General features: G+C 68.4%; 39 protein-coding genes. 6 read left to right on the forward strand and 33 right to left on the reverse strand.

Features of this window, described 5'->3' with window-relative positions; translation table 11 throughout:
- Positions 1-39 precede the first annotated feature (39 nt).
- The 8 genes from ACFQO7_RS33975 to ACFQO7_RS34010 form a co-directional block, all read right to left on the reverse strand.
- A complete protein-coding gene (locus tag ACFQO7_RS33975) occupies positions 40-975 on the reverse strand; it encodes a PA domain-containing protein (protein ID WP_376810221.1) in 936 nt (311 codons plus the stop codon).
- Between the two features lie 463 nt (positions 976-1,438).
- The gene (locus ACFQO7_RS33980; RefSeq protein ID WP_376810222.1) at positions 1,439-2,155 is read right to left on the reverse strand and encodes a hypothetical protein; all 717 of its coding nucleotides are present in this window, start codon (positions 2,153-2,155) and stop codon (positions 1,439-1,441) included.
- A 129-nt stretch (positions 2,156-2,284) separates the two neighbouring features.
- Positions 2,285-2,734: a cytochrome P450 gene (locus ACFQO7_RS33985; RefSeq protein ID WP_376810223.1), complete on the reverse strand. Its 450-nt coding sequence runs from the start codon at positions 2,732-2,734 to the stop codon at positions 2,285-2,287.
- On the reverse strand, positions 2,662-3,315 hold the full coding sequence (locus ACFQO7_RS33990; RefSeq protein WP_376810224.1) for a cytochrome P450 family protein: 654 nt from the start codon (positions 3,313-3,315) through the stop codon (positions 2,662-2,664). Before ACFQO7_RS33990 ends, ACFQO7_RS33985 begins: the two co-directional genes overlap by 73 nt.
- Positions 3,316-3,607: 292 nt before the next feature.
- Positions 3,608-4,126 (reverse strand): hypothetical protein, encoded by a 519-nt coding sequence (locus tag ACFQO7_RS33995; protein ID WP_376810225.1) that lies wholly within the window; start codon positions 4,124-4,126, stop codon positions 3,608-3,610.
- Positions 4,127-5,208: 1,082 nt separating this feature from the next.
- Positions 5,209-6,057, reverse strand: a complete 849-nt coding sequence (locus tag ACFQO7_RS34000; protein WP_376810226.1) for a tetratricopeptide repeat protein — start codon at positions 6,055-6,057, stop codon at positions 5,209-5,211.
- Positions 6,058-6,339: 282 nt separating this feature from the next.
- Positions 6,340-7,275 carry a hypothetical protein gene (locus tag ACFQO7_RS34005; protein WP_376810227.1) on the reverse strand — a complete coding sequence of 312 codons (936 nt, stop codon included), beginning with the start codon at positions 7,273-7,275 and terminating at the stop codon, positions 6,340-6,342.
- A 79-nt stretch (positions 7,276-7,354) separates the two neighbouring features.
- Entirely contained in the window at positions 7,355-8,053 is a 699-nt protein-coding gene (locus ACFQO7_RS34010; protein WP_376810228.1) for a FadR/GntR family transcriptional regulator, read from the reverse strand.
- Positions 8,054-8,318: 265 nt separating this feature from the next.
- Between ACFQO7_RS34010 and ACFQO7_RS34015 the strand changes: the two genes are divergently transcribed.
- From ACFQO7_RS34015 to ACFQO7_RS34025, 3 genes are read left to right on the forward strand one after another with little or no spacing between them, the layout of a single operon-like run.
- Positions 8,319-8,900, forward strand: a complete 582-nt coding sequence (locus tag ACFQO7_RS34015) for a hypothetical protein (RefSeq protein ID WP_376810229.1) — start codon at positions 8,319-8,321, stop codon at positions 8,898-8,900.
- A 17-nt stretch (positions 8,901-8,917) separates the two neighbouring features.
- Positions 8,918-9,529, forward strand: a complete 612-nt coding sequence (locus ACFQO7_RS34020) for a DUF5987 family protein (protein ID WP_376810230.1) — start codon at positions 8,918-8,920, stop codon at positions 9,527-9,529.
- Entirely contained in the window at positions 9,526-11,109 is a 1,584-nt protein-coding gene (locus ACFQO7_RS34025) for a GMC family oxidoreductase N-terminal domain-containing protein (protein ID WP_376810259.1), read from the forward strand. Before ACFQO7_RS34020 ends, ACFQO7_RS34025 begins: the two co-directional genes overlap by 4 nt.
- Positions 11,110-11,291: 182 nt before the next feature.
- Here the strand turns inward: ACFQO7_RS34025 and ACFQO7_RS34030 are convergent, their stop codons facing one another.
- The 9 genes from ACFQO7_RS34030 to ACFQO7_RS34070 all read right to left on the reverse strand — a co-directional run bounded on the left by ACFQO7_RS34030 (position 11,292) and on the right by ACFQO7_RS34070 (position 23,152).
- Positions 11,292-11,876, reverse strand: coding sequence for a DUF6892 domain-containing protein (locus ACFQO7_RS34030; protein ID WP_376810231.1), 585 nt, complete (start codon positions 11,874-11,876; stop codon positions 11,292-11,294).
- Positions 11,877-12,170: 294 nt separating this feature from the next.
- Entirely contained in the window at positions 12,171-12,812 is a 642-nt protein-coding gene (locus ACFQO7_RS34035) for a DUF4241 domain-containing protein (protein ID WP_376810232.1), read from the reverse strand.
- 266 nt (positions 12,813-13,078) lie between these two features.
- On the reverse strand, positions 13,079-13,591 hold the full coding sequence (locus tag ACFQO7_RS34040; RefSeq protein WP_376810233.1) for a GNAT family N-acetyltransferase: 513 nt from the start codon (positions 13,589-13,591) through the stop codon (positions 13,079-13,081).
- Positions 13,592-13,859: 268 nt separating this feature from the next.
- A complete protein-coding gene (locus tag ACFQO7_RS34045; RefSeq protein ID WP_376810234.1) occupies positions 13,860-14,186 on the reverse strand; it encodes a PadR family transcriptional regulator in 327 nt (108 codons plus the stop codon).
- Between the two features lie 59 nt (positions 14,187-14,245).
- Positions 14,246-17,413 carry a S8 family peptidase gene (locus ACFQO7_RS34050; protein ID WP_376810235.1) on the reverse strand — a complete coding sequence of 1,056 codons (3,168 nt, stop codon included), beginning with the start codon at positions 17,411-17,413 and terminating at the stop codon, positions 14,246-14,248.
- A gap of 289 nt (positions 17,414-17,702) precedes the next feature.
- Positions 17,703-18,017, reverse strand: coding sequence for a PadR family transcriptional regulator (locus tag ACFQO7_RS34055; protein WP_376810236.1), 315 nt, complete (start codon positions 18,015-18,017; stop codon positions 17,703-17,705).
- 360 nt (positions 18,018-18,377) lie between these two features.
- Entirely contained in the window at positions 18,378-19,493 is a 1,116-nt protein-coding gene (locus ACFQO7_RS34060) for a trigger factor (protein WP_376810237.1), read from the reverse strand.
- A gap of 128 nt (positions 19,494-19,621) precedes the next feature.
- Entirely contained in the window at positions 19,622-20,746 is a 1,125-nt protein-coding gene (locus tag ACFQO7_RS34065) for a hypothetical protein (RefSeq protein WP_376810238.1), read from the reverse strand.
- Between the two features lie 354 nt (positions 20,747-21,100).
- Positions 21,101-23,152 (reverse strand): hypothetical protein, encoded by a 2,052-nt coding sequence (locus ACFQO7_RS34070; protein WP_376810239.1) that lies wholly within the window; start codon positions 23,150-23,152, stop codon positions 21,101-21,103.
- Between the two features lie 2,008 nt (positions 23,153-25,160).
- Here ACFQO7_RS34070 and ACFQO7_RS34075 point away from each other — a divergent pair.
- Complete coding sequence (locus tag ACFQO7_RS34075) at positions 25,161-26,423, forward strand: diguanylate cyclase domain-containing protein (RefSeq protein WP_376810240.1); 1,263 nt, start codon at positions 25,161-25,163, stop codon at positions 26,421-26,423.
- Positions 26,424-26,803: 380 nt separating this feature from the next.
- Here ACFQO7_RS34075 and ACFQO7_RS34080 read toward each other — a convergent pair whose 3' ends face one another.
- The 13 genes from ACFQO7_RS34080 to ACFQO7_RS34140 all read right to left on the reverse strand — a co-directional run bounded on the left by ACFQO7_RS34080 (position 26,804) and on the right by ACFQO7_RS34140 (position 39,398).
- Positions 26,804-27,514 carry a tetratricopeptide repeat protein gene (locus ACFQO7_RS34080; RefSeq protein ID WP_376810241.1) on the reverse strand — a complete coding sequence of 237 codons (711 nt, stop codon included), beginning with the start codon at positions 27,512-27,514 and terminating at the stop codon, positions 26,804-26,806.
- Between the two features lie 263 nt (positions 27,515-27,777).
- Entirely contained in the window at positions 27,778-28,830 is a 1,053-nt protein-coding gene (locus tag ACFQO7_RS34085) for an ABC transporter ATP-binding protein (protein ID WP_376810242.1), read from the reverse strand.
- Positions 28,831-28,839: 9 nt separating this feature from the next.
- Positions 28,840-29,907 carry an ABC transporter ATP-binding protein gene (locus tag ACFQO7_RS34090; protein ID WP_376810243.1) on the reverse strand — a complete coding sequence of 356 codons (1,068 nt, stop codon included), beginning with the start codon at positions 29,905-29,907 and terminating at the stop codon, positions 28,840-28,842.
- 5 nt (positions 29,908-29,912) lie between these two features.
- Entirely contained in the window at positions 29,913-30,896 is a 984-nt protein-coding gene (locus ACFQO7_RS34095; protein ID WP_376810244.1) for an ABC transporter permease, read from the reverse strand.
- 78 nt (positions 30,897-30,974) lie between these two features.
- Positions 30,975-32,702, reverse strand: coding sequence for an ABC transporter substrate-binding protein (locus ACFQO7_RS34100; protein ID WP_376810245.1), 1,728 nt, complete (start codon positions 32,700-32,702; stop codon positions 30,975-30,977).
- Between the two features lie 68 nt (positions 32,703-32,770).
- Complete coding sequence (locus ACFQO7_RS34105) at positions 32,771-33,733, reverse strand: ABC transporter permease (RefSeq protein WP_376810246.1); 963 nt, start codon at positions 33,731-33,733, stop codon at positions 32,771-32,773.
- A gap of 217 nt (positions 33,734-33,950) precedes the next feature.
- Positions 33,951-34,613, reverse strand: a complete 663-nt coding sequence (locus tag ACFQO7_RS34110; RefSeq protein WP_376810247.1) for a sigma-70 family RNA polymerase sigma factor — start codon at positions 34,611-34,613, stop codon at positions 33,951-33,953.
- Between the two features lie 57 nt (positions 34,614-34,670).
- On the reverse strand, positions 34,671-36,269 hold the full coding sequence (locus ACFQO7_RS34115) for a serine/threonine-protein kinase (protein WP_376810248.1): 1,599 nt from the start codon (positions 36,267-36,269) through the stop codon (positions 34,671-34,673).
- A 415-nt stretch (positions 36,270-36,684) separates the two neighbouring features.
- Entirely contained in the window at positions 36,685-37,185 is a 501-nt protein-coding gene (locus tag ACFQO7_RS34120) for a SigE family RNA polymerase sigma factor (protein WP_376810249.1), read from the reverse strand.
- Between the two features lie 107 nt (positions 37,186-37,292).
- Positions 37,293-38,003, reverse strand: coding sequence for a hypothetical protein (locus ACFQO7_RS34125; RefSeq protein ID WP_376810250.1), 711 nt, complete (start codon positions 38,001-38,003; stop codon positions 37,293-37,295).
- Between the two features lie 301 nt (positions 38,004-38,304).
- Positions 38,305-38,484 carry a hypothetical protein gene (locus tag ACFQO7_RS34130; protein WP_376810251.1) on the reverse strand — a complete coding sequence of 60 codons (180 nt, stop codon included), beginning with the start codon at positions 38,482-38,484 and terminating at the stop codon, positions 38,305-38,307.
- 54 nt (positions 38,485-38,538) lie between these two features.
- Positions 38,539-39,093 carry a leucine-rich repeat domain-containing protein gene (locus ACFQO7_RS34135; protein WP_376810252.1) on the reverse strand — a complete coding sequence of 185 codons (555 nt, stop codon included), beginning with the start codon at positions 39,091-39,093 and terminating at the stop codon, positions 38,539-38,541.
- A gap of 23 nt (positions 39,094-39,116) precedes the next feature.
- Positions 39,117-39,398: a hypothetical protein gene (locus tag ACFQO7_RS34140; protein ID WP_376810253.1), complete on the reverse strand. Its 282-nt coding sequence runs from the start codon at positions 39,396-39,398 to the stop codon at positions 39,117-39,119.
- A gap of 291 nt (positions 39,399-39,689) precedes the next feature.
- On the opposite strand from ACFQO7_RS34140, the gene ACFQO7_RS34145 reads away from it, so the two are divergent.
- Together ACFQO7_RS34145 and ACFQO7_RS34150 are read left to right on the forward strand one after the other, a co-directional pair.
- Positions 39,690-40,496, forward strand: coding sequence for a tetratricopeptide repeat protein (locus tag ACFQO7_RS34145; protein ID WP_376810254.1), 807 nt, complete (start codon positions 39,690-39,692; stop codon positions 40,494-40,496).
- A gap of 48 nt (positions 40,497-40,544) precedes the next feature.
- Positions 40,545-41,393 carry a WD40 repeat domain-containing protein gene (locus ACFQO7_RS34150; RefSeq protein ID WP_376810255.1) on the forward strand — a complete coding sequence of 283 codons (849 nt, stop codon included), beginning with the start codon at positions 40,545-40,547 and terminating at the stop codon, positions 41,391-41,393.
- A 103-nt stretch (positions 41,394-41,496) separates the two neighbouring features.
- Here the strand turns inward: ACFQO7_RS34150 and ACFQO7_RS34155 are convergent, their stop codons facing one another.
- From ACFQO7_RS34155 to ACFQO7_RS34165, 3 genes are all read right to left on the reverse strand, one after another.
- The gene (locus ACFQO7_RS34155; protein WP_376810256.1) at positions 41,497-42,936 is read right to left on the reverse strand and encodes a M1 family metallopeptidase; all 1,440 of its coding nucleotides are present in this window, start codon (positions 42,934-42,936) and stop codon (positions 41,497-41,499) included.
- Positions 42,937-43,152: 216 nt separating this feature from the next.
- A complete protein-coding gene (locus tag ACFQO7_RS34160) occupies positions 43,153-46,746 on the reverse strand; it encodes a BTAD domain-containing putative transcriptional regulator (RefSeq protein ID WP_376810257.1) in 3,594 nt (1,197 codons plus the stop codon).
- A 33-nt stretch (positions 46,747-46,779) separates the two neighbouring features.
- Positions 46,780-49,230, reverse strand: coding sequence for a LuxR C-terminal-related transcriptional regulator (locus ACFQO7_RS34165; RefSeq protein WP_376810258.1), 2,451 nt, complete (start codon positions 49,228-49,230; stop codon positions 46,780-46,782).
- Positions 49,231-49,307 lie beyond the last annotated feature (77 nt).

The raw sequence follows: 49,307 nt of genomic DNA on the forward strand, positions 1-49,307 counted from the left end.
CATCATCAAGCTAGTCGACCTCAATCCAAGATCTATTACTCATGAAAGACCGAGGTTAGTGGTGCGCTGGGAGGCAAGCTGCAGTGCCGCCTCCAAAACCGCCCCGACGCCGGAGCCGTTGTCCTGGATACCTGGACCAGCGATGTCGCTGTCGAGGTGCGCGCCGAGAGCGACGACCTTGTCGGGGTCACCGAAGGGGTGATCGGCGATGACGTTGTGGGTCACGCGCTGAGGGTCGCCCTCCGTCGCGGTCTGGACGCGGGCGACCGTTCCCGCCGCAGCAAGCTCCTGGCCTACGGCGAAGGCAGTTCCCACGACAGGAATGTCGGCAGGAACGCTGACCGAACCGAAAAGCACGCCGTCTCGGCCGGGCTGACCCTCATTAAAGATAATCACTGCCGAGGCTCCGGCTGCCTTGGCGTTGCTCACCTTGTCCCGATAGTCGCAGGTGCCGCGCTGGAGCAGGGCGACATTGCCCGAAATGAATCCGGCGAAGTCGCTCGATTCACATCCCGAGGTGGAACTGGGCACCGGGGTCGGCGGCAGAACAAGATCCACTCCCTGGATGGTCCCGGTGACATCACCCGAGCCCGAGAACTCCATGGTCAAGAAGTCTGCGTCTTCGACATAGGTCTTGGGATTGGGGTAGACCCGGCTGAGGCCCGGCCGCTCAAGCTCGCGGAAGAACGGGAACTCGAACTGCTGAAGCGTTACCTGATAACCCGCCCCGCGAAGCTTGTCAGCGACATAGTCCACGGATCGGTCATAGCCCGGGGTGCCCGACGAGCGGGTCCCGCCATTAGCATCGGCAATCTCCTGCAGCTTCTGCAGGTGCCGCTTCACCAGGGGAAGCGCAGCGCTGTTGGCGAACTTGCCGGGCTCAGGCCCCGCGCTCGCCGGCACCGCGGAGACAAGCGGAATGACAAGGGCAACGGCAACAGTCGCCGCAAGCCCCCGATACGTGCGATGGCGCATGAATCTCCTCACAGACTGGGTGTTCTTCGCCCCTCCACGGGGGCACCTACGATCCGCCGGTTCGGCGGCTATCAAGAGTTGTCGGCCCAGATCTCACCCAGCCACGCTGGAAGGTGGGCCGTGGAAACATGAGCCTCCAGTCCGCCAGTCGGCAAGGTCAGCGCGGTGTCTAATTTCGACGGTTCTGCCGAGGCGTTCCGCGATGTTCCACTTCCGTACCCCGACGCAGTCTGCGACGAGCGGGTTGCCCGCTGAGCACGAGAAGCTCGTGTCAGCCGAGCCGCTTCCGACGGGATACGACCTCCCCTGGACCGCACACCCGGCAGCACAGCGGCCGTGTGCACGGTCGCTTGACGCTGATCGGCGGTTTCCCTCCGGCATCTCCGGCCCGGCCACCGGCAACGCCGCCGAGCATCCTGGCGCAACGGGCACGCGGCCGAGTACACCGACCAGGCCCTGGACGTCAGCTGGTGATGCCCAGGGCCCCGGTGCGGAGGATGTCGACGGCCACCTTGAGCAGCCGGTGGCACAGGTCGGCCTCGTCCGCCCAGGCTTGTACCACGTCCGGGTCGTCCTCCACCCGCGCATCGAGTTGCGAGAACGGTCCGACGCTGAGGACGCTGCCACCGATCCAGTCGTAGTCCCGGACATCGACGTAACGCAACGCGTATGCCAGCGCAACACTCTCGATACGCAGCCTATGTGCGGAGACGAGGGGGCCGTGCCCGGAGGATTTCCGTACACCGGGAATGACCTCGTCGAAGGGCTGCGGCAACACGATGGTGCCTAACCCGCCCGTGACGGCGATGACATGGTCGAAAGCCAGCCGCCGGTCGGGCATCTCGTTGTAGCGCTGCTCGATGGCGGCGTCGGAGCCCTGACGGGCGGACGGCACGGTGCCGTGGACCGCGAGGTGCTGGGCGAACGCGGCGAGCCGCTGATATTTCTCCGACCCGTAGAAGCCAAGCCGGACGCCGAGCAGGCAGGGGTCTGCCTCCCGTTCCAGCGGCGGGTCGATTTCGGCGAGCACGCGAGGCTCGCAATGCTCCGGGAGGCCGAGACCGCGCAACGTCTCGCTGATCCCGGTGAGAAGCTGTTCCCGGGTGCCCGGTGCGAGCAGGTCCTCACCCTCGGCACAGAGGAACATCCCCACGTTCACATCAAAGGCCACATCGACCACCGGCCTTCACGAAGGCCGCCAGCAGCGCCGCCGCGATCGTGACAGCCACCAGGCGAGGCAACCTCCGCCGCCGACCAGGTCGGGCTTGCTCTGGCTGAGCGGACACCGTAGCAGCGCTACGAGGGAGTGTCATCGTTCCGCTCGCAGATCATGCCTGGGACCGTGCATGTACCGTTCATTACACCTGCTGGTCTCGGGGTGGGCGTCGTGCGCTGCGATGCAAGGCGTCCATGCCGCTGCCCGACGGTGCGACTTGTTCCAGACGACCGGCAGGCGTGCGACCGACCGAAAGGCGGTCTGCCTCTCGACGAGATCGACGATGTCTCCGGGCCAGTCGAGCCTGACGTCGGGCAGAGCACCATACAGTTGCTCGAGGATGGTCTCGAACAGCATCTCTGTACCTCGGCCGAGGCAGTGATGAATTCCGTGGCCGAATGCCAGGTGGCGCTTATCGGATCTTCTGGCGTCGAACTCATCGGGTCGATCGAATTCTCTTCGGTCACGGCTCACGGAGGCAATGCTGACATAAACATGATCGCCCTCATTGACCTGCACACCTCCCAGCAGACAACTACCCACAGCAATCCGCTGACTGCCGGCACCACGGCGAGCAGGCGAGTCATCTCTTGAACCAGAGCTTTGGCAGAGAACAACTCAACCGGCCGCCGATCGGCCAGCAGCGCGAGAAGACCGAGCCCGATCAGGCTGTTGGTCGAGTCGTATCCCGCGACGGCTAGGCTTGCCACCGTCGAAGCCAACTCATCCTCGGTGTGAACATCGCGTGACCGAAGGTTGTTGATCAACGTCCTGTGATCGCGCTCAAGATCGCGCTTGACGACAGTTCGGCATAGTTCGAGCATTTCAGCGCCGGCCCGGCGTTTGTCGTCGGCGCCGGCGATCCTGGACCGGAAAACGTCCGTCAGTCCATCGAATCTGGCTTGCGAGGAGGACGGCAATCCGGGCAGGAGACTCGTCAATCCGTACACGGCAGGTTTCACCAGGGATCCGATGATGTCGGCAGGTTGCTCCGCGTACGCGATGTCGCTGAGCAGGGATGCCACGAGCCGCCCGCACTCGGGCCGCAGCGCGGAGACACGATCGGCACGGAATTCCGGTGCCACGGCAGCTCGCATCCGGGTGTGCGAAGGCGGATCCGACATCGTGAAATTGTGGAGGCCGTCAGGAGCGCCGGGATTCGGAAGGTCTGAGCTGAATCGGTCAGGGCTGTTCAATACCTCTTTGCATTCTCGGTATCCCGTGACGACGCACATCTGCTCGTCGTGCCGGAAAACCGCGCCTTTTCGGGCGCGCCTGACCTCGGGCGAGGGGAGGTGCGTGATTTGCGAAGGAGACGTCATTATCGACTGACTCGCTAACTCTCGTAAATTCGGGCTTCGGCGCTCTATGCCCTCCGCGGAGCACGACCCCTAGTCGTGCCGCGGCGGCGCTGCGCTAGGGGCTGCGCATGACCAGCGGCGGCAGGCGGCAAAACGATTTGTCGAACAGGCAGAAGGGGCGCGCGGCGGCGACGAAGTCGCCGACGCCTGCGAACCCGCGTTCCAGCACAGCATCCTCCAGATCGCCTCGCCCCCATCGAATCGCGAACCAGTCGATGATGTTGCCTGCCCTTATGCGACCGAATTCGAGCGACGGGTCTCTGCGCCGGAGAGCTGCGTTGAAATCGAGGCACAGAAGCAATCGCTCGTACACGACGGCATGAACGCCGTGCGCCTGGATGGCTCTGAGAAAAGGGTCTTCGAAAGCTGGAAGATCGTCTGGGAACAGTGCGCGACAGGCCGCCCTCGCGGTGCGCTGCGCGTCCGGCAGGGACCGCTCGGAAGCGGTGCACCAGCGGTCCAAACCCACGTCGGTGTCGGAGCCGTTGCCGAGCAACCCCCTGTCTCGCAGCCGATGCACCAGCGCGACGTCGTCCGATGCGCCACCACCTGCAGTCAGGGCCTGTAGCCGCACTCGCTCTGCGCCAGCAGAGGGGTGACCCCCTTGCCCTGAGACACGGACAACGTCCGGGCGTTGGGCCGCACTGCCTGAAAGACCGGGATGCTGATCCTGTCCAGCCTGGTCAGATCGGCGATGCGAGCGACCCCTCAAAGCGGCAACACCGACCGTATGCGACCCCATGTCTGCTCCGCGACGGCCGCGCGGTGCGTTTCAGGAACCCGCTGCATCTCCGAACTCAGAACAAGGTCGGTCTCGGCGGACATGTAAGCCCTACCTCCCTTCGACAGGTAAGAGCGATCGATGCCGCGAACCTGCGGCGACTCACCGGTTACAGTGCGTCACAGGGCCGGAGTAGTGCCCCCAGTGCGGTGTGCGAGCCCGCTACGGCCGCGCACACCGCACGCGGTGATCAGCCGGTCTACTGGTCGGCCAGCAGGACTTCGTTGTGGTTCAGGACGATCGCCGAGTAGTGGATGGCCTCTGCGTCGGCATCCATCTCAACCTCGATGTCGATGTCGTCGATGGCGGATTCGTTCATGTCGTTACACCTCCTGGATTCGATCGGCGGACCAGGGCGGGCATTGCAGTGCGCTCCGGCGACGTATCCAAGCGCGAGCTATCCGGGCCGGTAGGTCAGCAGTCCCTGATCTCCTGCTTGGACCAGGCGGGTTGGTCGGCGCATCGCGTGGATGTCCACCAGGCGGGCGACGTTGTCAGAGAAGAACCTGGTTGTGGTTGTCTCCACAACCGAAGCCGCATATCAGCGAGAGGTTCGAGGCTTGGACTGGAGTGGTCGACACGTCGCTCCCGTTGACTGCGGCCACGACACCACCCACCACCAGCAGGCCGACTGCCACGGCGCGCTTAAGCGCGCTATTGACAGTCTCGGGATTGATTCGCCCGTTCTGCACGGATGACTCGCTTTCATGAGTTGGGTCAACGAGCTATGGCGTGAGGCACGGAACCTCGCAACCAAACCGTTCCACGGCGTTCCATATCAGGCCGTGCCGCGCGTCATGTACTGACGTCGGGCTCACCGCTCCATAATCGACGCGCTGCGCGCTCGGGCGAACCGTGCGGTGTGCGATGTGGGCTCAGCGGCTGAGCGCGTCTCGGCAGGCCGCCAGCGTCGGGTGATCGTCCGTCACCCGCGAGCCAAGGATGTCGACGGCTCGGCGGAAGCGTCGCTTGGCGGCACGGCTTCGGCCTAGGTTCTGCAGGCAACGGCCCAAGTTGTACAAGGTGATGGCCAGGTCCGGGTGCCTGCGTCCGAGTGACGCTCGTTTCAGGGCGTACGCTCGGCTCAAGGTGTCCACCGCCGTGGCGTGTTCTCCGGCACGGGCCTGCAGCGAGCCCAGGTTGTGCAGCGTGACGGCGATCTCGTACCGGTCCGGTGTGGGCACGTTCTCATAGGCTGCCAGCACTTCGCTCAGGATGGCTTGCGCCTCGGTGAGCCGATCCAGGTCGATGAGGATGGCGGCCCACGCCGCGCGGTCTCGCGCCAGAGCTTCCTGGTTCACCTCGGTCATGGCCGAGCGCACCGCGATGCCGCGCCGTGCCAGCGGCTCCGCCGACGACGCGTCGCCCCGGGCGTGGGCCAGGCCGGCGATGTTGTGCAGAAGCGAGGCGAGATCGGCAGTCGCGGCTGGACCTTGGGCTTCCTCGATGCTCAGCGCACGCCGATAGACCTGCTCGGCTTCGTCGAAGTACCCGCTGTACTTGCAGAGTATGCCCAACTCGTTAAGCGCCACGACAAGCTCGTGAGCGTCGGCACCGAGCCAGCTCTCACCCTCGGTGATGGCTTGACGAAGGCATTCCGCCGCGGCCGGGTAGTCACCGGCTTTCTGCAGCGCCCGTGCGCGGGCAACCCGGCTCGCCAACTCGCCGCGGTATGTCGGCACCAGCCGACGTTCCCTCGGGTCGACCTCCCACGACGGCTTCATGGCCGAGGCGCCTGGTCGTGCCCAGCGCTCCACTTGATAAGCCCATGGTCGTCGGAGGATGCCACCCGCCGCACCCGGGTCCGGGGTGATCGGTCCGGGCTGACGGCAGCAGTCCTCCCCGCCCTAGCTGTCACGGCGAAGGCTGCAGCCGAGGGTCCGGCGTGGCATGTGCGGCTGTGCCCGCTCATCTGAAAAGAGTCCTTCCCGCCCGGAAGCAGCGTCGGCCGACGCCCGGTCAGCCGATGTGAAGGCGTGACACCTCGTTCCGCGGGGACGGCGGCTTCAACGCATGCCAACCTCGGCGTGCGCAGTTCCCTGGAGGCGCCAGTGGCGCGCGGTGTGCCACGCGCCCTCACGCCGCTGCTCCAGTAGGATCTCCGCGTCGGCGACCTCGGAGTTGTGACATGTGCACACGCTGCCGTCCGGGTCGGTCAACGGCACGCTGATGGTGCGGTCGGCGGGCTGGTGCACGTTCACGGCGATGCGGTAGCGGTCGAGTCGGCCGGCGACACGCCAGCGAGGTAGTTCGATGGTGGATCTGAGCCGCAGCGCACCGATCAGCGGGTCCGCGGCGGACAGGTCCTGTCCGTCAAGCCGCAGCCGCAAAAGCGGCAGCGTGGGGAGGCTGCGCCAGCCACGGTGCTTCGCGACCGCGGCGACGATCTCCAACACGTCTCCGTTGCCGAGGTCGGCGTGCAGCCAAGCCCAGCGCTGGGCCATGCCACGTCCGTAGATGTGACCGGTGGCGCCGGGAGCGGCGTCGAACCGCCAAAGCCGGTCACCCACCCGCACCTCCCCGTCATGCCGGGCGGAGGGAGCGGGCACGATCTGGGTGGTCGGCAGCAGTCCGCGCTCCCACGCCCAGCGAGGAAAGGTGTACAGCGTGGAGGTCGGGTCCTGCCAGGTCATGTTCCAGGAAACATCGCCGGCGCTGCCCGCGAAGGAGCTGTCGGTCATGACGATGTCCGGTCGGTGGTACACCGCCGGCGGATGAGGCGTCTGCCAGCGGGTCGGGTCGAACCGGCGCAGCACGGGTGGTTCGCCGGGCGGGAAGACCCCCACCAGGCCGTGCGCGATCGGGGCAGCGCCGTCGGTCGGGGCGGTGAGCTCGTGATGCAGCCAGATGCCGGTGCCGGTGGCCGGATCGGTGATGGTCGTGTACCAGATCTCCGCTCGACCGGCCTGACCTCGCCAGCGGGTGGAGAGTGTTTCACGCATGTGGGAGCCTTTCGTGATTCGACGCGGCGATGCAGCCCACGTCGGCCGTGACCTGGCGTGACCGGGTGTTGCGAAGACCTCAGATCTCGCCGAGCATCAGTCGTCGGGTCTGCTCGAGGTATCGCGCGGCCGCGGCGCGCGCCGCCGTGGCGTCGCCCGCACTGACGGCGGCGAGCAGGGGGGTGAGCCTGTGGCCAGCGGCGACGGGATCGACGAACGGGGCCTGGAAGAGGTAGCGCACCTCCAGGTAGGTGTGCATCAGCGAGTTCACCATCAGCACGTATACGCGATTTCCGGACGCTTCGGCCAGCATGCGGTGCAGTTCGGACTCGGCGATCTGGGCGCTGTCGGCGTCGGGAGCCGCACCGACGGCCGCATGTTGGTCGTGAAGCTTCTGCAGATCTGCGGCAGTGCGGCGTTGGGCAGCCAGAGCAGTGATGCGCGTGCCGATGTCCGCACGAACCTCGAAGATCTCGTCGAGCCAGCCGACATCGGGTCCGGCTGGGTCGTTCAGGCTGTGCGAGAGCAGCAGTGGCAGCAGTTCAGGGCCGCCTCTGCGGCGGTAGTCCAGCACGGCCGTGCCGACACCGTGCCGGGTCTCGACCAGGCCGGCCTGTGCGAGCCGGACGAGGGCATGCTTGAGCGTGGTGCGGGTGACGCCGTAGCCGGCGGCCAGCTCCCGCTCCGCCGGCAGCATGCTGCCGGGTGGATACCGCAGCGTGAGGATGTCGTCGCGGATCCTGGTGACGAGGGCGTCGACGAGCGAGTCGCGAGCCACGGGAGTCACTGACACGGCTCACTCCATCTGCTTTCAGTGGCTCATCCACTGCACAGATCGGACTGTGCCATAGACCGGGTTCAGGTGCAAGGCCCCGGCTGCCCAGGGCACGATCAGGTCGTGCAGCTGGGCACTTCCTGCTTCAAAGATCGCACTCCGTCAACTCGTTGACAGTGGCGTACCGGCTCTGCTCTCCTAATGTGGCTGAGCCACTGATCCAAATTGGTGGCTCACGCATCCCCTCCGCTCGTCCGGAAGGCCACCCATGCGCCGTACGACAACCACCATCCTCATCGCGCTGATGCTGCTGTCAGCCGCTGCCCCGGCACAGGCGGACCCAGCGGCCCAGACCGTCACCGGCGGTTACACCCCGCCGCCCTTCGGCCCCACCTGCGAGATCCATCGCTTCGGCGAGGGTGAGCGCCCTCCACTGTCACTCTGGCTGCACGATCCGTTATGTGTCGAGTACTCCAAGCGCGACATCACCTTCGACAACGGCGACGCGTTGACGTTCCTGCTCGCCGAGCCGTCCCGGCTCGTTCTCGCGGGCCCGGCATGCCGCTACTGGCAGCAGGACCACTGGAGTGTCCAGGTCTCCGAGGGCGCCACCGCGCTGGTCGCGTGGGACGGCAACTACTGGTTCGACAAGAAACTGCGCACCGCCGCGGTACACCTGGCGAATTTCCGCGTCAACGGACACACCGCGGGCGTGGGCGATGTCGTCGTGGCTCTGGCACCGCAGTTCCCGCAGTTGGCACAGGCGCTGGCAGCGTACGGAACCGAACACGGCGAGAGCGGCGTGTCCGTCGCGCTGCCGTACAGCCTGTGGTGCGACCTGCGGCTATGATGGACCGCCGTAGCCTGTTGGCCGCGCTGCTCGCGGCCGTGGCCTCACCGGCCGGCATCCCTGCCAGCCCGGCCCACGCGACATGGTCGTCCACCATCGACACCCTGACGGCCTTCACCGACACGCTGATTCCGGGCGCGAAACGTTTCCCCGGCGACACGGCCGTCGCCGGGGAGGCGCCCGGCCCGGGCGGGGCTGACTCGGGCTTCATCGCACTGCTCACCGATCAGCGGACCGGCACCGGGCCGTTTCTCGACGCCATCGCCACGACCCTCAACACCCGAGCGCTCGGCTACGCGATCTCGCACGGGATCTGGATACCCCCTTTCGTGCCGCCGTTCGTCGCGCTCGCCTTTCGCCATCGCAGCGCTGTCGTCGCGGGCCTATTCGAGCCCGACCAGCCGGACCGGGACCTGTGGTCCGTGATGGTCCTGCTGTCCGGAATCGCCTTCGACGCCGCGGCCCACCTGCCCACCGCGGCTGCAGTCATCAGCGGTCACCCGGGCCTCACCTACCTGCGATTTCCGGAGCCCGATCCCGACGGGCTATGGCGCCACCCCACCTACTCATACCGGAGATCCCTGGCCACCGCACATCCCCAGACCACCGCGGAGGGCAATCCGTCATGACCGTCGAGACCAGCGACGTCGTCGTCATCGGCTCCGGATTCGGCGGAGCGATCCCCGCCTATTACGCTGCCGCAGCAGGCGCCCGCACCGTCATCCTCGAACGCGGCCCCCACCTGACGACCGCCGACTTCACCCACGACATGCAACTCGGCTCCCTGACCCGAATCGTCGACGCGATCAAGGGCGACGGCATGACCGTGATCGCCGGCAACTGCGTCGGAGGATCGAGCGTCGTGTACTTCGGGGCCTCGCTACGTGCTCCGTCTTTCGCCTTCGAACGCACGAACGGCAGCGGCCGTCGGCTGTGGCCGACCGTGATCACACGTCCGAGCCTCGACCCTTACTACCAGCGGATCGAGGACGCACTACCTGTCATGCAGCAATCCTGGGACGACGTGTCCTACTCCGGCGGGCTGTTCGCCGCGGCGTGTGCGCACACCGGCCACACCGCCAACCTGGTCCCTGTCGCCGTGGACCTGCCGCGCTGCACCAACTGCAACTGGATGCTCTCCGGTTGCCGGTTCGGCGCCAAGCGGTCGATGCTGCTCAACTACCTGCCCGCCGCAGTCACAGAAGGCGCACAGATCCGCCCCCTGCACGAGGTCCAGACCATCTCGCCCGCACTGACCCCGGGATACCGGTACCGCATCACGTACACGACAGTCGATGCCACTGACTATCGGATCGTGACCTCCACCGGGTGCATCGAGACCCGCCTGGTCGTCATGGGCGCGGGTGCGATCGGCACCCCCGTCATCCTGCGGCGATCAGCACTGCTACTGGGTGGAGTACCCGCCGCCGTCGGCAGGCATCTGTCCGGGAACGGCGACCGGGTGAGCGTCGCCATCGTCGACGAGGACACGGCGGGCAGTGTGCTCGGACTTCAGCGTGACTCCACCAGCACCTACGAAGCACATCACATCGGCAAGGCCATCAACACCATGACGTACGACTACCTCGATCCCGACCGGCCGGAACACCAACGGTTCAGCATCCAGCAGTTGTCCTTCCCCGCGATCACGAACGTGCTCGCGGCAGTGCCCGGCTGGTACGGCGTGGACAAGAAGCAGATCCGCGCCAGGTGGCGGTCCTGGCTGACCATCCTCGCCATGACCGAGGACGCCGGCGAGGGGCAATTCGGCACGCCGCCCCTGCTCGGCTCGTTCAGCCGTGTCGGGCACGGTTTGGGCCTCGGCAGCTTCAGCTACCACGCCGGGCCGGCCACACGGGCAGGTTGGGCCAGTTCCGACGCTGCCGTCAAGACCATCGCCGAGACCGGCGGCATCGCGAAGGTGCAGCCTTGGACGGCGGCCTTCGCCGGAGCCGTCAGCGCTCATCCCCTCGGCAGCTGCCGACTCGGTGACGATCCCGGAACGTCTGCGGTGACCGCGGACCATCTCCTGCGCGGGCATCCCGACCTGTACGTCACCGATGGATCTGCCGTTCCTGCCGCGCTCACGGTGAACCCGTCCTTGACGATCGCCGCGCTCGCGGAGCGAGCGAGCACCCGCATCGTGGAACGCCTGGCTGCTCTCGGCGTGGCAAGCCGCAGGGCCGTCCCCGTTCCTAGCGCCCGTTGAATGCCCTGGCCAGGGGCGACTCCTGACGGGTCGGAGCGGCCGATACGGTGGCAGCGCAATCATGACGATAACCACGGCTTCGACCGGACCAGCACCGCGTGGTGGCTCGTGATCACTCGTGGTGCGCCGATGCAACCGGCAGAGGTGCGTTCTGTGGGCAACGCACCTCTGCCGGGATGAGATCAGCTGTGCCTACGGTGGCGGACCGTCACACCGCGGGCCTCCAGGCGGGCCGGGACCACGGGATCGTCGAGGTGCGCCAGGGTGACGTCCAGGGCGCGTAACGCCGGCAGCGACTCCAGCGCCGCCGACCCGGTGCAAGCGCCGGTCAGCACCAGGTCCGACAACTGCGGGTGGCCGGCCAGCGGGGTCAGGTCCAGCGGCTCCGGGTGATAGCCGTGGCCGTCAAGATTCAGCGACCGCAGCCCTGACAGCGACTGGATCCCCTCCAGCGATATCACGTTGTAGTCGTCGGACTCACCGCCGGTGTCGATGTCCAGGGTCTGCTCGACAAGCATGTAGATGTCGTTGCCGCCGTCGAAGCCCAAGTGGGCGATCGCCGAAGCCTCGGCGGACGGCACTGCGACGGCGTGCAGCAGGTTCAGCGACGCCGCCAGGCGCGGGCCCGGGCCCGGGTAGCCGTCAGCCGGGCCGTCCGGGCCGGTCGACTCGATGAGCGCTCTGAGCTCGCCGACGACCTCCTCGCTGTCCAGTAAGGCGTTCAGGACGCCCAGGTGCAGGCCGCGGTCGGCGAAGATGATGGTCACGCGCTCGACCGTATCGTGTTTGCCGGGCTCACTCCCCCACGTCCGGGCAAATTTCCGTGACAACCTGCACCACTCATCGATCAAGACTTGACTGTTCTCCGAATAGGCCGGCAGATGTCGCTCTTCGTAGACCCGGATCAGCGCCCCCTTCGACTGGCAGGCGTCCGGAGCCGTCGATTCGTGGATGCCTCCAGCGGTGCCGGTTCGAGGTCAGACATCCCCATTTGTCACCGGCGCGATGCGATTCGAATGGGGAGGTGCGTCGGGCGCGCGATGATGACTCGCATACACCGTTCAGGTCGGGATTATCGCTGGCGGCTCGGCGATTCTCGTCCGTGGCAGCCCGAAATCCGTGAGCAGGCAGATGAGGCGATTGTCGGTGTCGAGCCCGACCCAGGTGGCGTAATGCCCGTCACCCGGTCCGGAAACGAACGTCACGAGGTTGTACCCCAATGGGTTATGTATCGTCACGGCGCCGTCGTCCGGCAGGAGAGAACCGATCAGGTGACCGTCAGAGGCATTCTCATCGAACAGCAGATCGTCCAGTGCGTCGAGGAACGCCGACTCGTCCAGCGCCTCGCACTCCTCAGCCCACAACAGCGCGCCCTCGGCATCGACGAACGAGCCGAACCCGGAATCCACCGGGTACCCGTACGTCTCGTCCGGTGCCAGGGCGGCGACGTCCTGGCCGGGCAGCACAGCCAGTTCCCACCGCGTTGGGTGCCCGGCAGCGACCATGAGAATGACGGCGGCCATTCCATCGACGCCTACCACGGGGTGATCCCCGTTCGGTATCTCAACGGTGAACGCGGGGCGCCGTGTATGAGTCGGGTCGGCCGCGACGACACCACCGGACCGCACCCGTAGGGTTGCGACCTGCTCTTGGCTGAAGCCGTCGCCGGCGAAGGCACGGTCCAACACGGTTGGGTCGATCATGCGTGGCAGGCTACCACCGGATCTGACCGACGTGGATGGGCTCGACGTGGCAAACCCAGTCGAGTAGCAGTAGCCGATTGCACTGCTGACGCCACCTGTGGACCTCTCGATCCCGCAGAGGCTTCGCAACCAGCCAGTCCCAGAGCCGGCCTGCATAGCGCGGACACCGCCCGACCGCCCACCAACCCCACCTACATGCGCAAGGGAACCAATGGCTGATCGTCTTCAATTTCGTACACATCATCTGAGCAGGGCTAAGAGATCTCTCAGTTGAAGTGCGCGACACCTGCGTCCATCTGTAGCCAGTGATGGCGAGCGTCGTACCGGTGATGCAGGACCTCACCGGTGAGCGCGAAACCGTTCCTGCTGTAGAAACTGAGCGCGCGGCTGTTGAGAGGGTGTACGTACAGCACGATCCTGCTGCCGGGCACGGTCCTGGCGATGTGTTGCCGCACGGCGTCCAACAGCAGCCTGCCGAGACCGAGTCGCTGTCCGCGCAGGCGCGGCGTGATGTACACGCCGACGACTTCCGCGGTCTGCGAGTGACGCCATCTCACACCCGCCATGCCGACCGCCGCCTCGTGTGCCAGGATGACGAACATCGCCTGGTCGGGCGCTCGGGAGAGAGCCTCCGTGCGATGCCACCAGTCGACGTCGGTGAGACGCTCGGCTTCGAGCAGCGTCTCGCCGAAGCCGAGCGGGGTGTCCGCAAGCGCTTCCAGGTGTAGGTTCCGAAACATCTGCCAGTCGGTGACCTGCAGGCGGCGAACTGCGTACACATGTCCCTCAGCTGGTTGTCGTGGACCACTCGCCTGCTCGGGCGTTCCGCCGCCGTTCCATCACCGGACCGTGGCGCGGTCGTGTCGGCGTAAACCGCCGGACATCGACCGCGCCACCTACGCCTGAGGCAACCTGGGGGGCGCTATTCCAATCGGGACGCGGCCCGCATGTCGGCCGGGCCTCCATCCGGTGACACCCGGCGTCACCGACGCCGCTCCGGCGTCACTCTCATCGCGGCGCGGGCGAACCGGCTGTCACCAGACTCGTTCATGCGGCGCCTTCCCATTTCGGTGACAGCGCCCGGCGGGCGGTGTGGTTCTGAGCGGGCTTCGCGGCAAGTCGTGCTGCCAACTCCTGGCCGGCATCGGTCAATCGGTAGAGCTGACGCGGTGGTTTTCCGGTGCGCGGACCGTCTTCCCAGCGCCGCTCCAGGTACCCGCGGTCGGCCAGGCGGGCGAGAATCGGGTACAGCGTTCCCGACATCAGCCCGATCTCCTGGGCGATGTCGTAGCCGTACCGGTAGCGGGTCGGGTCGGACCGGAATGCCCGAAGCACGGCGACCGTCTGCGGCGAGGAGTCGGGTTCACGTGGCACACCCATACTCTACATATGTCGAGTATGGGTGTGCCACCGGCCGCGACCGTCACTTCCGCCTACGCCACGTCATACGCTCGCAAGATCGTGACCCGGACGGTATTGCCCTGGTCGTCAGCCGCCGCGGCGCGCAGGGATATCTGGCCTGGTCCTGCCGGGTGCCGGTAGATCGCGATCCAGCTGCCGAACACCTTCGCAACCCGTGCCCGACGCCAGGTCAGGCCGCCGTCGTGCGACACCTCGACGGAATCGACCCGGACGCGGCCCGCCGCACCTGACCGACTGATCACGATGGGAACGACTGCCACACTCGCACGGCGTCCGACGTTTCGGTCATCCACAGGAGCGGCGAAACCCACCGCTGACGCAGGGACCGGCACCACTCCCTCGCCAGCAGACGACATGAAGGTCCATTCGGCCTCGACCCTCGGGGAGAGCCGGCTGCCGCGCTCAGCCACCACCACCAGCCGATACCGCCCCCGGCCCGGCGGAACCTCGAAGGCCGCCGCAACAGCGGGTTGATCGCCGATCAACACCCCGTCCCGGTACAGGGCCGCGCTGCCCGCCAGGAAGGCCGAGCCATGATGGCCATCCCCGTCGCCCGTCATCGACGGGCGCACCACCAGCAGGTCACCTACACGCTGGATGGGGGGTGTGCCGAGCTCGTCGGGCATCATGGTCGGGCCGGAAACGGCGCGGTTCCAATGTTCGCGCGTGACGCCTCCGGCCCGATGATCGGTGCGGGCGCCGATCAGCGACGTGTCGTTGCCCATCGTCGCGTCGACGAACACCGACTGCCAGGGTGCATCCCCGGAGAAGTGCTCCGTGCGTCGCAGGGGAAGCGGGAAGCCCTGCGACAGGGTGTCGTGCGGCACGTCGTCGGCAAAACGCAGGAAGTTCGACCGAAAGCCCACCGCGTCATCGGCCGCGGCGCCGCGCTTGGCATAGGTGCTGTGCACCGTCGCCACGTCGCCCGCGCCGATGCGCGCTGTCAGGCCCTCCATCGCAGTGCCGGTCGAATGCCGTCCGACATGGTAGTAGTACGGAGACGTTCCGAACTCGCCGTTCCGGTCGGGCTTGCCGAAGGTCAGCACAGCCGCCGAGTGGAGTCCGTCCACCTCGCGGGGACCGAGTTGTGCCGAGTAGAACCGGACGCGCCCGCCGACGACGGTGGCGGCCGCCGAGATCCGCCGCGGGCGGTCGATGACGGTGTAACTGCCGAAGGCGAGCCGTGCTGTCGTATCGGGAACCGTGACGTCGAAAAGCTTTCCCTGCGACGCCGCCCAGATGAGCTCGGTCGGGCCCGCGATCGTCAGCCGAGGGCGGGTCAGCATGGTCAGCGCATCGGGGTCATCACGGCGACCTTCCATGATGCGGCTCCAGGCGAAGTACTCCCCGGCGGGCACGCGCAGTTCACCGCCGTCGCCGAGCACGGAGAACTCCTCACCGGTGCCGGTGTTCGTCAGGACGCTCACCGCCTGGGAGTCGTCGGGCACAGGGGTGCCGTCGCGCTGCGTCATGGTCACCCGCACGGTGTGGGTCGGCTTCTCGCGTACCACGCCGACGGGGGTGTGGACCCGGACACCGCCCTCACCCTGGGCGATGATCCGGACTCCGAGTCCGCCGGAGGCGTCACCGCCGACGCGGGTGTCGGCGCTGACGACGACCGACGTGTCTGCGCCGGCCTGCACCGTGACGGCGGAAGTCGAAAGTGTGAACATCCCCGGCGGTGCGTCACCCGACATCGTGAGGTGGAGCTCGGCCGGGGCGGTGCCGCTGTTGTGGTAGACGATCGTCGCCGAGCGGATCTCGTCGTCCTCGTGCGGATAGGGCTGCATCCCGAAACTCACCACCGGCGGGCTGGCGATCAGCTGCTGGCCAATGGCGCGCCCCGCATCGACCCGGCCGGCGCCCTGGGCGAAGACGCCGACCTGGGGATGCGGCGCGGCCGAGGCCATCAGTGCCGCCTTCAGCTCAGCGGGGCTCCATGTCGGGTGCGCCTGGGCGACGATCGCCGCTGCCGCGGCGGCGTGCGGGGTCGCCATCGACGTGCCCGACAGCGCCGTGTACTGATCACCTTGTTTGCCGAACAGTCCGTCCTTGCTGCGGGCCGCCATGATGGCGACGCCCGGGCCGCTGAGGTCCGGTTTGACGGCGAAGCCGTCGGCGCTCGGACCCCGGCTGGAGAACTCCGCCAGGGTGTCGGTCTTGGTGGTCGCCCCGACTGCGAGCGCCGCGACGGCGCTGGCCGGCGAGTTGAGCGTCCCGTCGCCGCCGCTGTTGCCCGCCGCCGCGACGAACAGGACGCCGTACTGCTCGGTCAACTCGTCGACGGCCCGTTCCAGCGGATCTGTCTCCGGGCCGTTGAAGCCGCCGAGGCTGAGATTGACGACGTCGGCGCCCGATTCGGCTGCCCACTGCATGCCTGCCAGGATCATCGACTCGGCGCATCCCTGCACCACGCACACCTTGCCGTCCAGCAGTCGTGCGCCCGGTGCGACGCCCTTGAAGTCACCGTCCGAGGCCGCGCCGCTGCCGGCGATGATCGATGCCACGTGCGTGCCGTGACCGACCCGGTCGAGATCGTCCTCCATGCCGCCGGTGAAGTTGCGCTGCAGCACCACCCTGTCGGCCAGGTCGGGATGTGCCGTGTCGACGCCGGTGTCCAGCACCGCGACCTTCGTTCCGGTGCCGTCGTATCCGGCAGCCCACGCAGTCGGTGCTCCCACCAGCGGCACACTCACGTCCAGCGTGGGGGTCCGCCAGGCGTCGAGCCAGATCCTTCCCGCCGTGAGACTGTCACGCAGCTGCGGCCAGGTCGCGGCCAGCCGGCTGTCGTCGATCGTCGCGGCGAAACCGCCTACGGCCGGCAGCGTGCCGGTGGCCGCCAACCCGCGCATCGCCGTGTTGCCCTCGATGATCAGCGGGAGGGCACCGGGTCGTCCCGCTGCTGCGCCGAGCAGTTCTGTCACGTCGAACAGGCGCGGGTCGAGCCGCCCGTCGGCCAGCAGTTGCCAGGCGTCGGAAGGGATGACCCGGTGCCGGCCGTCAAGGCGCTGGCTGGTGAAGGTCACCCCGGTCCGGGGGACGATCGTGACGGCGCCGTCCCGGTGCACGTGGACGCGGTCGCCGGTGATCAGGTGTACGAGACGCGATCTCAGGTGCGTCTCGTCTTCCAGGTCTCGTGGCGCGGCCACGGCCGGGGCGGAGGACGCCAGCAGGAGCACGGCAAGTGCTAGCAGTAGGGGGCCTCTGTTTCGCAACATGTCTCCACGTTCGATGATGAGCATTGGCCAGGAAGCATCAGCACCGCGTGATCTCTTCGCTCCGCCGGATTCTCGGCGGCCGGTGACTGAGCTGTATGTCACGCCGGTCGCCCGGGGCGCGCCTCGGCGGGTGTCCGATGCAGACATGGCTCGCGGGGCCGCCCTCCCTCGTCGGGCGTCCCGGCAAGCCTCATGTGGGTTCAGCCGCCGTCGGTGCAGTTGGGCGGCTTCGGCCAAGCCTCGGTCGGCGTCAGGCCGTGGCCAGCCGTCGCAGGCCGGTGGCGGCCAGCGTGCGCAGCCGCTGCAACTCCAGGTGCAGAGCGGTGCGGCCTTCCTCGGTGAGCTCGTACGGCTTGCGTCGCTCCTGTTCGGGAAGCGCTCGGATGAGTCCTCGCTCCTCCAGACGCCGTATCGCCCCGTAGAGTGTGCCCGGCCCTGGCCGCTCATGGGACATTTCTGCGATGTCGTCCTGGACGGCGTATCCATGCTTCGGCCCACTCGCCAAGCTGATCATGACCATGACAGCCGGCTCGGAGAACCTCCCGAGCTCGCCCAGACCCGACATCCCACGACTCCTTACTACGGCTCACGTAGTATCGCAGGATGTAGTACAACGGTGTCAAGTGATCCGCGCGCGACACCGATGCCACCTCGGACACACCCCTCCAGGGATGCCTGTCGCTGAATCAGCGCTGATTGCCCACTGACGGCCGCATGACTGGGGTTGCCCAGCCAGGCGACAGGATCGACGATCGGAACCGTGCTCCGATCGTCGATCAAGAAGGTGCTCTCCACCCGCCTGGTTCTATGCCTCGTGGTCGCAGGATCCCTGCTCGCCGGCCTCCAACTCGTCGGTGCCGTGGCCTACCACCTCTGGCTCCGCCTGCATTGACAGCCGGGCGGCGGCCACGGCCACCATGTCGCGTCAGGGCTCAACCGGTCCGTAGAGGGCGTCGAACGAAACGCGCTCGCCGGTCTGGTCCCTGATCACGACATGCTTCATCAGGTATGCGAGCGCTCTGCTCCGAACCGCCTCGGATTCGTTCGCCTCCTCGCCTGACCCGAAGAGGTCGTGCTGGTGCGCGAGCAGGTCGAGGGTGATTTCCGCGCGGATCCGTCGTGCGATCACACCGGCGAGTTCGGCATCCGCCATCGGCTCGGTCGCTTCCTCTGCCGCGAGGTAGTCGTCCAGGCTCACGCCGATCCGATCCAGGGCCGCGGCCATCCGCTTCTTCTGACGCCGCAGTTCCTCGGCCACCACTGGTGCCGGTGCTTCGATCCCTACCTCGTCGGCGAGCGCGTCAACTGCGCGCTCGCACGCGTCAGCGCGCAGGTGGACGCCCGCGCGATGCAGCAACCGGGTCCTGAGCACCGCGCGGAACTCCGCCAGGTCGGCGAATTCGCCGAAGCGGGCGGCGAATTCGTCGTCGAGCTCGGGCACGGTCCGTTCCGTCACCTGGCGGACCATGATCGATAGTTGTGCCGAACGGCCGCTCTCCCGACCGCCGACGAGTTCGGTCTCGATGCTCACCTGATCCCCTACGCTCAACCCGGGCAGAGCCTCATCGAGTCCTCGCAGTGGATGCCCCGAGCCCACGGTATGGGTGACACCGATCGCCTGCCCGTGCTCGACCGCTTGACCGTGCCGCGTCGCCGCAAGGTCGATCACCACGACGTCACCGGCACGCGCGGCCCGGCCGAGCTGGGTCAGGTCGGCCGCCTGCTCGCGCAGACGCGTCAGGTAGCCGTCGACCTCCGAGTCGTCGAACCCGGTCGTGAGAACGATCTCCAGCCGCGGCGGCGACGGCAGGCGGACATCCGGAAGGACATCGACTTCGGCCACCACCTCCCCGTCCGGCCTGCTGATGATGTCTGGGCCTGCCGTGGCCACCAGGCCGTACGCGCGTAGTAGCGCGGCGGCCTTGGCCGCCGGCTGGTCCGAGGGTTCGGCGCCGGCTCCGTCCTGCCCGGCCGTCTCGGGAGTGAGGGCCGACCATCGAATGGCCAGCCGCCGGGAGCTGAGCCAGCGGACCGTGTACATCAGTTGTTCTCCTCCGGGCGGCATCCTTGGCCACGAGCTGATCGGGACGGTGAATGCGTCTCCTCCGCGTCGCCGGCGGTTGCGGCGTTCCGCTGCGTTCCACGTCCGCCCCGGACGGCTCGCCGGCGCTACCCCAGCCGTCCCGATACCTGAAGGATGCCCAGCAGTAGCGCTGCGGTGATCAAGCCGCTACCGATGAGGTCGAGCCGGATCCATGGGGGCAGTTTCACTCCGGCCCGCGCCGCAGTCTGGCGAATGCGCTGTCCCGAGTCCTCATGCCGGGGCGGCTGTGCGCGCACCGGCAGCGGTTCGTACGGCACATGGTTCATACGCATGTCGGGCTCCGGGAGATAGACGTTGAGCCGGGTGCGTCCGTCGCGGTGCCTGACCGTGCCCGTGGCGCTGACCGGCTCGGCCGCGACGGTGTCCTCACCTGCCGGGTAGCGATGGTTGAGCGCCGTGGCGGCGCGGCCGGGAGCCGGCGGGGTCTTCGTCAGCACGATCGTCGGTGCCGACATCGCGGAACCGGCGGCCGATGCGCTCAACGGCACCGTCTGCGCCTCGCCGTGCGACAGCCGGCCAAGTCCCGCGGCGAGTCCTGCGGTGCCACCGGTTGACGCAGCGGCGCGCGCAGCTTGCTCCAGCACCTGGCCGGCCCGCCGGTCGGCGGTGGCGGCGCGGAGTTCGTCGAGCAGCCGCACCCAGCCGGCCACGTCATGGCGCGGATCCGGCACCGTGCCCGCGAAGAGGTGGGCGAGTCCGGCTTCGGTGAGAAGCACCTGACCGGATACGCCGAGCGCGACGGTGTGCACGGACACGTCGCCGTGCGCCGTTCCGGCCGCGTGCAGATCCAGCAGCAGCCTGGCACTTTCGGCGGCGACGGCCAGCATGGTCTGCGCCGCGACGCCGTCCGGGGCACCCATCTGCTGTGCCAGGATTCGGGCCGGCGGTGCGTCGGCGATCAGCCATCCGTACTGCTCGTCGAACATGGCGTCGATGAGGCCGACCACACCTGGCGGCCGTCGGGTGCCGCTGCGGCGCACGTGCTCGGCCACCCGGCGCACGAACCCCGCGTCGAAGCGGCCCGTATCCTGCACCAGCAGGCCCTCGCAAATCCGGCCGTCAGCGTCCATGAGGGGGTACCACGTCCCCAGCCGGCTGCGACGGCCCGCACCGACGGGTGCGTACTGCCGACCCCCGATCCGCCCCATCAGGGCGGTGCGCAGGTCGTCATCCGTGTTTGCGGCGTTCATCAATGATCCTTTTCATGTGTATGTCCCGGCATCAGCGCCGTCAGTCGATGCATGCCGTCCGAGCCGGTCATGGTCGCGTTACCGGCGTTCCGGCGGGTTCCAGCAGGCACTGCCGCCGACCCTTACAAGGCAGCGGCGTTCAGCAGCACGTCAGTCGTGGTTCAGCAGTATCTGGGACCTTCTTCGCAGCCGCATCGGCACGACGGCGCACGCTGAGGCGAACGGAGAACCCGGCCGCGCTGCGTGCCGTGCGGCGACATCGAACGGTGAGCGACCTCCCCCGTGCCTCACCGCTCGCGCCAGGAGCGAGGGGGCGTCTTCGCACGCGCGAAGGCAGTCTCGCTCCTGGCGTCATCACCTGGGTAGGTAACAGCAGCGCATGCCGGTCCTCACGTTGGAGCGCAGATGGTTTCCGATCTCCGGATCAGCAGCCGTGATCTGGGTCAGCGCCCGTCGGATCGCCTTGCCCACCGAGATCCGAGCGCGTTCGGCACCGTCGGCGAATTTCCTGGTGCGGCCACCGAACCCCGTGGCGGCAGCCAACTCGTCGATGAGCCAACTGCGCTCGTCGCGAGCACGCTCGGCACGAACGACGTCGTTCATCTGCTCGAACTCCTCGATCGCCGTGTCGAGATCCAGCAGGCGCTGCCGGTAGGCCCGCTTGGCCGCCTCGTCTAGCACCGGCTGTGCCGACGAGGACGAGGCGGCGGTGTTGGCGCCTTGCGTGGCGTACCCGGGACCGGCCGCCAGGTCCGAAGCCGCGATCTCGAACCCGGGGTTGGCGATGAGGCTGGCCAGATATGTCATCCCCTTGCTGTCCTCCATCAGGATCGTCCGGTCACCGCTGCGCAGCTCCCAGTGCAGACCGCTACGGGTGCACATGAGCATTGCGGACCGGCTCTCCGCCGGTCGGCTGCCGCCGAAAGCCATGTCGAGGCGCGCCATGGCCGGCGGTGGAGGAGTCATGTTCATCCGCGCCGCTTCCTTCCGGAAGGCGACGAGCTCCTCCTGTGCGGTGGCGAGGTCGCCCGGTCCGTCGCGCAGGCACAGCGCCTCGGCGAGCCGCATCCGCGAGACGGCGGCCGCCGGCCAGTGCTGCAGGCTCTGGTTGCCGTGGACCGCGGCCTCGAAATGCGCCACCGCACGGTGCACCTCGCCGACCGTCAACGACGCCACACCCAGTGCGTGCTCCACCGAGCCGAAGCAGGCCACGCCCATGCTTGCCATGATCGGAAGCCGGCGGAAGGGCAGCAGCGACTCGTAGAGGCACGCGGCTATGCGCTGATCGCCGAGCAGGTGCGCAGCCTCCACCGCCCCGTACATGGTGGCCATCCAACTGCTCGTCATGGGCAACTGTGACCAGTTCTCACCTTCCAACCGGGCCAGCGATCCGCGGGCGAGCCGGTGGTCGCCGGCCATCGCAGCCGCGACCGCGAGCGCGGCGAGATGCGAATTGTCGACAGCGCTCAGCGTCGGCGAGTTGGCCAGATCAAGCAGCGCAGGGACCAGGTCAGCGATGTCTCCGCGATACCAGTGGAGTGCGATCATGTGTGCGCCGTGCCAGCCGGTGGCGTCGACGTCGCCGACCGCCTGGCCGTGCTGGGCACACGCCACGGCCAGCTCCGCGGCGCGGTCCAGCTCCCCGGACCTGATGGTTCGCATCACGTCCATCGCGTCGACCACGAACGCCACTGCGGCATGGTTCTGGTCCTCGATCTGGGCCCGCAGGTCCCGTAGTGACCGCTCGGCATGCTGGTCGCCGGACAGGAACAGGTTGACCGTGCGCCACAGCAGGCCCACCAGGACATCGGCCCGGCGGGAGGTGCGCAGACCGGCGTGGAGGAGCTCACGGACGATGGGATCGCGAAGCCGCGCCTGATGCGGTCCCATGACACAGTGATGCGCCAGGCTGAGCACTTCAGCGAGCGCAATGGGGTCGCCACTGCGCCTTGCCTTGTCGACGGCCGCGAACACGCGCTCGAAGCCACCCTCCCGATAGTCCGCCTCGGCTGCCAGGCGTGCCTGGATCCGTACGCTCAGCGAGGACTCCGGGTCCATCAGCGACAGCGCCTTGACCAGACGCAGTTCGGTCAGCGCCGCGGCGGTCGCGATGCGGTGCTCGTGCACCCACAGGCCGCTGAATCCGATCGCGGCGATCGCCTGCGCCGTGTCGTCGTGCACGCTTTCGGCGAGGCGGTATGCGCGGTCGAACCAGTCGCGACTCGCGACCAGGTTGCCTTCGACGTAGAGCGCCTGCGCTCCGGCGACAAGCAGCGCCTGCAGTCTGGTCTCGGCCGACACCGGCGCGAGCTGCGGGCCGTGGGATCGAGCCGGGTGAGACATCGAGACGAGCGACGCCCGGCTCCGGTCGAACCCGGTACGGGTGGCGGGTACACGCGCACTCATCGCGGTGCCTTCCGACCGCCAACACCGCAGCCGATCGGTTTGGGTGGCGCGGTGGACGCCCGAAGGTGCGTCTGCGATCGGAACGGCCGAGCATCGGCTCGGAACGATGGGAAATGCGGGCATGGCAGAAAGGGGTGTTGCATGGATAGTCCGTTTCGTTGAGCCGGACACCGCCGGTGGCCGCGCGACGGTCCCGGTGCGGGAGTGAGCGAGGCGGCCGACGGTTGTCGTCCAGAAGAACTTCGCGTCTAGCTGGTCGGATTGATGATCCTCAGCGGGCTATCACGTCCATACGAGTCCTAGTGGAAGGCGTGCGACGACGCCCGTGGCACAGGCTGCCGCTCAGCGCGCAGCCGTTTGACCGACAGCAGGAGTGCGGGCCGGCGCTCGCCGCGCCGCCCACCACGGATCCCTCATCGCGACTCCTGCGGCTTGCTGCGACGAACGTCGGCCAAGGTGTGCTGCCATGATGTCGATCTCTCCAGCGTCGGTGTCACGATGAGCTCCCCGCAATCGGAGAAACACTTTCCGCGACCACAAACTGCTGGTGAAGCGCCTGATGGCGACCTCACCGATCATTGCTTCATGCACCCTTGCCCAAGCCTCTGAAGCGCCACTGATGCGCGCCTGACGCACGGAAGACCGACCCGGATGTGCGCCGCAGAAAGCGCAGGCACGGACGGCGACCTGAGGCCGCGGGGTCCAGAATCCCGCTATATGAGAGGCCTTGCCGGGCGTGTCGCCTCACCCGCCCGGCGTTCCATCCGCCGTTCCGCAACACGACGTGCATCGATCCGGGACGCTCCCGGTCACATCACCGGAGCGCACCGCGCCGCCGTTGGCGGGTCGCCGCCCCGCCGCAGAAGTGCCCGAACCATAACGGAACACCGTGGAACGCAAGCGCTCCGTCGGTAATGGTCGAGCTTCAAGAGAAAGCCATGCCCCTGTCACGTCGCAATGTGCTCGGTGCGGGCCGGCTGGGGGCGGTGGCCGCCGCACCGGACCCGCTGGGCATATGCGTGGCGCGGGCGCACCCGCCGCCGCCAGCACGTCGACTGTCTATACCAGCTTGAGCGCACCGTTCGGTGAACAATGACACTGACGGCTCTTACACCGGGCTCGAGGTCGGGCCTGGTGAGCGCCGTCTCGTCCGCCACGATCTGCACGCTGCCGCGCCCACCACCCCGCAGCGGCCACTGCTCGCGTTCGCGCAGATGACCGACATGCTCATCATCGACCACCAGTCACCGCTGCGGGTCGAGTTCCTCGACCGCTCCGGCCCGCGGGGATCCTGCCCACCACGAGCGCCTACCGGCCCCAGGAGATGCTGTCCTCGCACATGAGCGACGCCGCCATCCGCGCCGTGCAGCGGGTCGGCAAGGAACCCGCTACCCAGCTTCCACTGGCGTTCACCGTCGTCACCGCACTTCAACACCACCGGCCCGCCAGCCGGGCACGGCTTCACCCTCGACAGCGACCTGGCTTACTACGAGATCCCTGCAAAGCCCGCCGACCGGGTCCGCTTCATCTGCCTGGACACCAGCCGCCCCCATTCCGCGGACCCCAGGGCGCCATCGACGTGGAGGTCTTCGCCGGCGACCACGGCCGGCTGGAAGGAACCGCCGACAGGGGCGGCGTCTGTCACCCGTCGGGGAGAGCTTCGAGAACAACAAGATCATCACCCAGACCCCCGTCGCGGGCGCTCAGGCGGCGGCAGGCAGCCCCGGTCAGCTACGGGGTATGGGATGGCAGTCGCCGCTGACGAACCGCCGCACCTCGGCCACCCTTGCCGCGATGCTGGGGCGGCCGTCTGCCGTGCCGGGCTGCGTCACACCGAAATCGCCTATAACGATCTTTTCAGAACATTCAGTCACACCCTCACTCCCCGACATCAGCCGAACGACACCGTCCGGGCGGAGCTGGGGTGCTTGTTTGGGGTCGGAGCCATTGTGCCCCCGCAGCTACGGAGAGAGCTTGGTTTAGTACTCACAGCGACTGGAGGGGCAGCATGTCCACCACCGAGGAAAGGGCCGTCGGTCCGTACCACCGGCGTAGGTGCCTTCTGGTCACCGGAGCGCTGGGGATGGTCCTCTTCTTCATCGTGACGTTCGCCCTCTGGGGGTCCGTGCAGACCGCGAAGACCGCGCGCCTGCAGACCGAGTCGATGGCGGCCGACGCGCTGTTCAGCGAGGTCCGGGCGACGGTGGCGCTACAGCAGATGCATCTGCGCCGCTACCAGATCGAGCCGATCGCGGGCAGCCCGGCGATCGACCGGCACCGGCAGACCGCGGCGGCGACGGAGGACGCGCTGGCACAGCTAACGGCCATCGCTACGGCCCGATCTGATGCGCTGCGCCTGCGGGGCGCTCACGCGGAGTACCGCCGCCACGCCGAGCGCCTGATCGAACTCGTCGGCAGCCGGAACAGCGGCGCCGTGCGCTTCGACCAGCGGGCCGTGCAGCCCTCACACCTCGCCCTGCAGCGCGACATCGACCAGGTGTCTCGCCAACAGCACCTTGCGGCTGCGGCCGTCGTCCGGGCGCACGAGGCCACCCAGGGCAGGATCCTCGAGGTGACCATCGCCGGGTCCCTGCTCGGCCTCGGGCTGGTCGTCGCGATCTGGCGGGTGATCTTCTGTTACGAGTGCAGCCTGCTCGCCGCCGCGCGGCGCAGTCAGGACCTGGCGATGCAGGACTGCCTGACCGGCCTGCCCAATCGGGCCTGTTTTGAGGCCAACCTCGAACGGATCGACTCAGGTCCTGCTGCAGGGCACGCGGAGGCGGCCGTCATCATGATCGATCTCGACGGGTTCAAGCAGGTCAACGACACCTTCGGCCACGCCGCAGGGGACGCGCTCCTCACCGAGGCCGGCCTGCGCATGCGACGGGTCCTGCGAGACGACGACGTGATAGCGCGTCTGGGCGGCGACGAGTTCGCCGTACTGATCGAGAACGCGGCTGACCACACCCAGGCCCGAGACGTCGCGCGCCGCATCGCCGACGAACTGGACCGTCCGTTCGACCTGGGTACGGGACCGGTATCGGTCAGCGGCAGCATCGGGGTCGCCTTCGGGCGCGCCGACGAGGCCGCGCTACTGCTGCGCCAGGCCGATTCGGCGATGTACCACGCCAAGGGCTCCGGTTGCGCCATCAGCGTCTACGAGCCGGGCATGGACGCGCGCCCGCCCGCCCGCCCGCGCTCGCTGTGGCGCCCGCGCGGTGCCATCAGGCGACTGACGACGAACGGCCGCCTCGAAGGGAGCACACCGTGACACCGTCCGGCCAGGACACAGCGGTGGAGGAAGGCAGGATCCGTCGAGCTGGCGACCCACCCCGGCAAACCCTGGAAGCCAGATAATCGCCGCAATTCGCATGCAAGCTTCAGAATCACTTCAGATCCTCTGATTAGGCTGACGGCGACAGGTAGTCGCCCGCTCAGCCGGTTCGAGGGCGGCCGGGCGTATGTGCGTCACCCTCCGCGCGGTTGCCCGGCGGCGAGCCACGGCGTGTGAGTGTGGACGTACGTCATTGCGCTGCCTGTGGTGGAGGAGCCGCTTTGCGAGCGGGGTCCGACGAGCGGCTTATCCACGCCCACCTGTCGAACCGACCCTGGCGCCGGTTCGATCCACCCGTCAGGGGCTTCCGCCGCGAGCTAGGCCGCGGGGAGCACCCGAAACTCCTGCTGAGCAGCAGGATGTCCGGCATCGGCAGCGCGGACGCCCCAATACCTCGCCTCGTCCAAATTGTGTGCCAGCAGCGCCAGCCGGGCGGTGACGTACATCGACTCGACGTCACCACCTTGCGCGGCGTGGCGGCACCACGTCGTCGCCGAAGGCAGGTCACCCTTGCTGTGAGCGAGCCGCCCCAGGTAGTAGCCGGCCCTGGTGTAGCCCGCGCCCACCGCCCGCGAGAACCACGCCTCGGCCAGGTGAAGGTTGCCGCGATCCTGATGGAGCACGCCGAGGTTGCACATCGACTTCACCTCGCCGGCCCGCGCCGCCTTCTCGTACCACTCCTCTGCCTCCGCGGTCCTTCGCCGTTCCATCAGGAAGAGCGCGAAGTCGTGCATCGCCGCGCTGCGCCCCCGGCCGACGGCGCTGAGAAACCACCGCTCAGCACCGTCGACATCGCCGGCGTCTTCGAGCAGGGTGGCGAGATTGTGCATCGCCGCCTCGTTGCCGCCGTCCGCCGCAGGCCGATACCAGCGCATCGCCTGGTCCTTGTCTCCGCAGTCGTCATAGAGGAGCGCGACCTTGGCCATCGCGTCGACGTCACCCGCTTCGGCCGCACACAGCCACGCCCGCTCTGCACCCTCGTGATCGCCGGCCATGTAGCACTGGTCGCCCAGCTGAGATTGATCCATCACCACTCCGCTTCGCCTCTGCTGTCGGCCCTTGGGCGTGCCGGTCCGTTCCATCGGAGCCGCCGACCGCCTCACGGCCGATGGAACTCCCCCGACCGTGCCGTGCCCTGCGAGCGACGCGGCGACGTCCGTGGCGCTGCCGCGCACTGTGCTGTCCAGGAACGGCTTAATGGCGTCCGCCGTCAGTCGAGAGCCGTGCCGGCGCTCGTGTGATCCGACGCGCGGCCGGCGGCGGCAGGCCCACCCGGGCAAACCGCTCAGGGTCAGCTTCCAACGACCGGACTCGTCTCGATCGGGAAGTGGCAGGCCGCCGCATGGCCCCGCGGGCCGGCGGCCAGCGCCGGCCGGGAGCTGGCGCACAGGTCCTGCACGTGCTGGCAGCGGGTGCGGAAGTGGCACCCCGACGGGGGTGCGATCGGGCTGGGCACGTCACCGGAAAGCCTGATCTTCGGCTTCGGCGTCGCGCCCCGGGCGACGCCGAGATCCGGGACCGCGGACAGCAGCGCCTGCGTGTACGGATGCCGGGTCGCACCGTAGACGTCCTCGCGGGTCCCCGTCTCGATGACCCTGCCCAGGTACATCACCGCGATACGGTCGCAGAAGTGCCGGACCACGCTGAGGTCGTGGGCGATGAACACGAACGCGATGCCCAGCTGGTCACGCAGCTCCTCCAGCAGGTTCATGACCTGTGCCTGGATCGAGACGTCCAGGGCGCTGACGGGCTCGTCGGCGATCAGGATCTTCGGTTTGACGGAAAGGGCGCGGGCGATGCCGATGCGCTGGCGCTGGCCGCCGGAAAACTCGTGCGGGTACCTGTTGTAGTGCTCCGGGTTGAGCCCGACCAGTTCCAGCAGTTCCTGCACGTGCGCGAGCTCTTGGCGGCGCGGGACGATGCCGTGTACGCGCAGCGGAGTGCCGATGATCGTCCCCACGGTGTGCCGCGGGTTGAGCGAGGAGTACGGGTCCTGGAAGACCAGCTGGATCTCGCGGCGGTAGCGGCGCAGCTGCCGCTCGTTCAGCTGCGCGATGTCGGTGCCCTCGAACCGGATCTGGCCACCGGTGGGCCGCAGCAGCCGGGTGAGCAACCGCCCCGTGGTCGTCTTGCCGCACCCCGACTCACCGACCAGGCCGAGGGTCTCACCCCGGCGCACCGTGAACGAGACTTCGTCGACAGCGTGCACGTACTGCTTGGCGCGGGTCAGCAGCCCGCCGCCACGGGCCGGGAAGCGCATGGACAGGTTCGACACCTCCAGCAGAGGCGGCGTCGGGTCGTGGGCGGTCTCGGCGGCCGCCTGCTGGTCGAGCGGAGAGGCCATGATGGCTCCTTAGGGCAGAAACGGCAGGACCTCGGCCTGGAAAACGGACTCGGGTTGGCGCAGGTGACAGCGGGAACGGTGGTGGGATTGGCCGTGGCGGCCCACGAGCTCGGGCTGCACCGTGCCGCACTCGGCGTACACCAGCCGGTCGCGGAACTCGCACCGCGGCTCGAACGCGCAGCCGGGCGGTGGCGCGAGCAGGCTCGGCGGACTGCCGGGGATGGGCCGCAGTTTGCCGGGCGCGCCGGACAGGGCCGGAACGCTGCGCAGAAGCCCCCACGTGTAGGGGTGCACCGGGTTGGCGAGGATGTCGGACTTGCTGCCGTGCTCGACCGCGCGGCCGCCGTACATGACCAGCACCTCGTCCGCGATCTCCGCGACGACGCCCAGGTCGTGCGTGATGAACAGGACTGCGGACCCGAACTCCTGCTGCAGCTCGGCGATCAGGTCGAGGATCTGCGCCTGGACCGTGACGTCGAGTGCCGTGGTGGGCTCGTCCGCGATCAGCAACTGAGGGTCGTTGACCAGTGCCATCGCGATCATGACACGCTGCCGCATGCCACCGGAGAAATGATGGGGGTAGTCGTCGAGGCGGCGTGCGGCATGCGGGATGCCCACCCTGCCGAGCATGTCGGCGGCGCGCCGTCGGGCCTGCTTGCGCGAAACCCGGTGGTGGGCGAGATATGCCTCGGTGATCTGGTCGCCGACGGTGAAGTAGGGGTGCAGCGACGACTGCGGATCCTGAAAGATCATCGACGCGGCGGCCCCGCGGACACGGCGCATCTCCTCGTTGGGCATGCCGACGATCTCGTGGTCCCCGAGCCGGATCGACCCTGACATGCGGGTGGCCGCCGGATTGTGCAGGCCCATGATCGCCATGCTGGACACGCTCTTGCCCGAGCCGGACTCGCCGACGATCGCCAGCGTGCGCCCGAGCGCGAGCGAGTAGGTGAGCCCCTGGACCGCACAAACGATGCCGTCCGCCGTCGGGAACGACACCTCCAGGTCGGTGACCTCCAGGTATGGCCTGCCGTCCCGGGCCGACCAGACCGGCGCCGCGCTGTGGTTCGTGCTCACTGTGTTCACCTCAGCCTCACCCGCGGGTCGAGAATCGTGTACATGACGTCGACGATCAGGTTCATCACGACCAGCACGGTCGCGCCCAGCAACACCCCGCCCATGAGCACGGGCTGGTCGTACTGCGCGAAGGCGCGCAGGGTCAGCTGACCGAGGCCGGGCAGGCCGAAGATGCTCTCCGTGAAGATCGTTCCCGACAGGGCGAACGCGACGTCCATGCCGAACAGGGTCGCCAGCGGGGTAACCGCGGCGCGTAAGCCGTGGCGGTACACCACCCGGCGTTCGCTGATGCCCTTCGCCCGCGCCGTGCGGACGTAGTCCTCACCGAGCGACTCGATCATCGAGGCACGGGCGTAGCGGGTGTAGGGACCAGCGTTCACCAGCCCCAGCGTCAGCCAGGGGGCCAGCAGGCCCAGCGCCCAGGCCACGGGGTTGTCGAGGAAGGGGAGATACTCCGCGCGCAGACCGGTCGCCGGGGCGATGTACAGCGCGACCATGAGCGCCACCACGAAGTAGGGGACCGCTCCGAGCACGAGCGTGCCACCCACCATCGCCCGGTCGGCCGAGGTGCCCCGGCGGCGGGCGGCGATCACGCCGGTCAGCGTCCCGATGAGGAGGAAGGCGATCGCCGAGCCCGAGACGATCGACACGGTGACGGGCAGCGCCTGGGCCATCAACGTCGTCACCGGCTGGCCGAGGATGTAGGAGTAGCCCAGGCACGGCGCAGCACATTCGATCGTGACGCCGGCGGAGGTGTAGGTACGCCCCGCGACGAGCCCCTGCACATAGGTGAAGATCTGCTGGATCATCGGGTCGTCCAGGTGCAGGTTGGCGGTGATCTCCGCGTGCCTCTCGGGTGTGCACTTGGGCCCGCAGACCACGCCCGCAGGGTCGGTCGGGGCGAGGTAGAACAGGCCGAAACTGGCGATGATCGCCACTAGGACGACCGATATCGCGCTGACGATACGGCGCAGGAGGTAGAGGAGCATGGCACAGCCTTCGCGAGCTCGGATGCGAGAGATTCGAAGCCCGGCCGGCGCGTCCGCGCCGGCCGGGCGATACGCGGGTCAGCTCTTGACGAACATGTTGACGAAGAACGGCAGGCCCATGGTCGGGTCGCCCTCCGCCCCGCCGATGCCGGTGCCGATGACGACGGCCATCTTGTCGTAGTAGCGCGGCAGGGCGACGTACATGCCCATGATCTTCTTGTCGAGCTCGCCCCACTTGGCGGTCGAGGCGTCGACCGGCAGGTTCGAGACCGCGTCGATCTCCGCGTCGAGCGTGCTGTCCTTCAGCATGCCCCAGCTGGTGCCCTCGTCGATGCTCTGCGACCTGAACAGCACCGGGAACCAGCTGCCTCCGGTCGGCCAGTCGGAGCACCAGCCGTTGGGGCTCTGGCCCATGTTGACCGGAGCGTCGTAGTCGGAGACCTTGCCGCGCAGCTCAGCAGTGGCCGTACCGATCGCCTTGACGGTGAAGCCCGCCGCGGTCAGCGCGTCCGTGCGGATCTGGTTGACCTGCTGTGCGAGCGGGCTGGTGTTGTCGTAGTACCAGCTGAGCTCGAAGCCGACCTTGCCCGCCGCCTCCAGCATCTTCTTCGCCTCTGCCGGGTCACCGTTGCCGGTGCCGTCCAGGTCGGGGTGCGGCGTGTACTTCGTGTACCCGGCGACGCTCGGCGGCATGATGGTGCTCGCCGTGTCCGCGACCAGGTCGTTCAGGCCGGCGGCCTTGTAGAGCTGGTCGTACGGGAACGCCTTGGCGATCGCCTTGCGCACCTCCAGCGGGATCTTGCGGGTGTCCATCTGCGTGACGATGGTGCACGGACTCTCGCCCTGCAGCAGCTGCGTCTTCTTCTGCATCAGCTGCGGAATGAGCGTCGCGTCGACGTTGGCGTAGTTCAGCGCGTTGGCGTCGGGACCGCTGCTGTTGAGCACCTGCTGCTGGGTCTTGACGTCCTCGCCGCCCCACTGGAAGTCCCAGCCGTCCACGTACTGGTGCCGGACCGGGTCCGAAGCGGCGTCCCAGTGCTCGTTGCGCTTGAGCTTCAGGCTCGAGCCCGGGGTGTAGGCGCTGAACTGGTACGGGCCGGTGGCCAGCGGGTTGTTCTTGTAGTTCTCCTTGGTGTCCTTGGCCTTCGGGATCGGCGTGAAGGCCGGGAAGGACATGAAGTAGGGCAGGTCGGAGAACGGCCGCGCAAGGTGGATGACCAGCGTGGTGGCGTCCGGCGTCTCGACACCGGAGTACTGGTCGCCGCTCGCGTACGGGCCCTTGTACTTGTCACCGTCCTTGAAGTAGGTGAACTGGTACGTCGGGCTGTTCTTGTAGATGTCGTGGGCGAACAGCCGCTTGACCGCATAGGCCAGGTCTTCGACCTTGACCTCGGAGCCGTCGGCGTACTTGATGCCCGTCTTCATCTTGAAGGTCCAGGACAGCTTGTCCGCGGACACGGTGCCCAGGTCGGTGAGGTCGGGGACCAGCACCGCCTTGCCGCTGCGGATCGCGTACTGCGTCGGCGTGCGGAACAGCAGCCGGCCGATCTCGTTCGTGTCGACGAAGTAGATGTCGGTGGGGTCGAACGTGTTCGGGGTCGACTGCGAGTAGACGGTGATGACCCCGCCCTTCTTCGCCCCCGGCACCTCGGCTGCCGGTCCCTTCGCGGTGGGGTCCATCGTCACGGTCTGCTGGGTGATGCCCGAGCCGCCGTTCGGCTCGCCGGCGCCGTCTCCGCCCGACGGGCCTCCACACGCCGACACTGCCAGGAGCGTGCCCACGGCGAAGACCGTCGTGATACGCATGCGTTTCAAAAACCTACCCCTTTCAATACTGGTGTTCTCCAGCACCGGCGGCGCGGCGGATTGCCGCGTCACCGGCGGGTCTTGGGATCGAAGGCGTCCCGGATCGCGTCGCCGAGCAGGCTCAGCGCCAGCACGAGCACGGTCACGCCCAGCACGGGCAGCCACAGGTAGAGCGGCTCGGCCCGGTAGTAGTTCTGCGCGGCGGCGATGGTCAGCCCCCACGACGGGGTGGGTTCGGTCAGGCCGACGCCGAGGAAGGTCAGGCCCGCCTCTGCCACGACGTAGGCCGGCAGCGCCAGCGACGTCGACACCACGATCGGGGCCACCAGATTGGGCAGCAGCTCCTTGAACATGATCCGCCAGGTGGGCACGCCCAGGACCCGGGCCGCGGCGATGAAGTCACGCTCGCGCAGCGACAGCACCTGGCCGCGGATCAGCCGGGCCAGGCCGGCCCAGCCGAACAGCGACAGCACCGTGATCAGGGAGATGAAGCGGATGTTGGAGACGTCCTCCGGCGTCGCACCGTCCGGGCCGCCGTGGAACAGACCGATCATCACGGCCGGGAAGGCGATGGCGAACAGCAGGACGGGCAGGCTCAACATGAAGTCGATGAGCCACGAGAAGGCCTTGTCGACCCAGCCACCGGCGAACCCGGCCACCATGCCGACCACGACCCCGATGACCGTCGTGATCGCAGCGGTCGTGCCCGCCACGATCAGCGACGGCCGCGCGCCGTGCACCCACCGGGCGAACAGGTCCCGGCCGAGCCGCGGCTCGATGCCGAACCAGTGTTCGGAGTTCGGGCCGACGGTCGGGAAGCCGTACTTGTCCACCAGTTCGAAGTGGTACGTGGTGGGGTCCTGCCCGGCGATGCCCGACAGCACCGGCGCGAACACCGCGATGAACACGAAGAAGCCGCAGATCGCCGCACATGTCATCGCCACCTTGTCCGCGCGCAGACGGCGCAGGGCGATGCGCATCGGCGATTTGCTCGTGGTGTCCACCACCGCGCCGCGGCTGGGGGAGCTCACGGATACAGCGGTGGTGTCCGGGGCTGAACCCACTGCGCACACACCCTTCGTCGGGGAGCAGACGAGGGCCGGGTCTCGGCGTCGCCGCGACTCCCGGCAGCCACCTCGCTGCGAACGGTCACACAGCGCGGTGGGGATGTCTGGGCGCGTTCGCGCCGCGACACCGATCGCGCTACCCGCAGAGTCTCAACCGCGGCTCTGAACTGCCGCTGATCCGCTACTGAACTGGGCGGGGCCCCGCGTTCTGTCGGTGGATCTCGCGGGCGGCGACGGCCGCCGCCAGGCTCCGGAGCATCCGGCGCCTGCGCGCCGCAGGCGCCACGGTGAAGCGCTCGCCTTCGCTCGGCAGCGGAGCACGGCCGATGTCGGGCAGCGGCCCGACCCTGCCGCAGTACTCGGGGAGCATCCGACGCAGCGCGTCGATCGCGTAGTAGGTCTGCGATTTCACTGTGCCGGCCGACAGGCCGAGCACCCGTGCCGCGGCCTGCACACTCATGTCGTCGTGATATCGCAGCGCCAGCACCGCTCGCTGACCGGGCGGCAGTCGACGCCATGCGGCGGCCAAATCCCACAGCTCGTGGGTCGGGTGTTGCGGAGCGGCGCGGTCAGGCACCGTGGCACGAAGCTCGACCGCCCGCGCCCACCAGGAGCCGCGGTCCCGCTCATAAACGGTGCGCAGCTCCCTGCGCAGGAACTCGTCGCTGAACCGGCTGGGCTCCAGGGCCGTCTTCCGGTCGAGCAGGCGCAGCAGGACCGCTTGGACCATGTCCTGGGCGTCCTCATGGCCGCCGCAGATCTCCTGGGCCAGCTGGTGCAGGTGCGCGATCCAGGACCGGGTGAGGGTATGCCCACCGGCCAGCTCGTGCCGATCTCGTTCCACCTCGTACCCCTCGCGGGCCGGCGCGCCGCCACCAGACGATCACGGCGGCAGGCCGTTTCACTGGATGATCACGCAGCTGAAGCGGACCTCGTCGGTGGCGACGGTCGCGGAGCCGACGGTGATCCGGGCCCGGACCACGAGGGAATATCCACCCGCGCAGGACTGGTCGATCGGAACTGAGTAGCGGCTGTCGTCGTTCCAGTCGATCCGCCCCGACCGGGTGACGTTGAAGTCGACGCGCCATGACACGGACGGATTACCGGCGACCACTCCCGACTCGTCCACCGGATACATGCCCACGTGCAAGGTGGCCGGCCCGCGGCCGCCCGCCAGGACGCTGGCGGACCATCTCGTGCGCCAGCACGTGTCCCAGTCGGTGCCGACGCAGTAGGGCTCGGCGACCAGGCCGAAGGCGCTCACCGTCGGTGTCGGTGAGGCGCTCGGCCGCGCCGACGGCGGCCTGGCCGGTCCGCTGCTGGGCCCCGCGCCGGGTGTGGCCGCCGGTGACGGGGTGGCGGGCCCGGCGCTCGGCGACGGAGATACCGACGGCGGAGGCGAGGGTGGCGCTGAGAGAGGGACCGGGTGGTAACTCGGCGCGACCGCCTGCGGCGGTGGCACGAAGTCGGCATCACTGCTGTCGGCGAGGTCCCATCCGAGCAACGCCGTGACGATCACCGCGACACCGGCCGCACCGGCGCCGACCGTCTTGGCCGGCGCCGACCTGCTCCAGCGCGCCCACCTCGACTGGCCTGCCGCGGTCAGTGGCGGCAGCAGGACCAGCAGGAGCAGGACTCGGCGCGAGAGTTCCTTGCGGCCCTCGCGCTCCCAGTCGTCGCCGTAGGCGGCGAAGGCGACCCGGTCCAGCTCGCGCAGCAGTGTCGTCGCGTCTCCCGGCCGGTTGGCCGGGAACTTTGCCAGGCCGCGGCGGGTGAGCTCACGCAGCTCGGGCGGCAGCAGTTCGAGCGGCGGGAGCTCTTCCTCGTGCAGCCGCCGCAGCTGCATGGGGTCGCCCGGCGCCGCGTACGGGGGCCTGCCGGTGACGCACTCGAAGAAAGTCACCACCGCCGCATAGATGTCGGTCTGCGGGTTAGCGTCGCCGAGCGCCCACTGCTCCGGTGCCATGTACGTGGGTGTCCCCGCCGGGACACCCTGCTGGCCCGACGGGGCGGCGATACCGAAGTCGGCGAGCTTGCTCCATCCCCGGTCGTCGACGAGCACGTTCTCCGGCTTGTAGTCCCGGTGCACGAGTCCGCGTTCGTGTGCGGTGGCCAGCCCGAGCAGCGAGCCGCGCAGGACTGCCAGCGCGGCACGGGGCTCCAGTGGCCCGTCGGCCCGCAGCAGCGCGCGCACTGATACGCCGTTGACGAACTCCATCACGATGGCGGCGCCGCGCGAGGACTCCACGTACTCGTACAGGCGGGTCACGAACGCGCTGTCCATGTGCTGGAGGATCAGCGACTCGGCTCTGAAGACCGACAGCAGACCACGGTCGGAGACCAACTCGGGGTTCAGGTACTTGATGGCGACCCAGCTGCCCGTCCGCTCGTGGCGTGCGAGCACCACGAGGCCTGACGCACCTCTACCGAGCACCTTGTGCTCGTGATATCCGGGCACCGTCCAACGGCTCACCGACTCGGCCCCCCACTCGTCCGTCATCGCCGACAATGGCGGCCCGCACTTGCTCCGCGGCGGCACCGCACATCTCCGGGTGGCGTTCCATCGCGTTCCATGGCGCCGCGGGCTGGCGCGATCGCAGGCGCGGGTCGTTCGCGGGTGTGATTCGGGCCCTGGTTGGTCGTCCGAGCGGACGGCAGGACCGAGCGCCCGGGTGCCCGAGCCTGTGTCAGCCGCCGGAGGTGGAGGTCTATTTGCAGGAGACCTCCACCTCCGGTGGTTAGCCGCGGCCCCGCGCCGCGGCGCGGCCCGCCGATGACCGGACACTCCCCCTCGGAGCCACGCTCGGCGCCCAACGGTCCGCGCCCTCAATGCTGCCCCCCGCTTCTGAAGCGGAGCTGATCTACCGTTGAGCTGGCTCCGACGTCGCCCGTCAGCGCGGTGCCGTGTGATGCGGTCAGCTCGAATGTGGGGCGCAGACTGCGAGGTAGCCTCTCCTGAGGCACTGCATCGCCCGAGCGGTCTGACTCTTGACAGTGCCTTGAGCCACACCCAGCGTCGCCGCAGTCTGCGCCTCGGTCAGGTCGAGGTAGTACCGCAGCACTATGACCCGGCGCAGCCGGTCCGGCAGCCGGCTCACCGCGAGCCAGAGCTCGTTGCGTTCCAGCCACTGGTCGATCGGATACGTCGCGGGGCCCTCCAGCGGCGTCGCGGAGGTCACCTCGGGACGCCGCCGGCGACGCCGGTCCCAGTTGATCACAGCATTGACCAACACGCGCACCGCGTACGCCTCGACGTTGTCGACCGATCCGCGCCGCCATGCGACGAACGTGCTCGTCAGGGCCGTCTGGACGATGTCCTCCGCCTGATGCCGGTCCTTGACCAGCCGCACCGCGGTGCGGAGCAGCCGTGCTCGGTGCTCCATCACGAACGCGTCGAACAGGTCGTCTCCAGGCATGGGGGCCTTCATGTCCTGCCTCCGGTCGATAACTCGGTTTCGCACCTGCCGCCGCGCATTGGGTCAGGGGCGTTCCATCGCGTGCCGGACCCTCACTGCGTGGCCCGTCACCGCGCGGTGGCGGCCGCCTCGCTTCTCCTGGCCCGCGCGGTGGCCAACCCCAGTACGAACACGGTGCAGATCGTCAGCAGCACCGCCTTGGCCCCTACGGCGTTGTGCAAGGTCACCGCAGGGTCGAGCGGCCCTCCCGCGCCCAGGCCGGACAGTGCCGACGGGTACCACAGCAACGCGAACCCGTGCGGTGCCTGCTGCGCAGACAACGAGGTGAGGACGTCCACGGCGGTGCTCAGCTCCAGCACGAGGAAGGCTCCCGCAGCCGTCGCGGCGCGGTGTCGAACGCTGTGCGGCCCGCTGACGTGCGGTGCCGCGGCACGTAACAGCACGACCATGCCGAAGCCCCAGGCGGCCGTCGCCGGCAGCGTGTCGAGCAGGGCATCGGTGTACGGCCGGCGCGACAGGATCAGGTCGGGGATCACCCAGACGGCCGAGGCTCCGAGCGCCACGGCCGACGGAACCAGCCAGCCGAACGACTCCGCCGCTCTGGCGTCCATCCGGCGGGACAGCACCCAGGTCAGCACGGCGAGGGGCACCGCGACCACCACACCGGTCGCCACGGTGGCCTGGGCCGTGCCCGCGATCTCCAAGGTGGAGAGCACCGTCATCACACCGGCCGTCAGCGCCAGCTGCCCGAGCGCCACGAGGACCGGCACCGCCAGCAGCCGCAGCGCGGCGTTGCGTTGTATCCACAGCGATGACAAGATCATTTCCCTTCGCTCTGCGAGCGCACACCGGACCAGATCGGCCAGGTCCCGCCCGGGGTGGGGAGAGCTCTGCGCCAACTCCGCGATCTCGACGCCGTAGCGCGCACGCGTCGCCGCCGGGTACAGCAGCAGTGCCGCTCGGATGAACGCAGTGCGCCTCACCGCCGCCCTCCCGTGGTCTGACCAGTTAGGCCGGTTGCGTCTGCCGTGGAGCTCGATGCCGGGACCGTTGAAGCCGAACGCATGGCCGCGCTCTTTCTACGTATGGCGTAGTATCGCACTACGTAGTATTGATCCGTCAATGCCGGATGTCGGGCTCGGCGTCGGCGTCCCGCCTGCCGAGAGTTCCAGCCGGCCGGTCGAAGGACTGTTGCCACACCTCGACCCCGCGCAGGCACGTGTCCGCGATGTCGCCCGCCGCGGCCTGATCGAGCGCACGTCGCAGCGGCGCGTACCGCGCCTGCCCCGGCAACGCCATGTAACACGCGGTGCAGGTCATCCCCAGGGGACCGGACCGCACAGCCGCCGAGGCTCACTGATGGACCGCCACACCCCGCGCGGTGAGTTCCGCAATGACCCGGTCGGCACGGCGCAGCAGCGGTTCCGAGGTGGCCGAGGGCGGACGCCAGTCGAGGCGACGCAACGAACCCACCTCCAGCAGCGGCGACAAGTTGGTCACCGCGGTTCCGGTGAGATCGAGGTCTTCGAGACTCGCCGACCCGGCCAGCGCCGCGACACTTTTGAGTCGTGGGTTCATCGCGAGCGCGAGCACCCGCAGCCGGGGCAGCCCTGCCAGCGGGCGCACGTCGGTGACCTGGTTCTGTACGAGCCACAGCTCTTCGAGCCGAGCCAGGCCCGACAGCGGGCGCAGGCTCTTGACCCCGTTGCCGTCGAGGGACAGCCTGCGCAGGCTTTCACACAGTTCGAGCCCGGCGAGATCGTAGATCGCCGCCCAGTATTCGCCGGCCTCCGCGCGATACTCGCTCCAGTCGAGCTCGGTCAGCTCGCGCAGGCTCTGCTCGGTGACCTCGCCCACCGCCTGGCGCACCGCGATCCACAGATCATGGTCCTTGAAACGGCCACGCATCGCGTGTTCCCCTTCCGCCACGGTCACAGCGACGGGAAGGCGTTCCGCGCCGTTCCGCCGCCGGGCGGCGGGTCGGTCCAGCCGACGGCCGAAGCCGCTTCGCGGACCAGCCGCTCCAGGCGTGGCCCGAACTCCGCCGTGCGCCAGTCATCGCCGGCCCACTCGATACCGATACGCACCACCCACCCGGTGCGAACCCCGCCCCGTGAGGCGATCACCGTGTAGTACACGTCGTCCTTGCGCTGGTCGAAACTTTGATACTCCGCGCGCCAGGCGATGCCCGCTGCCTCGTCGATCCACTCCACGTCGGGAAAAAACCTCACCCGATTCCCCTTTCCTCCGCACCGCGGACACCATCGAGTGCACGGGAATGCCGATCCCCCGCAAGGCGCGCGTCAGCGCCGTCAGCGCGCATCCGCATCCCCGCCATCCGGAAGGCGTTCCACCCAGTCCCGGAGGCTTCGTACGCGCGTTCCGCTGAAGCGGCGGTGAAGGCCCACTGAGGCGTACCGACTTCTGGGTTGGCAGCAACACCCAGATGCACGAACGTTGACCCCACTCGCCCGCACTCCCAGGTAGCGCAAACGAGGAGCCACATGTCCGATCGTCGCAGGGCGGCTGCGGTGAGCGCGCTCAGATCCGGCTTCCTGGAGGAGGCGCTGACACTGGCCGACTCCTGTCGCCCGGGTCGGCCACTCCCCGACGTCGACGAGAGCACTCAACGCTTTGTCGTTCTGGCCGATCTCGCCATCGAGTCCGGCGCGGTTGAGGACGCCGAGCGCTGCCTGCGCGCCGGGCTGGAACACTACACCGGCCGCTCCCCGAACGTACGGGCAGTCATGGAGCTCCGCCGCAGGATCGCGCTCCTACTCGTGGCGCAAGGCCGGGTCACCGAGGCCCTCAGTCAGCTGCGCGAGATCACGGCAGCCACGCAACAGGCCTTCGGGCTGTCGGACCTGCAGTTCGGCCTCGCCGTGAACAGCCTCGGCGTGGCACTGCGATGGACCGGCGACCTCGCCGGAGCTCGCGCCTGCTTCGCAGCCGCCGCGGAAGCCTTCGCCGTGACAGGCCCAGACAGTGAACACACGGCCACCGTGCTGCTCAACCTGTCCGAACTGTCGATGGCCACAGGTGATCCGTCGTCCGGGCTGCGCGGGGCCCGGCGTGCCGTGGCCATCTGGGAGCGGCACGCCGACGGCAGCGACCTGAACCTGGGTGCGGCGGTGGCCAATCTTGGTCGGTTGTTGTACGAGACCGGCGAGCCGTCGGAAGCCGCCCGCTGCTTCAGCCGCGCAGCCGACCTGCTCGCCGGCCACCTTGGGGAAGACCATCCTGAGGTCGTCACGCATCGGCACAATCAATCCATCGCCTCAGCCGAGGCCGCCGAGATGCATGGCCAGTGATCATGGAGCGCTCGGCGGCTCGCGCCGATCCCGAGAGAAGGCGGTTCTGTGCTGATCCCCGAACCTGACGGCCAGTATGCCGGCGTAGCCTCCGTCGGTGACCGCGTCTGGACGACCCACCACCACCACGGCGTCCTGACCGTGCGAGACGCCCTCAGCCGTGAGGTGGTGCGCGAGTTGGAACCGGCTGCCCCGCCGCACGACATAGTCGCCGCACCAGATGGCAGCTGGCTGGCGGCCCGGTGCGGCGACGGGGTCGCCCGTATCTGGGACCTGCCGTCTGGACGGCTCCGGCAGGCCCTCGAAGGACAGCATCACCGGTGCCTGACGCGAGCGCAGGACGGATCCTGGATCGCGGCGGCGACGGGCGACCGGACGGTCCGGCTCTGGGACACCGAATACGGGATGCCACGAGCCGAGTTCTCCGTCGTCTCGCCGGTCAACCACATGACGGCCACACCGGACGGCACCTCACTGGTGCTCGCCTGCGCCGACGGCCGGGTCCGGGTCAGGAACCTGCGCGCGGGCGCACGTAGTCGCCCGCTGGAGGGCACCACCGTGATGCAGATGTGGTCGGTCTCGGCGTCGCCGGATGGCAGCCTGTATACGGGTGCGGCTATTGCCCGGGACGTACAGCTCTGGGACGCCGCGACCGGGCGGCGCCTGCGGGTGCTGTGGGGGCACTCCGACCACGTCAGGGATGTCGCGTTCTCACCCGACGGCCGCTGGTTCGCGAGCAGCAGCTATGACGCCACCGTGCGGATCTGGCACCCCGACGCGCAGGACTCGGCGGTCAGACCGCTTTCCGAAGCACCGGACAGCCGCCTTTGTTGGCTGCCCGACAGCACGGGCCTGTGTGTCATCGTCGCAGGCAGGCCCGTGACGGTAGCCGTCTAGCCGGTCTCGCTGCCGCCGTCGGCGACGGCGGCAGCGAGACCGCAGGCGGTGACGGCCGGCCAGCCCCGCGTGGCGCTGACGCCGACCGCCTGCACAGATCTGGCTATTTCGGCGTGACAGCGGAGTCGAGCCAGGTATTCACCGTCTTGGTGAAGTCGCGCCCGGTGTGTTCGTTGACGAAGGCGATCAGCGATGCCCGGTCCTGCACGGTGTTGCGATGGTTCTGCACCCAGTCCTTCGCGAGAGCGAAGAACGCCTTGTCGCCGACTTGTTTGTGGATCTGACGCAGCATCAGCGCGGGCGGAACGTAGGAGGCGTGTGAACCGAACTCATCCTTGCGCGGTTTGCCGGGCGGCCCGAACTTCTTCCGCAGCTCGCCGTCCTGGATCCGGGCGCGAAACTCCCACTCGTCCAACGAGTACAGATCGCGCTCGGACTCGAACAACGCCTGGACGTAGGTGGCCCACCCTTCGTTGAGCCAGAGATCACTCCAATTCGAGGTAGTGACCGTGTCGCCGAACCAGTGATGCGCGTACTCGTGGAAGAGCACCGACTCCACAGCGGCGGCTATGCTTTCCTTGGGACGGTCGCGCCGAACCGCCGAGCCGAGGGTGACCATCTGCTGGGTCTCCATGCCCGAGGGCGAAGGCACGGTCACCGTGCCCGCAGTGGGGAACGGGTACCGGCCGAAACGCTGTTCCAGCCACGCGAGCAGGCGCGGCGAACCTCGCACGACATCTTTGACCAGGGCGTCAGCACTGGGATCGAACCAGTAGGTAAGTGGCAGCCCGCCGGGTCCGGTGGCGGTCTCCCTGGCGAAACGATCGACCGCCAGGGTGGTCAGGTAGGAGGCGGCCGGATCGGACGACGTGTACCGGTAGGTGTTCCCCTCCTGTCCCGCCGGTGTGCCGCTGGCGACTCCCGACCACCCGTCCGGCACCGTGATCTGGATGTCGTAGAGGGCCTTGTCGGATGGGTGCTCGTTGACCGGATACCAGGTGAACGCCCCGAACGGTTCCTGCATGGTCCACAACGAGTGGCGGTCGGTCACCCGCATGCCGAGCGCTTCGAAGTCGGTCCGTTTGGTGGGGGCGCGCACCGGCTTGGGGGTGCCGTGATACTTCACGACCAGCGTGCTGTGGCTGTCCTTGGCACGTTCGGCGACCACGGAAAGTTTGTCGGCGCGGTGCGAGCCGGACTCGATGGCGTTGTCCAATGTCACTGAGTCGACGCTGAGGGCGGAGGAGAAGTCGAGCCGCAGTTCGTTCAGGTCGGTGGTCACACGAAGACGGATCGTGGCGATGCCGTGCAGGGTGTCGGTCTCCGGTGTCCAGCTCAGTTCGAGTCCGTAGTGCAGGACGTCGACGCCGGCGTTGCCGTACTCGGGGTATACCGGGTCCACGATCGGCTGTGATACGCCGGCCCCCCAGGTGGAGTAGTCCGGCTGAGCGCCCTTCGGGTCGGTTGGGGGCGCGGTCTGCGTCGTGCAGGCGGCCAAGGCCAGGCACAAGGCCGAGACGACGAGAATGCGTTGGGGGGGCATGGCCTGCTTTCGGGTGCACGATGCGGAACGTGCCGGGCGTGCGGAAGCCACGGCATCCGTCGCGGGTGTGTCGTTTACCCGGGGGTGTTCCGTGCCGTGACACCTGAGTCCGCTTTACCTGGGTTCGTCCGGGCCGACTTCGGCGGTTCGGCGTGGTACGACAGCGTGCGGGTGGTGGAATGCGGACCCACGTGGAGCCGAGCCTGCCACGTCGGATTAGAGCGACTTGGGCAGGTCGACGCGGCTGGTCACTCCGAGTTTGCGGAACGCACCTGTGAGGTGCTGCTCCACGGTCTTGACAGTGACATAGAGCTGCTGCGCGATCTCCTTGTTCGTCTTGCCCTCGGCGGCCAGCGCGGCGACCTTCGCCTCGCTGGGCGTCAACCCCCCGATGCCCGTGACCTCCACGGCGCGCGGCCGGGTGCCGAGAGCCTGCAGCATTGCGGCGGCCTCCTGCTTGAGCGGCTCCGCTCCGCACAACCCTGCCAGCTCATACCCTTGCTGCAGGCGGCCTCGCGCTTCCTGCGTGTGGCCGAGCTCCATGAGGGACCTGCCGAGCAGGCAGGCAGTCTGTGCCTGCTCCAGCCGTGCCTGCGTGTCCGCGAGCAGCTTCGCCGACTCGGTGAGCAGCTCGACCGCTTCTGCTCCCGGGGTGACCGTCGCCAGCATGCGCAGCGCACGGCCACGGGCCCGCGGGGTGCCCCACGTCTCGGCCGACTGGACCAGCTCCCGCGCGACGTCCCTGGCCTCATCCAGTCGGCCGAGTTGTTGCGCGCACTGGATCATCGGGGAGCGCCAGTCGGGAAACAGCGGGTTGGTGATGGCGAGAGCGCGGCATTCGTCTCGGAGCGCCGCGCACGTGTCGTAGGCGGTCTTCAGGTCGCCCTGGGCCAGTGAGAGGGCGATCTCCGCCTCGCCGAACAGACGTTCGCTGACATCGGCCGGGCAGCGGTCGCGTACGTCCTTGACGACCTGCGCGGCCGCGTTGACGTCACCGCTGAGCAGCAGTGCGAGCGCGTAGTAGTTGCCGATGTAGGGCAGGCCGACGTCGATCGACGACGTGGTGACCGCCTCCCAGCTGCTACGTGCGTCGCTGATCGCCTCGGCGAGGTGGCCGCGGGTCAGCATGACGGCCGCCCGGAAGCACGCGGCCGGTGCCAGCGTACGCAGGGAACCGGAGCGGCGGGCGTGGTCGAGTGCGGTGTCGATACTGGGCAGAGCCTGCGGGGCGTCGCAGATGTCCAGCACCTGCCACACGCAGGCGAGGACGCTTTCCGCCATGGGCTGGCGGACGAGGACGTTTCCGGCGACGGCACGCAGAGCCCGTTGCAGTGCCGCGTCTCGATCGTTTCGACAGGCGTCCCACAGCGACAGCGCGGCGTCGAGCATGAGGCCGCCGGTCGTCGTGTCGGTCGGCGTCACACGGCACTGTTCGATCATGGCGCTGAGGCCCAGCGCGTCGCGGGCGGGGTAGGCGGCGTCGACCATGCAGGCTCGCAGGGCCTGGTGCGCGGACAGCGGTATACCGCTGTCCGACAGCGCCTCCTCGCAGACCCGCACAGCCGCCGAGGGCGCCCCGGCGAAGAACAGTGAGCCGGCCAATGCCAGCGTGATGCGTGCCCGGTTGTCCGGGTCGCTCTCCAGCTCGAGCGCCGCTGCCAGGTGCTGTGCCGCCTGGCCGGTGTCGACCAGGTATTCGGCCATCCCGAGCCGGGTCAGCACGTGCCCCAGGTCGGCTCCGAGATCCTCCTCGAGCTGCCTGCGAAGAAACACCACCGCGGAATCCACCGAACCCCGCGCCAGACACACCTCCGCCGCCTGCCCCAACACCGACACCGCATCCACATCACCCCACCGCGCCGGCACCCGCAACAAATGCGAAGCCGCACCCACCACATCATGCGTACGCATCGCCGCCCCCGCCGCCCGCAGATGCAACTCCGCCCGCAACCCCGGCTCGATCCCCTCGTACACCGCCGCCGCGATGAGCGGGTGGGTGAACGAGAACGTGTTCGTCTCCCGCCGCTCGGTCACGTAGGCGCTGTTGTCCAAGACGTCGAGACCTTCCATGATCTGTTGAGGTGATGTCGCCGCGACGAGCGCGAGCGCGTCCGCGGCGCTCTCCTCGCCTAGTACGGCCAGCGCGTTCGCCGCCGTGGTGGCGGACTGCGGGAAGTCTCTCAGCTGTGTGCGCACCAGCATGGAGATGGCAGGCAACCCCCGGTCAAGCGCCTTCACCGGATCCTGACCGGCAGCCAGCGCCTGGTTGATGCGCCGGCTCAGTTGCCGCAGCAGCAGCGGATTGCCGGCGCTCAATCGTCGGCAGGCGCTCATCACCGGGTCGTCGGGCCGCAACCCGGTCATGGCGGCGACCAGTTCGGTGCTGCCCTGGCCGGTCAGCGGTGGCAGGGTATGGGTAACCGGGGTGAAGGCGGGCAGGACGTGGTTGATCCTTGCCGTCTCCTTGCGGATGCAGGTGATGAGAACAACCGACAGACTGTCGATCCGCGCTGCCAGGTATGCCAGGAATCGGGCGGACGGCACGTCGAACCAGTTCATGTCGTCGGCGAGCAGGACCACCGGGCCACGTTCAGCCAGGTCGACGACGAGCCAGTACAGCGAGTGGACGAGCGCGTACTCGGTCAGCGGGGTCTCCGCGCCGCCCTGGCTCCACTGGGAGAGGAACTGGTGGGCCAGCGCGCTGCCGGCGGAGGGCGGCTCCGCGTGCTCGTCGGCGAAAAGGCCTCCGAACATCTGCCGGACACAGGCCCAGGCGGCTTCGCTCTCGATCTCCCATCCGCTGGCCGTGAGCACCGTACAACCCTGCTCCCTGCCCACCGCCTCGGCATACGCCAGTAGCGTCGTCTTGCCGATGCCGGGAGGTCCTTCAAAGTGCAGGACCGTGCCACATCTGTCCTCAGCCGCCGCGCGCACCGCCTCGTCGATGAGACGCTGTTCACGGTCGCGCTCCACCAGCAAGGTCGGCTTCTCGTACGCGGGCGGCGAGAGCAGCCTGACCGGCGCGCCGCGGTGGGTGATCCGGACGGCGGCGCTTGCGGCCGACGCCAGATCCAGCTCAGGACTCTGCCGCAGGATCGCAGCCTCCAGCTCGCGGCTGGCCTGCTCTGGCTGGGCGTTGAGGTCTTGCCAGAGGCGGGCCTTGAGTCGCTGGTAGAGGCTGAGCGCGTCGGTCTGCCGTCCACTGCGGTACAGCGCCGTCATCAGCTGTCGGTGCAGGCGCTCGTCGAGCGGGGACTGCTCCACCGCGTGGCCGAGCTCGGCGACCAGGTCCCGGTGCTCGCCAAGAGCGAGCCTGGCGTCGGTCAGCGCAGTCAGGGCTGCGTGGCGGAGGGTGTCCAGCCTGACGGCCTGCTCGCTGAACCAGGTGAGACTACGCAGATCGAGCAGCGCCGGGCCGCGCCACATGACCAGCGCATTCCGGAGCAGTTGAGCCGCGCCGCTCGGGTCCGTTGCGTGCCTCGCGGCGTGGATGGCCTGTTCGGCGACTTGTACGTCGGTTCGTTCGTCACCAAGGTCGAGCAGGTATCCGTGCCGCCGAGCCGTGATCATGCCGTGCAGGTCGTACTCACGACGCAGAAAGGTGAGGTGGCTGTGCAGCGTGTTCGTCTTGGTCTCGGCTGCTTCCCGCTCCCAGGCGATCTCGATCAGCCGGGCGCTGCTGATGATATGTCCCGGCGTGAGGGCGAGCGCGGCGAGGACCGCGCGTCGGCGCAGGCCGCTGACGGCCCGGGTCTCGCCGGCTACTCGGACCTCGACCGGTCCCAGCAGCCCCACCCGCACCTCGTCCATCTAAGGATGCCGTTCGGGATCACTCATCATGTCTCATGGTGCATCAGCTGCGCCTGGCACGGGTGTCGTCCGACCGGTCCGATCGAGGTCAGCCTGCCCGGTCGTCTGGCGGAGGTCCAGCCGGCGGGAGACGCCGAGCTTACGGAAAGCGCTCGTCAGGTGGATCTCTACAGTTTTGACCGCTATATACAGTTCCTGGGCGATTTCCCGGTTCGATCGACCGGCGGCGGCCAATTCCACCACGCGTGCTTCGCTCGGGGTGAGGTGGCGAGGACGGTCGGCATGGCCGTTGCGCGGGCGTACCCCTAGTAGGCGGAGGCTGACGGCGGCGTCTTGGGCGACCGCGTCTGCGCCGCACTCAACGGCGACGTCGTGGGCAAGGTGCAGGTGGGTTCGCGCGATTTCGGGCTTGTCCGCACGACGGAGGCTTTCCCCCAGCCGGTGCAGCGTGGTGGCGAGGTCGGATTTGAGGTCCCCGGCCACGAACTGCTCCTTGGCTGCGAACAGCAGGTCGATGCGTTCCTGGCCGCTGGCGGCTTCGGCTGCGGCGAGCAGGGATCGGCCCACGGCGCGGGGCGTGCCCCAGGCGGCGGCCAGGTCGACGAATTCGCGTGCGACCTCCTGCGCCTCGTCGACCCGTCCCAGCCGCGACAGGCAACTGACCATGGGGGTGCGCCAGTCGGGGAACAGAGGGTTCGTGATCCCGCGGGCCGTGCACTCGCCACGCAGCGCTGACGCCCCTTCGAGCGCACGGTCGATCTCGCCGTGCACGATGAGCAGCATGATCTCGCTGAGCCCGTAGACACTGCTGACGATCTCCTGTGGCGCCACCGCGGCCATCTCGGCGTGCACCGCGTCGGCGGTCGCGACGTCGCCTGCCTGCAGCAGCGCCATGACGTAGTTGGCACCGATATGCAGCCGGGTCAGCTCTGTTTCGCACCGTTTCGCCTCCGCCCAGCCCAGGGCGAGTTCGACCACGGCCTCCCGTGGCGAACCCTGGGCCGCGAGTGCCATACCCCGATGGCATCGGGCGAGGGCCACGGCGCGTGGTGAACCCGATCGCTCGGCGCGGGCCAACCCGGCGTCGACACTCGGCAGCACCGCCGGTGAGCTGCACAGCTCAAGCACATGCCAGGCTCGCGCCAGCAGGCCGTCCCCCAACGGCTGGGCGTGCAGAGCGGCCAGGTCGGCCGCGCGCAGGGCGTGGAACTGCGCTGAGGCGACGTCGTTACGGCAAGCATCGCGCCAGGACATCGCCGCCTCCAGCATCATGCCTCCTACCGAGGGCGCCGCCGGAGTCTGGCTCAACCTGTCGAGGTCGGGTTGCAGCGCGGCCGCGTCACGCGACGAGTACGCGGTGATGATGGCCACGGCCGCCAGCGCGTGGCGGCTGGACTCTGCGGCCTCCGGTGCCTCGCGCAGGCTCTCCGACGCGATCTCGTGCGCGGCAGCGGGACGTCCGCTGAAGAACAGGGACAGGGCCAACGCCAAACCGATATCAGCACGCCCGGCCGCATCACCCTCCAACACCAACGCCGCCGTCAAATGCTGCACCGCCTGACCCGCATCCACCAGATACTCAGCCATCCCCAACCGCGTCAACACACGACCCCGGCCCGCCCCCAACTCCTCCTCCAACAACCTGCGCAAAAACACCACCGCAGAATCCACCGAACCCCGCGCCAGACACACCTCCGCCGCCTGCCCCAACACCGACACCGCATCCACATCACCCCACCGCGCCGGCACCCGCAACAAATGCGAAGCCGCACCCACCACATCATGCGTACGCATCGCCGCCCCCGCCGCCCGCAGATGCAACTCCGCCCGCAACCCCGGCCGCACCCCCTCATACACCGCAGCCCCGATCACCTCATGAGCAAAAACAAACCGCTGCGGACCCTCCTCCACCACCAACCGATTACCCTGCAACACCGCCAACTGATGCAACGCCTCCCCAGCACCCACCCCCGCCGTCCACGCCACCGCCTCCACCGACCCCGGCAACACCGACAACGCCTGCGCCACCCGCACCGCACCCACCGGCAACTGCCTAACCTGCGCCTGAATCAACCGACGCACCCCCACCACACCCCGCGCGAAACCCTCCTCCACCGACCCCGCACCCACCAACTGCCCACACAACTCCCGCAACAACAACGGATTACCACCCGTCAACTCATGACAACGGGCAGCCAACCCCCCACCACCATCAACCACCCCACCCAACAACGCCCCACCACCGGCCACCGACAACGGCTCCAACACCCGCGCCGACGACGCAAACCCCGCCACCAACCGATCGACCTCGTCAACCCCCGGACGCAACGCCCCCAACACCACCACCGGCAAACGCTCCACCCGCGCCGCCACATACACCAACCACCGCACCGACTCAAGATCCGCCCACTGCAGATCATCAAGGACCACCAACACCGGCCCCCGCTCACACAACCCCACCACCAACCGATACAACTCCCGCATCACCACAACCTCACCGACACCACCCCCCTGCCCCGACTCCACCCCCGCCAACAACTCCCCCACCCCGACACCCGAAC

It is taken from the genome of Catellatospora aurea, assembly GCF_042663325.1.
Taxonomy (GTDB): Bacteria; Actinomycetota; Actinomycetes; order Mycobacteriales; family Micromonosporaceae; genus Catellatospora; species Catellatospora aurea.

Coding starts and splice junctions, on each gene's coding strand:
- ACFQO7_RS33975 (WP_376810221.1), bottom strand. CDS start 975: ATGCGCCATCGCACGTATCGGGGGCTTGCGGCGACTGTTGCCGTTGCC.
- ACFQO7_RS33990 (WP_376810224.1), bottom strand. CDS start 3,315: ATGTCGGATCCGCCTTCGCACACCCGGATGCGAGCTGCCGTGGCACCG.
- ACFQO7_RS34000 (WP_376810226.1), bottom strand. CDS start 6,057: ATGAAGCCGTCGTGGGAGGTCGACCCGAGGGAACGTCGGCTGGTGCCG.
- ACFQO7_RS34005 (WP_376810227.1), bottom strand. CDS start 7,275: ATGCGTGAAACACTCTCCACCCGCTGGCGAGGTCAGGCCGGTCGAGCG.
- ACFQO7_RS34015 (WP_376810229.1), top strand. CDS start 8,319: ATGCGCCGTACGACAACCACCATCCTCATCGCGCTGATGCTGCTGTCA.
- ACFQO7_RS34025 (WP_376810259.1), top strand. CDS start 9,526: ATGACCGTCGAGACCAGCGACGTCGTCGTCATCGGCTCCGGATTCGGC.
- ACFQO7_RS34035 (WP_376810232.1), bottom strand. CDS start 12,812: ATGATCGACCCAACCGTGTTGGACCGTGCCTTCGCCGGCGACGGCTTC.
- ACFQO7_RS34055 (WP_376810236.1), bottom strand. CDS start 18,017: ATGTCGGGTCTGGGCGAGCTCGGGAGGTTCTCCGAGCCGGCTGTCATG.
- ACFQO7_RS34060 (WP_376810237.1), bottom strand. CDS start 19,493: ATGTACACGGTCCGCTGGCTCAGCTCCCGGCGGCTGGCCATTCGATGG.
- ACFQO7_RS34065 (WP_376810238.1), bottom strand. CDS start 20,746: ATGAACGCCGCAAACACGGATGACGACCTGCGCACCGCCCTGATGGGG.
- ACFQO7_RS34070 (WP_376810239.1), bottom strand. CDS start 23,152: ATGAGTGCGCGTGTACCCGCCACCCGTACCGGGTTCGACCGGAGCCGG.
- ACFQO7_RS34075 (WP_376810240.1), top strand. CDS start 25,161: ATGTCCACCACCGAGGAAAGGGCCGTCGGTCCGTACCACCGGCGTAGG.
- ACFQO7_RS34080 (WP_376810241.1), bottom strand. CDS start 27,514: ATGGATCAATCTCAGCTGGGCGACCAGTGCTACATGGCCGGCGATCAC.
- ACFQO7_RS34085 (WP_376810242.1), bottom strand. CDS start 28,830: ATGGCCTCTCCGCTCGACCAGCAGGCGGCCGCCGAGACCGCCCACGAC.
- ACFQO7_RS34095 (WP_376810244.1), bottom strand. CDS start 30,896: ATGCTCCTCTACCTCCTGCGCCGTATCGTCAGCGCGATATCGGTCGTC.
- ACFQO7_RS34100 (WP_376810245.1), bottom strand. CDS start 32,702: ATGCGTATCACGACGGTCTTCGCCGTGGGCACGCTCCTGGCAGTGTCG.
- ACFQO7_RS34115 (WP_376810248.1), bottom strand. CDS start 36,269: ATGACGGACGAGTGGGGGGCCGAGTCGGTGAGCCGTTGGACGGTGCCC.
- ACFQO7_RS34120 (WP_376810249.1), bottom strand. CDS start 37,185: ATGCCTGGAGACGACCTGTTCGACGCGTTCGTGATGGAGCACCGAGCA.
- ACFQO7_RS34130 (WP_376810251.1), bottom strand. CDS start 38,484: ATGGCGTTGCCGGGGCAGGCGCGGTACGCGCCGCTGCGACGTGCGCTC.
- ACFQO7_RS34135 (WP_376810252.1), bottom strand. CDS start 39,093: ATGCGTGGCCGTTTCAAGGACCATGATCTGTGGATCGCGGTGCGCCAG.
- ACFQO7_RS34145 (WP_376810254.1), top strand. CDS start 39,690: ATGTCCGATCGTCGCAGGGCGGCTGCGGTGAGCGCGCTCAGATCCGGC.
- ACFQO7_RS34155 (WP_376810256.1), bottom strand. CDS start 42,936: ATGCCCCCCCAACGCATTCTCGTCGTCTCGGCCTTGTGCCTGGCCTTG.
- ACFQO7_RS34160 (WP_376810257.1), bottom strand. CDS start 46,746: ATGGACGAGGTGCGGGTGGGGCTGCTGGGACCGGTCGAGGTCCGAGTA.
- ACFQO7_RS34165 (WP_376810258.1), bottom strand. CDS start 49,230: ATGCGGGAGTTGTATCGGTTGGTGGTGGGGTTGTGTGAGCGGGGGCCG.